Raw genomic sequence first — 56,063 nt, 5'->3', positions numbered from 1 at the left:
CCGACGGCGCCGCCATGGTGGTGCTGATGGAAGCCAAGGAGGCCGAGCGTCGCGGTCTGGAGCCTATGGGTCGCTTCGTGTCGTGGGCCGTGGCCGGCTGCGAGCCTGACGAAATGGGCATCGGCCCGGTGTTCGCGATCCCCAAGTTGCTGGCGCGCCAGGGCTTGAAGGTCGACGACATCGACCTGTGGGAACTGAACGAGGCCTTCGCCAGCCAGTGCCTCTACAGCCGCGACAAGATGGGCATCGACCCGGAGAAATATAACGTCAACGGCGGCTCCATCTCCATCGGCCACCCCTTCGGCATGACCGGCGCGCGCCTGACCGGCCACATCCTGCAGGAAGGCCGTCGCCGCAAAGCCAAGTGGGGCGTGGTCACCATGTGCATCGGCGGCGGCCAAGGCGGCGCCGGCCTGTTCGAGATCTCCTAGGCAACCCTTCCTCTCTCGCCTGCGGCGGGAGAGGGGGACCACCCGCCGAAGAGCGGGTGGTGGCGAGGGCGAGCCACAGGCGCCGAGCCTGCGGCAGCCCTTTTCTGATTCAGAGCTTGAGGCTTTCCCTCTCCACCACGCCCTCTACGGGGCGCGGTCCCCCTCTCCCGCTGCGCGGGAAAGGAAGGGTTTCACCGCCTCAAACGTCCAGCCACGGTCGGAACTCCTCACCCCGCGTGACCGGTCGTAGTTTCCCACCACCGACACGCCTTCAAACCCCGCCGTCTCCAGCGCCATGCGGAATTCGTCCAAGCCCCAATAGCGTTGCGCCATCACGTCGATCTGGGATTCCACCAGCTGATGATCGCGCCAGCGTTCGTAGCGGTAGATGGTCTCGGCCCGCTGGCGGAACCAGTCGGTCACGTTCCGCACGCCCTCGCATGTCAGCAGGTCGCCACCGGGCGCCGTCCAGCGGCGGCGATCCTGCGTCCCGGACGCCAGATACGCGAGGCCCTGCATATCCAGCACCAGCACCCCGCCGGGCTCCAAAGCCGCATGGAACCGGCGCAGCACCGCCATCGCCGCCGCAAAGTCGTCGATCAGGGTGAACGAGCCCACCGGGACCAGGATCGCCCCGAACCGGCGATCATAGGCAAAGTCGGCATACCCCTGCCGGCTGAGGTCCGGCGAGAACCCCGCCTCGGCGCAACGGTCCCGGCACCGGTCCAGCATCTCGCCGCTGGGATCGAAGCCCGTGATATCAAGGCCGGCCTGCAGGAACGGGATCATGGTGCGTCCCGACCCACAGGCCGGCTCCAGGATCGGCCGGTCAAACCCCTGAAATCGCTCCAGGTGGAACGCGGTGTCGGCCAGGGCAAAATAGGGTTTGTCGATGTCATAGATTTCGGCCGCGATGGACCCATAGCGGTTTGTGGTCATGCCAGAAGTCATGAAGGTCTTTCAAAACAGAGAGATCATGCGCGCCGAGACTCTGTGGTCCCTGCGCGGCGCAAATGGCCGGCGGTGTCCGCGGCGCTTATGTGCGATCAAGCCTTCATAGTGACGCTGAGCGTATAGCGGCAGGGTGACAGGTCAACCCCAAACAACAGGCCGCCCGCGTTGACTTGGGCGGGGTCGCTGCTTAAGTCTGCCCCGCCCCTGAATGAGCGCTTTTTCCCGGCGGCGAGGGGCTTTCTCGCCGCGCGCGGCTCGTACGATCGGACTATCCCTTGAGCATGTTCCAACGCTTTTTCGGTTCCTCCAACGACCGCAAGGTCAAGGGGATGGCCGCCCGCGCCCTCAAGATCACCGCGCTGGAGCCCGCCACCCAGGCGCTCACCGACGATCAGCTGCGCGCCAAAACCGTGGAATTCCGCGAGCGGCTGGCCAAGGGCGAAACCCTGGACGGCCTTTTGGAAGACGCCTTCGCCGTGGTGCGAGAGGCCGCCCGGCGTGTGCTCGGCCAGCGTCACTACGACGTCCAGCTGGTCGGCGGCATGATCCTGCACAAAGGCGGCATCGCCGAAATGCGCACCGGCGAGGGCAAGACCCTGGTCGCCACCTGCCCGGTCTATCTGAACGCCCTGGCCGGCAAGGGCGTCCACGTCATCACCGTCAACGACTATCTGGCCCAGCGCGACAGCGAATGGATGGGCCAGGTCTACCGCTTCCTGGGCCTGAGCGTCGGCGTCATCGTCCACGGCCTCAGCCAGGGCCAGCGCCAGGCCGCCTACGGCTCCGACATCACCTACGGCACCAACAACGAGTTCGGCTTCGACTACCTGCGCGACAACCTGGTCTATGACGCTTCGGAGATGGTCCAGCGTGGCCACAACTTCGCGATTGTCGACGAGGTGGATTCGATCCTGATCGACGAGGCGCGCACGCCGCTGATCATTTCCGGCCCCACGGAAGACCGCTCCGACGTCTACCGCACCATCGACCTGGTGGTGAAGGAGATGATCCTCGACACCACCACCTACGAGTACGACGAGAAGCAGCGGCAGGTGATGCTGACCGAGGACGGCTCCGAAAAGGTCGAGGAGATGGTCGCGGCGTCCGGCCACCTGGCCGAGGATAGCGCCGGTCTGTACGATCCGGCCAATATTTCCGTCGTTCACCACATCAACCAGGCCCTGCGCGCCAACGTCATCTACGTGCGCGACAAGGACTACATCGTCCGCGCCGGCGAGGTGATCCTGATCGATGAGTTCACCGGCCGCATGATGACCGGACGCCGCCTGTCCGAAGGCCTCCACCAGGCCATCGAGGCCAAGGAGGACGTCAAGATCATGCCCGAGAACCAGACCCTGGCCTCGGTGACGATCCAGAACTATTTCCGCCTCTACGAGAAGCTGTCGGGCATGACCGGCACGGCCGCGACCGAGGCCCAGGAATTCCTCGACATCTACAAGATGGACGTCCTGGAGGTCCCGACCAACCGCCCGGTCCAGCGCATCGATTACGACGACGAGGTCTACCGGACCTATGCCGAGAAGAACCTGGCGATCGCCAAACAGATCGCCGACTGCCGCGAGCGCGGCCAGCCGATCCTGGTCGGCACGGTCTCGATCGAGAAGTCCGAACAGCTGTCGGCCCTGCTCGACAAGTATGAGCACAAGGTCGAGGTGTCGCGCACGCTGAAGAAGGAATTCGTAGGCAAGGACAAGGAGGCCGCAAAAGTCGGGGACGCCGCCTGGGACATCGTCTGGGAGACGAAGTTCAAGGGCATCCCTCACGCCGTCCTGAACGCGCGCCAGCACGAGCAGGAGGCTTTCATCGTCGCCGACGCCGGCCTGCCGGGCGCTGTGACCATCGCCACCAACATGGCCGGCCGCGGCACCGACATCCAGCTGGGCGGCAACCTCGAGATGCGTCTCGAGAAATACCGCCTCGACCAGCGCAATCTGGCCATCGAGGTCACGCCCGAGATGCTGGCGGCCGAGGAGGCCCGGCTCAAGGCCGACATCGCCGTGCAGAAGAAGATCGCGCTCGACGCCGGCGGCCTGTTCGTCCTCGGCACCGAACGTCACGAAAGCCGCCGTATCGACAATCAGCTGCGCGGCCGGACCGGCCGTCAGGGCGACCCCGGCACCTCGAAATTCTACCTGTCCTGCGAAGACGACCTGCTGCGCATCTTCGCCGGCGACCGTCTGGACTCGATCATGCGCAGCTTCGGCGTGGCCGAGGGCGAGGCCATCTCCCACCCCTGGCTGAACCGTGCCGTCGAGACCGCCCAGAAGCGCGTCGAGACCCGGAACTACGACATCCGCAAGAACCTGCTGAAGTACGACGACGTCGTGAACGACCAGCGCAAGGCCGTGTTCGAACAGCGCCAGGAGTTCATGGACTCCGAGGACCTGTCGGAACTGGTCGGCGAGTTCCGCCGCGACGTGGTCACCGACCTGGTCGACCGCTTCATGCCGCCCAAGGCCTATGCCGAACAGTGGGACATCGACGGCCTCGACGAGAAGGTGAAGTCGACCCTCGGCCTCGACCTGCCCCTGCACGACTGGGCCGCCGAGGAAGGCGTGTCGAACGAGGAGGTCGAGGAGCGTATCCAGGCCGCCGCCGAAGCGCGCGCCGCCGACCGTCTGGCGCAACTGGGCGAGACCCAGACCCGGGGATTGGAAAAGCAGTTCCTGATGCAGATGATCGACATGCAGTGGCGCGAGCACCTGGTGCATCTGGACCACCTGCGCGGCGTCATCGGCCTGCGCGGCTATGGCCAGCGCGATCCGCTGAACGAATACAAGACCGAGGCCTTCTCCCTGTTCGAGACCCTGCTGCACGAGCTGCGTCACAATGTGACGCGCTGGCTGATGACGGTGGAGTTCCGCTTCGAGGCTCCGCCGCCGATGGAAATGCCCGAGTTCCAGGAAATCCACCTGAACCCCGGCACCGGCGTCAACGAGATGGCCGATCCCCTGGCCCAGAACCCCGAAGGCCAGCTGACCGGCGACGCCCGGTCGCGCCTGCCCGTCGAACTGCTGCCGGCCGGCTGGGAGCGTACGCCCCGCAACGCCGACTGCCCCTGCCATTCAGGCCGCAAGTTCAAGCACTGCCACGGGGCGCTGGTCTAGGGGCCTGAGCGCGCCGGGCCAGGGCTTACCGCTCGGCGCGCGGCCGGCTTCCTGAACCGGTCAATACGGGTGCCGCCCGGGCGGGCTTGCGACCGGCGTGGCCGACACGACTGACGATCCGGAGAAACTTCGGGCATTCCATCAGGCTGGGAGCCGGGCAGGCGCTGGCGTGCAGCAGGCCATCGCGCATCCGCGAGAGGGCCTCGATGCGGCGGTTGAGCTCAACGGCCCTGGCCCTGAGCTGCGTCTTGTCAATCGCGACGAAGGGTGCGCCAGGCGCCTGCGCCGCAAGCAGGACTCCGAGTTCGTCGAGCGAGAATCCTGCAGCCTGACCCAAGGCGATCAGGGACAGCCGTTGCCGTACCCCGGGGTCGAACAGGCGCTTCAGCCCCCGGCGGCCGCTGGAGGCGATCAGCCCCTTCTCTTCGTAGTAGCGGAGCGTCGACGCCCGCAAACCGGTCTGTCGCGCCAGTTCGGCGATGTCGATGTCGATCACTCTTGACCTCAAGTCGGCTTGAAGCTGCAGACTGTGCGAACCGGTCCGTCCCGGCAATCCTTGAAGAGCCCCAAAATGACCGATCACCCCGCCCCGCCCCTCGATCATGCCTTCTGGGCGCAGAAGGGCGGTGACGCCTGGCTTCAGCTTCAGGGCCTGATGGAACGGCTCTATCTGCCTATCTCCGACGCCATCCTCGACAGGCTGGATCCGCCTGCCGGGGCCCGAATCCTGGATGTCGGTTGTGGCGGCGGGGCGACCACTCTGGCCCTCGCCCGACGCCTCGGACCGGACGGCCAGGCCGTCGGCGTCGACATATCGCAATCCCTTCTGGACTCGGCGCGTCGCCAGGCCTCAGCCGCCGGCGTCGACAACGTCGAGTTTGTCCAGGCCGATGCCCAGCAGCACGATTTCCATCGGAACAGCTTCGACGCGATCATCTCCCGCTTCGGTGTCATGTTCTTTTCCGATCCCGACGCCGCCTTCGCCAACCTCCGGCGGGCGACCAGGTATGGAGGCATACTGGTCATGGTCTGCTGGCGCAGGGCGGAGGACAATCCCCTCGCGCTGCTTCCGGCGGACGCCGCTGCGCCGCTGTTGTCCGAGCCGCCGCAGGTCACGACCGAGGGGCCGGGTCGGTTCGCCTTCCGGGACCCCGACCATGTGCGCGGCATCCTGACCCGATCCGGCTGGCGCGATATCGACATCACGCCACTGGACGTTTCGACTCCTCTCGATTTCGACGAGGCCATGGCCCTGAGCACCCGGCTCGGCGTGCTGGCGACGGTGCTTCCCGGTCTCGACGACCGGCTGAGGGCGCAGATCTGCGAGGCGGTCGCGGCGCGACTGAGTGATCATGTTCAGGACGGTGTCATCCCGATGTCGGCGGCCTGCTGGATGATCGTCGCGCAGGCTTGAAGGGATCGCTCAGGGCTGGCCGGGGCCGAACGGCCATGCGAAACCGCCGCCCATGACCTACAAACATCTCTTCTCCCGCGCCCTCGGCCTCGACCCGGAGCGGTTGCATTTCGCAGCGCACAGCCATCACCTGTGGCCGGACGCCTCGTTCGACGGGCAGGTGCGGGCCTGGGTCGAGGCGAACCATTTCGCCGACCGGAAATGGGATCTGGTCTTCGGCGAGGTCGTGCCGGAGGCGCAGAAATATATCGCGAAAGAGCTGGGCCTGCCGGATCCGGAGACGGTGGTCTTCGCGCCCAACACCCACGACTTCCTGATCCGCATCTTCTCGGGTTGGGAATCCAGGCCCGTCCGTATCCTGACCACCGACGGGGAGTTCCACGCCTTCCGCCGCCAGGCCGAGCGCTGGGAAGAGGCGGGCGAAGCCGTCGTCACGCGCGTGCCGCTGGAGCCGTTCGAGACCTTCGACGCGCGCTTCACGGCGGCTGCCCAGGCGGGCGGTCACGACGTGATCGTGGTCAGCCAGGTCTTCTTCAAGACGGGTCAGGCGATCGGCTGTATCGACGATCTGGCGGCGATGGCGAAGCCCGAGGGGCCTTGGGTGATCGTCGACGGCTATCACGGCTTCATGGCCACCCCGACCGATCTGTCGGCGGTCGCTGACAGGATCTTCTACGTCTCCGGCGGCTACAAATACGCCATGACAGGCGAGGGGGCGGGGTTGCTTCACGCGCCCCATGGCTTCTGCGAACGGCCGGTCGTGACCGGCTGGTTCGCCGAGTTCGGCAATCTGATGGGTCCGCCCGAGGGCGTTCAGTACCGGGGCGACGCAGGGCGGTTCTGGGGCGCGACGTTCGATGCGACGCCGCTCTATCGGTTCAACGGCGTGCGGCGGATGCTGGACGAGCAGGGGCTGACCACGGCGGATATCTCGGCCCACGCCGACCGGCTGCAGGCGCGGTTCGCGCAGGCGTTGGCGGCCGGTGACTGCGGCGTCCTGGGCGAGGCCGAGGTGCTGAACCCTATCATGGGCGACAACCGGCCGCGCGCGCGGTTCCTGGCCCTGAAACACAAGGACGCCCAGCGCTGGCGGGCCGACCTGCTCGCCGCCAACGTCGTCACAGACGTTCGCGACGACACGATCCGCTTCGGCTTCGGCCTTTATCAGACCGACGAGGACGTCGAGCGTCTGATCGGCGTCTGCAAGCGTCTGTTCTGACCTAGAAGAAGGTCGTGTCTTCCGTCTGGCTCGGCTGAGGCGGGGCGGCCGGGGTCGTGCGCGGCGTGGTCGTCGGGCGGGCGGGCGTTGTTCCAGGCGCGGTTGCCGGCTGGGGCGTCCCCGGTTGCGCCGGGGGAATGGTCTGACCGGCCGGCGGGATCGGTCCGAGGCTCGGATACGGCAGGCTTTCGGGCGTACCGTTTCCGGGTACGGGCGTTGTCGGCGGGATGGCCGGGCCAGGCTCGGCGACACCGGACGGGGCCACGACGTCGGGCGCCGAGAAATCGTCGCGGATGAAGGCCCATGAGCGGCTGTCGGCGCAGGCGCAGGCCTTCATGAACCCGTCCCGGTCGCGCCAGATCACCAGCGGATAGCCCGTCGGAGCGCCGGCCTCGCGCAGAAGGCCGGTCAGCCGCGTGACGAACTCGCGGCTGGCCTCGACCACGGCGGAGCGGGCAAGGTTGCCATCCGACGCAGGGATGCCGGCCGCCGTCCAGTTGCGCGAGGGGGTGGCGGTCCAGCGCTCGTAGAGGCTCCAGTCGCGGCTGAGCCACAGCTCGGCGACGGTGGCGCGCTCGGCCGGGGTGGACTGGACCTGACCTTCGCGGTCGGGGCGGGCGAAGACGACGACGCGGGCCTCGACCCCGCCGGCGCGCAGCTTCTCGGCCTCCTCGCGCTCGTAGCGCTGGGTGGAGGCGCTGTCGCGATAGCCGATGATGTAGAGGGGTTCGCCCCCGCCGCCGCCCGAGACCCAGGAGGCCTCGTCCAGCAGGCGCTGGATCTCGGCCTGGTTCCGCGAGATCGTGACCGGCTGGAACCGGGCGTAGAAATTCCAGTAGGCCCAGTAGCCGGTGCCGGCCAAAGCCAGGCCGATGACCACCGCCAGGGCGGACCAGATCAGAAAGCGACGCATGCGGGGGAGCGCTCCAGCTTCAGCATATGGGCGAGTTTAACGCTTAACACCGAATTGCGTCGCCTGCTCTATTGCTCCCCCATCGGGGGAGGGGGACCGCGTCTTCGCGGTGGAGGGGCTTTCCTCGGACCCCGCGTTCGCTGTGGGCCCCCTCCGTCACGTCGCGAAGGCGCGCCGCGCCACCTCCCCCATTGGGGGAGGATCAGGTCACCCCATCGTCGGGATGACGAAGCTGGAGTCGGCGTGTTCCAGATCGCTGTCCGGCCAGCGGGCGGTGATGGTCTTGACCTTGGTCCAGAACTTCACGCCTTCCATGCCGTGCTGGTTGGTGTCGCCGAAGGCGGAGCGCTTCCAGCCGCCGAAGGTGTGATAGGCGACCGGCACCGGGATGGGCACATTGATGCCGACCATGCCGACATTGACCCGGGCGGCGAAGTCGCGGGCCGCGCGGCCGTTCTGGGTGAAGATGGCCACGCCGTTGCCGTACTGATGCTTGCTGGGCAGCGACAGGGCCTCCTCGAAGCTGGCGGCGCGGACGATCTGCAGGACGGGTCCGAAGATCTCCTCCTTGTAGGATTCCATCCCGGGCGTGACGTGATCGAACAGCGACGGGCCGATGAAATAGCCCTTCTCGTGCCCCTGCAGGCTGAAGCCGCGGCCGTCGACGACCAGTTCGGCGCCATCTTTTACGCCCTGTTCGATCCAGCCCTCGACCCGGGCCTTGTGCTGGGCGGTGACGACGGGACCATAGTGGGCGCCCGCATCGGTGGAGACGCCGACCCGCATGGTCGGGATCTCGGCGACCATCCGTTCGCGCAGTTCGTCGGCGGTCTTCTTGCCGACCGGCACCACGACCGGCAGGGCCATGCAGCGTTCGCCGGCCGAGCCGTAGGCGGCGCCCGACAGGTCCTTGATCACCTGGTCCATGTCGGCGTCAGGCAGGACGATGCCGTGGTTCTTGGCGCCGCCCATGGCCTGGACCCGCTTATGGTTGGCGGCCCCGACCTGGTAGACATAGTGGGCGATGTCGGACGAGCCGACGAAGCTGACCGCATGGACCAGCGGGTGCTCCAGGATCGAATCCACGGCCAGCTTGTCGCCGTGGACGACATTGAGGACGCCGGCGGGAGCGCCCGCCTCCATCATCAGCTCGGCCAGACGCACCGGCACCGACGGATCACGCTCCGAGGGCTTGAGGATGAAGGTGTTGCCGACCGCAATGGCCACGCCGAACATCCACATCGGGATCATGGCCGGGAAGTTGAACGGGGTGATGCCCGAGACGACGCCCAGCGGCTGGCGCATCGAATAGACGTCGATCCCGGGACCGGCGCCCCAGGTGTATTCACCCTTCAGCGCATGCGGGATGCCGCAGGCGAATTCGATGACTTCCAGACCTCGCTGGATGTCGCCCTTGCTGTCCGCGACGACCTTGCCGTGCTCGCTGGACAGCAGCTCGGCCAGCTCGGTCATATTGGCCTCGACCAGGCGCTTGAACTCGAACATGACGCGGGCGCGGCGCTGGGGGTTGGTCGAGGACCAGCCTTCGAAGGCGTTCTGGGCCGACTGGACCGCACGATCCATCTCGGCGACCGAGGCCAGCTGGACGCGGGCCTGGACCTCTCCGGTGTTCGGATTGAACACATCGGCGTACCGGCCCGAGGTCCCGGTGAAGGACGCGCCGTCGATGAAATGGTTGATGTCGCGCATGGCGGCGTTTCCCTGAAAGCAGACTGTTCTTGTTTGGCGGGCGGTTTAGCGCGGGATGGAGCCGGGCGAAACCAAATCCTCCCCCATCGGGGGAGGGGAACCGCGAAGCGGTGGAGGGGACTGGCCGCGAAAAGGGGCGTCTGGATCGCGCCCCCTCCGTCTCTACGCTCCGCCTCGAGCCCCCTCCCGCGACAGGGGAGGAATAGTCACCGCGTGCCGCCGGGGATCCATTTCACGTCGGCCGCGCCATTGGCGTTGGCGCGGCGGCCGGCAACGAAAAGATGATCCGACAGCCGGTTGAGGTAGCGGAGGGCCTCGGGGGTCACCGCCGCCCCGGTCTCGACCAGCCGGATCGCGTCGCGTTCGGCGCGGCGGGCGACCGTGCGGGCCAGATGCAGATGGGCCGACAGGGGCGAACCGCCCGGCAGGATGAAGCTGTCCAGCGACTTCAGGCTCTCGTTCATCCAGTCGATCTCGGCCTCCAGCCGGTCGATCTGGGACTGAACCATCCGCAGGGCCTCCCATGTCGGCGGCGGATCGAGCGGGGTGGCCAGGTCGGCGCCGAGGTCGAACAGCTCGTTCTGGATCCGGCCCAGCATGGCGTCGATACGGTCGTTCTGGCCCGAATGGAGGCGGGCGACGCCGATGACGGCGTTCAGTTCGTCGACCGTGCCATAGGCCTCGACGCGGGGATCGGATTTGGAGACGCGGGCGCCCGAGGCCAGCCCCGTGTCGCCGCCGTCGCCAGTGCGGGTGTAGATCCTGTTGAGGACGACCACCTCAGGCCCCGTATGTGGATTTCCACCACAGGCCGGCCATCAGCAGCACGATCGCTGTCGCCTGCAGAGCGACCCGCAGTCGCATCAGCTTGTTGGAGTTGGACCGGGCGTAGTCGCCGCCGCGATACAGCGAATAGATGCCGAAGCCGAGGGTGACGGCGACCGCGCCGATGGCGATCAGGACGAGGATGTCGAAGACGTTCATGGGACTAATCTAGGCCTCTCGAAGGGCGGGCGCCAGCGACCGTCCCTGCGGCGACTTACCGCCGTTCAGGTTCAGCTAACCCTGCCCCTCCGCGCGATCCTAACCTTTGCCGTATCATATGGCCGGGTCAGGAGCCTGAATGACCGACCGCGCCTTCCGCAATCTCGACAATCTGCGGACCTCCGCATCGACCGCGCGGGTGCTGAACCTGCTGCGGGTCAGTCACGAGCATGGCCGGACCGACGGCTGGCGCGATGCTCCCATGTTCGAGAACCCGACCCTGAACCGCTGTCTGGTGATCAAGCACCGGCTGCGTCGCAACGAGGTCGATGAGTTCCGGGTGCGTCGCTATGTGGCGACCAAGATCATCCTGCCGATCGACGGGGCCGACCTGCGCGTCGGGGGTCGGTACATCTTCGTCGATCAGGTCGGATTCGACCAGATGCTGGAGCAGGCGCTCGGCGTCGGGCCGTCGCATCCGGACCGCAGGATACTGTCGCTGATCGACGAACTGCCCAGCCTGGACCCCTTCCTTCTGCGCGAGCAACTGCGGCGCAACGGCCATGCGCCGGACCCCTGCTATTTCAACGTCTCCGAAGCCGACCTGAACCGGATGTCGGACTTCGTGGCCAATGAGATCACGCCCCTGGTCGACCTCAGCATGGGGCCGGACGCGGACCTGGCGGCCGACAATCCGGTCGCGCGTCTGACCGCCAAGATCATGTCGAACTCGGCCGGCGAGGACATGAGCGCGCTGGGCCAGACCCTGATGCTGCGGCCCGAGGAGTATGAGGAGGGCGTCTTCTGCTGGAAGGGGTTCCTCTACTACAAATGGGCGCTGCAGGCGATCACCGGAGACATCGGCTGGGTCGTCGACAGCGTCCGGCGGGTGAGGCCCCGGGGCCGGGTGGATGCCGACCAGTACGTTGCGATCGACCGGGCGAAGGAACAGGTGCGCCGCCGCATCCTGCTGACCTGCGAAGCCACCGCCGACATGCTGCGCGTCTATGACGACGCCTTCCGCGGCCTGACCCGCGAAGGCAAGCCGACGGCCTTCCGCGATTTCCTGCGCGACGCTCCGATCCTGTTCGCGCGGCTGGGCGAGCGGCTGGGCGCGATCCAGCATATCGTCAGCTTCTGGCGCTACCGGATGACAGGCGACAGGTTGGCGCCGGACGGCGAGGAACTGCTGGATCTGCTCGCCGACTTCGAGACCAGCCTGTCGGGCCGCGAACGGCCTGATGTGCTCCAGCTGGCGGCCTAGGCAAAAAGAAAAGGCGGCCCACCGATCCGGTGCGCCGCCTCTTCTGTCTGCGGACTGTCCGCTTCCTAGTAGCGGTAGGCTTCCGGCTTGAACGGGCCTTCGGTGGGCACGCCGATGTAGTCGGCCTGTTCCTTGTTGAGCACGGTCAGCTTGGCGCCCAGCTTGGCCAGGTGCAGCATGGCGACCTTCTCGTCGAGGTGTTTGGGCAGGGTGTAGACCTGGTTCTCGTAGGCCTTGATGTTGGTCCAGAGTTCGATCTGGGCCAGGGTCTGATTGGTGAAGGACGCCGACATCACGAACGAGGGGTGACCCGTCGCGTTGCCCAGGTTCACCAGACGGCCTTCCGACAGCAGGATGATCTTCTTGCCGTCCGGGAATTCCACATGGTGGACCTGCGGCTTGATCTCGTCCCACTTGAAGTTCTTCAGGCCGGCGACCTGAATCTCCGAGTCGAAGTGGCCGATGTTGCAGACGATGGCGTTGTTCTTCATCGCCCGCATGTGGTCGACGGTCAGGACGTCCAGGTTGCCCGTGGCGGTGACGAAGATGTCGGCCTCGTGGGCCACGTCCTCGACGGTGACGACCTCATAGCCTTCCATCGCGGCCTGCAGGGCGCAGATCGGATCGACTTCCGTGACCTTCACGCGAGCGCCGCCCTGGCGCAGCGAGGCGGCCGAGCCCTTGCCCACGTCGCCGTAGCCGCAGACCACGGCGACCTTGCCCGACAGCATGACGTCGGTGCCGCGACGGATCGCGTCGACCAGCGATTCACGGCAGCCGTACAGGTTGTCGAACTTGGACTTGGTGACGCTGTCGTTGACGTTGATGGCCGGGAACGGCAGGTCGCCCTTCTTGGCCATTTCGTACAGGCGGTGCACGCCCGTGGTGGTCTCTTCCGACACGCCGCCGATGGCGTCGCGGATGGCCGAATAGAAGCCGGGCTTCTCGGCGATGTAGCGCTTCATGACCTTGTAGAGGGCTTCTTCCTCTTCGTTCTGCGGGTTGGCCAGCAGGGACAGGTCCTTCTCGGCCTTCGGGCCGAGCACGCACAGCAGGGTGGCGTCGCCGCCGTCGTCGAGGATCAGGTTGGGATAGCCGCCGTCGGCCCATTCGAAGATCTTGTGGGCGTAGTCCCAGTACTCTTCCAGGGTCTCGCCCTTGGTGGCGAAGACCGGGGTGCCGTTGGCGGCGATGGCGGCCGCGGCGTGGTCCTGGGTCGAGAAGATGTTGCACGAGGCCCAGCGGACGTCGGCGCCCAGGGCTTCCAGCGTCTGGATCAGCACGGCGGTCTGGATCGTCATGTGCAGCGAGCCGGCGATGCGGGCGCCCTTGAGGATCTGCTGCTCGCCGAATTCTTCACGCAGCGCCATCAGGCCCGGCATTTCCGTTTCGGCGATGGCGATTTCCTTGTTGCCGAACGGGGCAAGCGAGATGTCGCGGACGATATAGTCGGTCATGAAGGCGGCTCCTTGAGCGCGGCAGGGTTCGAAGATTGCGCGCGCCTATAGCCCGCCAACGACCATTGGGCAAGAATCATATAAGGATGTCTTTATATGATGCCTTAATCCTCCCCCGTCGGGGGAGGGGGCCACGAAGTGATGGAGGGGGCCGACTTCAAACGCCGGCGCCCGGGGTGGGCCCCCTCCGTCACGTCGCGAAGCCGCGCCGCGCCACCTCCCCGTCGGGGGAGGAATAGTTACTGCGGCGTCTGCGACCGCACGCCCTGGGTCTCGGGCACGTAGAGGCCGGTCACGGCCCGGGTGATGAAACCGCCCGGCTGCTCGCGCGGGCCGAAGCGTTCGCAGGGATCGGGCGTGGCGATGGCGCGGACCGCGCGGTCCTTCGGCGCGAAACTGTCGCCGACCTGGTCGCCGAACAGTTCCGCGAACTGCAGGGCGTCGCCGACGCGCGACAGGGACGGCGTGTCCATGCCCACGACATTGGCCGAGCGCGCCCAGGCGAGGGCGGCGACCTGGGTTCCGCCCTCGATGACCAGCTCAGCCTCGGCGGCCAGCATGCCGGTGGTGCCCGGAGGGCGCACGCCGATGGGACCGGGAATGAAGAAGTTGGCGACGGCCGAGGCGCCCGACCCGACCGCCCCGGTGGGAACGATCCGCGTCACGGCGGTGCGCACGCGCGCGGCGTCGGTCGCGGGGGCCGGCAGAACGGTGAACCGCTCGCTGATCTCGTAGCAGACCTGACGATCCACCTCGCCCAGCACCAGGGCGACATCGACCGGGGCGATACCCTCGGCGGCCCCGGGGCTCAGGACCGACGGCTCGATGAAGACCCGCTCGACGCCCTGAGACGCCGCGTCGTCGCGACGGTCGCGGACGGAGACCCGAAGCGTGCCCTCCTTGGTTTGAAGCCCGTCATAGGTCTGCAGGAACCCCGCATTCGCTGCGGGCGCCGTCTGGCAGGCGGCGAGGGCGAGCGCGCTGACGAGCAGAACGGGGGCGGCCCGAAGAAGGCGTTGGGTCATGAGGAGTATCCGAAGGGGAAGAGGCGGCTTAACACCACAGGAGCTGAAAGGATCATCGCCATGGTGTCACAGTTTTCAGCTTCGAAGGCGCGGTCTGCCCACTTCACCGGGACAGCCTGCGTCGTTCGCGGTCTTGGCCGTCGACGCGCCTTGAAGATTGCCGTCCAGCTTGCTTCGATTTCAGCCACGATTGCAGCCTAGGCCGCCGCCTGCTCGGCCTTCCTGAGCGCGCTCGCCCGGACCTTTTCGCTCTCGGACTTCAGCTGGCCGCAGGCGGCGAGGATGTCGCGGCCGCGCGGCGTTCGGATGGGCGAGGCGTAGCCGGCCTTGTTGAGGATGGCGGCGAAGCGTTCGATCGTCTTCCAGTCTGAACACTCATAGTCCGTGCCGGGCCAGGGGTTGAACGGGATCAGGTTGACCTTGGCCGGGATGCCCTCGATCAGCTTCAACAGGGCGCGGGCCTCGTCGGGGCTGTCGTTGACGCCCTTCAGCATCACATATTCGAAGGTCACCCGGCGGGCGTTGGAGATGCCGGGATAGGCGCGGATGCCGTCCATCAGGGTTTCGAGATCGTATTTCTTGTTCAGCGGCACGAGGACGTCGCGCAGGGCGTCGTTGGTGGCGTGCAGGCTGATCGCCAGCATGGCCTGGGTCCGGGCGCCCAGGGCATCGAGCTGGGGCACCACGCCACTGGTCGAGACCGTGATCCGGCGACGCGACAGGGCGATGCCCTCGTTGTCCGAGATGATGTCGATCGCGTCGGAGACGTGGTCGAGATTGTACAGCGGCTCGCCCATGCCCATGAAGACGATGTTCGACAGGCGGCGGTCTTCCTTGGGGGACGGCCATTCGTCGAGGTCGTCGCGGGCCACCTGGACCTGGGCCACGATTTCTGCGGCGGTCAGGTTGCGGACCAGCTTCTGGGTGCCCGTGTGGCAGAAGGTGCAGTTCAGGGTGCAGCCGACCTGGGACGAGACGCACAGGGCCCCGGCGCGACCCACGTCCGGGATATAGACGGTCTCGATCTCGATGCCCGGCGCGGTGCGGATCAGCCATTTGCGCGTGCCGTCGTTCGACACCTGGCGCTCGACGATCTCGGGACGGGCCAGGGTGAAGGCGGCGGCCATGGCCTCCTGGGCGGTGCGGGCGATATTGGTCATCGCCGCGAAGTCGGTCACGCCATAGTGGTGGATCCATCCCCACACCTGCGAGGCGCGCATCTTCGCCTTCTCGGGCGGACAGATGTCGGCGTCGATCAGCGCCTGGCGCAGGCCCGCGCGCGTCAGACCGGACAGGTTGACAGGGGCCGATTTGGCCGGGGCAGAGGTGGGCGACAGGTCGAGCGTAACGCTCACGGGCGGTGATCCTGGGTGGAGGGGAACGCGCCTTATAGCACGGATCGGGATGGATTTAAGGCCAACGCCGGTCGGTCACAGGATGAACCGGCTGAGGTCCGCGTTCTTCGACAGGTCGCCGACCTTCTCGCGCACCGCGTCGCCGTCGAAGGTCAGGGTCTGGCCGTTGAGGTCCGAGGCCTTGAACGAGGTCTCCTCCAGCACCCGTTCGATCACGGTGACCAGACGCCGCGCCCCGATGTTCTCGACCGCGCCGTTGGCCGCCACCGCAGCGTCGGCAAGCGCCTCGACCGCGTCCGGGGTGAACTCCAGCGTCACGTCCTCCGTCGCCAGCAGGGCCTGGTTCTGGCGGATCAGGTTGGCCTCGGGCTCGGTCAGAATGCGCACGAAGTCGTCGCGTGTCAGGGCCTTCAGCTCGACCCGGATCGGCAGACGACCCTGGAGTTCGGGCAGCAGGTCGCTGGGCTTGGCGACGTGGAAGGCGCCCGAGGCGATGAACAGCACGTGGTCGGACTTCACCGGCCCGTATTTGGTCGAGACCGTGGTCCCCTCGATCAGGGGCAGCAGGTCGCGCTGGACGCCTTCCCGCGACACGTCGGCGCCGCCGCGGTCTTGCCGCCCGGCGACCTTGTCGATCTCGTCGATGAAGACGATGCCTTCGTTCTCGGCCAGCAGAAGGGCGTCGCGGTTCAGGCTGTCCTGATCCAGCAGCTTGTCGCTCTCTTCGGTCACCAGCGGGGCGAGGGCATCCTTGACCGTGGTGCGCACCGACTTCGTGCGACCGCCGCCGAGCTTGCCCAGCATGTCCGACAGATTGAGCAGGCCGACATTGCCGCCGCCGCCGACGTCCAGCCCCTGGATCGGGGATGAGGTGTCGGCCAGCTGGATCTCGATCTCCTTGTCGTCCATCTCGCCGGCGCGCAGCTTCTTGCGGAAACTGTCGCGGGTCGCGGGCTGGGCGCCCGGACCGACCAGGCCGTCGAGGATACGCTCCTCGGCGGCGGCTTCGGCCTTGGCGCGGACGCCGGTGCGTCGGGCATCCCTCACCATGACCAGGGCTGCCTCGACCAGGTCGCGCATGATCTGATCGACGTCGCGGCCGACGTAGCCGACTTCGGTGAATTTTGTCGCCTCGACCTTGAGGAAGGGCGAGCCGGCGAGGCGGGCGAGGCGGCGAGCGATCTCGGTCTTGCCGACGCCGGTCGGGCCGATCATCAGGATGTTCTTGGGCGTGACCTCGTCGCGCAGATCGTCGGGCACGCGCTTCCTGCGCCAGCGGTTCCGCAGGGCCACGGCGACGGCGCGCTTGGCGTCGTGCTGGCCGACGATGAAGCGGTCGAGTTCGGAGACGATTTCGCGGGGAGACAGGTCGGTCATGTTCCGCAGATAGTCGCTGTCAGCCCGCAGCGGGAGGGGGAGATGTCACAGGAGCGGCGGGCGGATCGTTGATGATCTGGGCGAAGACCAGCACCCAGCCCATCGATCGCTTCTGCCACAGGTGCACATAGTGGCCGGCGCGCGGGGCCTCGTCGCGGGTCCACAGCGCGCGGCCGTAGGTCCAGACCATGTCGCCGGCCGCCGAGGACCCGCCGCCGAACGGGGTGCTGAGCTCGAAACTGTACGGCCAGCCGTCGAGTGCGGCGGGGAAGGCGTCCGCTCCTATGGCCGGCGGCAGGGGAGCGACATAGAGGCGGCCGTCGGGCGCCAGGAGCGACAGGTGCGCCTCTTTCTGGTCGCGCAGGGCCGAGGCGGCAAGGACGGCCTCCACGGTGCGGACCTCGGACATCGCGGCGTCCGGACTGGACGATTCGAGGATGGAGGTGGGCAGGAGCAGGGGCTCGGTCTCGGGGCCGGGAACCCCGGCGGCGCTGGCGGCGACCCCGCCGTCATAGATCCACTTCCATGACCCGTCGTCCTGGCGCTGCCAGATGGTGAAGTAGTGACCGGTGCGAACGCCGCCCACCTCCACTCCGCCGGTGGTGAAGCCGAGGTCGCCGGACTTCGAGATTCCCGCCCAGTTTGGCCACCAGACCAGCGACGGCGCGGTCGGATCGAAGACGGCGGCCGGGTCGAGAATCTCGTGCGCCAGTCGTGGCGCTCCGCCCGCGATCATGACGGCGTCGGCGGTCGACCACTTCAGGAAGGCGCCGTCGACGCCCATGATCAGGCCGTCGGCCGCGAAGGCGCGCTCCGCCGCCACGATCTGCGAGGCCTCGGCGGGCTGGGCCCACGCCGGACGGGCGAAGGCCAGTAGCAGGGCGGCGAAAAGGATCAGACGAGGCATGGGGACTCCCGTCGTCAGTCATGCCGGGATCGGCATGGATGTCCCGTTAAATCGCGGAAACCCGGGCCACGCCAAGCCTGACGGTTTCTGACTGGACGTTTTTGGGGGGCCTCGCTCGACGCGAGGCCTCTCGGGGCTTCGGCCTAGAGCCGTTCCACCGTCAGGTTGCCGTTGGTGTAGACGCAGATGTCCGCGGCGATGGCCATGGCCCGGCGGGCGACCGCCTCGGCGTCCATGTCCGTGTTGTCGATCAGGGCGCGGGCGGCGGCGAGCGCGTAGTTGCCGCCGGAGCCGACGGCGGCGACGCCGTATTCCGGCTCGAGAACGTCGCCGACGCCGGTGACGGTGAAGATCGCGTCCTTGTCGGCGACCAGCAGCATGGCCTCCAGCCGGCGCAGATAGCGGTCGGTGCGCCAGTCCTTGGCCAGGTCGACGCAGGCCCGGGCCAGTTGGTCCGGATACTGTTCCAGCTTGGCCTCAAGGCGCTCGATCAGGGTGAAGGCGTCGGCCGTGGCCCCGGCGAAGCCCGCCAGAACCTTGCCGCCCGCCAGGGTGCGCACCTTGCGGGCCGCGCCCTTGACGATGGTGGCGCCCATCGAGACCTGGCCGTCGCCGGCGATGACGGTCCTGCCATCCTTGCGGACCGCCAGAATGGTGGTGCCGTGCCAGTCGGGGAAGCTGCCGGGTGTCTGGGTCATCCGGCTCAGATGGCGACCGAAATGCGGCGGGGCAAGTCGAAAGCTTTGCAAAAACAGCGTTCCATCTTAGCCATATTTTGACCGATGTAACGGGTTACAACGGCATAATCAGGACCAGAAACAGCCGTTTCCGAGGATAAGCTTTGCTTTATCGCGTGATCATTGCCGCCGAAACTGTCGGCTCGACCGGTGTGTCGACCCTGTCGCTCGCGCAGATTCTCGGCGTGTCGGAACGTAACAATCGCCGTGATCACATCACCAGCGGCCTGATGTTCCTCGATGGGTGGTGCTTGCACGGCATCGAAGGCCGTCGCACTGATGTCGACCGGCTGGTTCGTCGTATGTCGGAGGATCGCCGCCTGAAGAACCTGCGCGTCCTGATCGACAAGCCGATTGCCGAACGGTCGTTCAGCGAAACGATGACCCTTTGCGACAACCCCCGGGGCGTCCTGGCCGCCATTCACCTGTCCGACCTGGCCGAAATTACAGGCTATCAGGCCGAGCAGATCGTGGAACTGAAACAGGCGGCGTGACGTCGGAGTCAGTCGCGCCTAACTGAGGCGCATGAGTTTCTCCCCCGAAGAGGTTGAGCGCTACGCCCGGCACCTGGTGCTGTCGGAAGTCGGCGGGCCCGGACAACAGCGATTGAAGGCGGCCTCGGTGACCATCGTCGGCGCCGGCGGAGTGGGTGGCCCGGCCGCGCTCTATCTGGCCGCAGCGGGCGTCGGAACCTTGCGCATCATCGACGGCGACGCCGTCTCCCTGTCCAATCTCCAGCGGCAGATCCTGTTCGACACGGCCGACATTGATCGGCCGAAGGTCGAGGCGGCCGCCGGACGGCTGGGCGCCATCAATCCCCATGTCCGCGTCGAGGCGCTGAACCATCCCATGACGGCGGAGAACGCGGCTTCGGTCATCGTCGGGGCGGATGTGGTGTTGGACGGCACCGACGATTTCGAGACCCGGTATGCCGTCAACGCGGCCTGCGTGTCAGCCGGAGTTCCGCTGGTCTCCGGCGCGCTCGGTCGCTGGACGGGCCAGGTCGGGGTGTTCGCCGGGAAGCCCTGCTATCACTGCCTGGTGCCGGAGAGCCCGCCGGATGCCGAGACCTGCGCCCGCGTCGGCGTCGTGGGCGCCCTGGCGGGCGTGATCGGGGCCATGACGGCGCTGGAGGCGATCAAGCTGATCACTGGCGCGGGCGAACCCCTGACCGGCCGGCTGATGCTCTACGATGGTCTTGCGGCGACCAGCCGGACGGTGACGGTGATGGCCGATCCTGCCTGTCCGGTCTGCGGGAGTCGGCCGGAGTGACGAAGAAGGGGCGCACGATGGCTCGTGCGCCCCTGACCTCAGCCTCGAAAGCGCCGCGCGCCTATTCCGGACGCGTGCGCTTCTTGCGGAACGACGGGTTCAGCGTCTGCTTGCGCAGGCGGATCGACTTCGGCGTCACTTCCACCAGCTCGTCGTCGGAGATGTAGGCGATGGCCTGTTCCAGCGACATCTGGCGCGGCGGGGTCAGGCGCACGGCCTCGTCCTTGCCGGAGGCGCGGACGTTGGTCAGTTGCTTGCCCTTGATCGGGTTGACGTCCAGGTCGTCCCAGCGGGCGTTCTCGCCGATGATCATGCCCTCATAGGTCTTCTCGCCGGCGCCGACGAACATGACGCCGCGATCTTCGAGATTCCACAGGGCGAAGGCGGCGGTTTCGCCGTCCGAGTTGGAGATCAGCACGCCCTTCAGGCGGCCGGCGATGTCGCCCTTGTAGGCTTCGTAGTGGCTGAACACACGGTTCAGCACGCCCGAACCGCGCGTGTCGGTCAGGAACTCGCCCTGATAGCCGATCAGCGAGCGGGACGGGGCCTTCAGGCTGATGCGGGTCTTGCCGGCGCCCGACGGACCCATGTCGGTCATCTCGGCCTTGCGCGCCGACAGCTTCTCGATGACCACGCCCGAGAATTCGTCGTCGACGTCGATCATGACATCCTCGATCGGCTCCAGCTTCTCGCCGTTCTCGCCGGTCTGGAAAACAACGCGAGGACGCGAGATCGAGACCTCGAAGCCTTCGCGGCGCATGTTCTCGATCAGAACGCCCAGCTGCAGTTCGCCGCGGCCGGCGACCTCATAGGCGTCGCCGCCTTCGGTCGTCGTGACGCGGATGGCGACGTTGGCTTCGGCTTCCTTGAGCAGGCGATCGCGGATGACCCGCGACTGAACCGTGTCGCCTTCGCGGCCGGCCAGGGGGCTGTCGTTCACCGAGACGGTCATGGAGATGGTCGGCGGATCGATCGGCTGGGCCGGCAGGGCGTCGGTGACTTCCATGGCGCACAGGGTGTCGGCCACGGTCGCCTTGGACATGCCGGCGATAGCGACGATGTCGCCCGCTTCCGAACCCTCGTCTAGGGCGGTGCGCTTCAGGCCGCGGAAGGCCAGGACCTTGGTGATGCGGCCGCGTTCGATTTCCTTGCCTTCGCGGTCCAGGGCGTGGATCGCCATGCCGGGGATCGCCTTGCCGCTCTCGATACGGCCGGTCAGGATGCGGCCCAGGAACGGATCGGACTCGATCAGCACGTTCAGCATCTGGAACGGCTTGTCCTTGTTGTCCTGCACCTTGGGCGGCGGGACGTGATCGACGATCAGGTCGAACAGGGGAGCCAGGTTGTCGTTCGGCTGGTTCAGATCCATCGTCGCCCAGCCGTTACGGCCCGAGGCGTAGATGTGGGGGAAGTCCAGCTGCTCGTCCGTCGCGCCGATGGCGGCGAACAGGTCGAAGGTCTCGTTGTGAACGCGGTCCGGATCGGCGTGGGCGCGGTCGACCTTGTTGATGCAGAGGATGGGCCGCAGACCCATCTTCAGCGCCTTGGTCAGGACGAACTTGGTCTGGGGCATGACGCCCTCTTCGGCGTCCACCAGGATGACGCAGCCGTCGACCATCCCGAGGATGCGCTCGACCTCGCCGCCGAAGTCGGCGTGGCCGGGGGTGTCGATGATGTTGATGCGGGTTTCGCCGGCCTTGCCGTTCCAGAGCACCGAGGTGCACTTGGCCAGGATGGTGATGCCGCGCTCCTTCTCCTGGTCGTTGGAGTCCATCGCCCGTTCGGTCTGGGCCTCATTGGCTCGGAAGACGCCGGACTGGGCCAGGAGTTGGTCCACCAGGGTCGTTTTGCCGTGGTCGACGTGGGCGATGATGGCGACGTTGCGAAGGTTCATTCTGTTTCAATGCGAATAGGCGGCCGACAATGCGGTGGCCGCTCGTTAGAGGCGTCATGCGGGGAGCGCGCGCCTCTTACAGGCTGGGCGCCGGAAAGGCCATAGCGCCCCAAGATGGCGACCGTTTGACAGTCCTTCGGTCGGGGAGCAGCGTTCGAACCCTGATTCAGGGAGCGGGCGGATGAAGCGTTTGATCGTGGCGGGGGCCGTGGCCCTGATGTGCGCCGGCGGGGCGGCGGGGGCTGGGGAAGACGCGATGTCTCCGGCCGAGATCGTCGCGGCGCGCCAGGCGGCCCTGATGATGTCCGGCGTGACCATGGGCTCCATCAACGCGGCGCTGGACGCCGGAGCGCCGGCCCAGTCGATGGGCTTCAGTTCTGCGGCCCTGACCCGCTGGGCCGCCGCCCTGCCCGGGATGTTCCCGGCCGGCACAGGCCCGGACGCGCTCGGCGCGGCGACCAAGGCCAAACCCGAGATCTGGACGGATCGCGCGGGCTTTGAAGCCCGTGCGGGCGACTACGCCGCCGCCGCCGCCCGTCTGCAGGAACGGATCGCCGCCGGCGACACGGCGGGCGCCCAGGCCCAGTTCATGGTTGTGCGGGCGTCCTGCCAGTCTTGCCACGACGCCTACCGGTCGTAGGCGTCAGCCGCGTCGGATTGCAGCCGTCAGGATCAGCCAGGCCGCCGACGATTTGACGACCGCGCCGGCCAGGAAGGGCGTAAAGCCTCCGGACATGGCGGCGGTCCAGCCGATGTCGAGCGCCAGCCAGGCCGCACCGGGCAGCAGGATCGACAGGTGGGCTGCGCTGAGGATGACGATGCCCGGTAGCGGGCGCCTGAGCCAGCCCCGGCGCCCGGCCTCGCCCGAGGCCCAGGCGGCCAGGACGAACCCGACCAGATAGCCTGCCGTCGGTCCGGTCAGGGCCGCCATCCCGCCGCGCCCGTCCGACAGCACCGGAAGGCCGACGGCCGCCGCCGCGAGATACAGTCCCATCGCCGCAACGCCGCCGCGCGGACCCAGAACACCGCCCGCCAGGACGACGGCCAGGCTCTGGAGCGTCATCGGCACGGGAACCATGGGCAGGCTGACCTGCGCCCCCACCGCCGTCAGGATGGCGAACAGTACGACGCCCAGGGCTCGCACCCCGGGCGTCTTCAGCCAGTCCATTTCGGCCGTTGGGCTCAGACCTTGGCCGAGCGGCTGCGGATCCAGGCGTAGAGCGCCAGCGTCAGCACCATGAAGACCGCGATTCCCGAGAGCATCGCCGGCCAGGTCGAGCCTTCCGGCAGCATGGCGAAGGGCGCGTCATTGCCCGTGGCGACGATGACCCCGGCCGTCATGACCAGGAACAGACTCTCGCCCACGATCAGGCCGGAGGCCAGCAGCACGCCCATTCGGCGGCCGACGTCGGCGAAGCGAGTGGTCTTGATGGCCTTGTCGTAGACCCAGCCGCAGACGGCGCCGATCACCAACATCGTGGTCACGGCGGCCGGCAGGTAGAAGCCGATGCCGACCGCCAGAGGCGGCAACTTCACCTTGCCCTTGGTTGAGGCGTTCAGGACGGCGTCCAGCACGATGATGACCACCCCGATCACCGCGCCGATGCCGATCAGGTCCCAGCGCAGGTCGCCGCCGATGACGCCGCGCGCCAGGGCCGAGATCAGGGTGGCTTGAGGGGCGGCCAACGGCTCGTCGGCGATGCCGGCGGGGCCGCCCTCGAAGCCGAATGCCTGGTTGAGCAGGTTCAGGATCAGCGGGATGACGATCGCGCCGGCGATGACGCCGACGATCAGCGCCGTCTGCTGGCGCCAGGGCGTGGCCTGGACCAGCTGGCCGGTCTTCAGGTCCTGCAGGTTGTCATTGGCGATAACGGCCACGGCGAACACCACCGCCGTCACGATCAGGGCGAAGGCCACCACCGACGGATCGGCGGGCAGGCCGGCGAGGGCCAGCACGCCCAGCATCAGCACCGAGGCGATGACGATGGCCAGGATGCCGACGCCCGACACCGGGCTGTTTGACGAGCCGATCAGCCCGGCCATGTAGCCGCAGATGGCCGCCACGGCGAAGCCGATCAGCACGACATAGATCAGACCGCCCGCGACCAGCAGTACGGTCGAACTCGCCAGGGTCGGATTGCCTTGGGCGAAGACAGCCAGCAGGAAGCCGATGCCGATCAGGCAGGCGACCGACAGACCGGCGACGATGTTGATCGGAATATCCTGTTCGGTGCGGTCAAGAACCTCGCCGGCGTTGCGGCGGCGGTTGGCGGCGAGCGCGGAGGTCAGGCCGCCGATCAGAGGGCCGGCCAGTTTGATCAGGGTCCAGATGGCGGCGACGCCGATGACGCCGGCGCCCATGAACCGCACCTCGCGCCTCCAGACGGTCGAGGCGAGCTCCTCGGCGCTCACGCCGGCCGGCAGGGTGGTGGCGATGGAGGGGATGCCATGGGCGGTCAGCCAGGCTATGGTGTCCGGGCTGGTCAGGATCGGCACGGCGATGCCCCAGGCCAGCAGCAGGCCGAACGCCTGGGCCAGACCCACGGTCAGGCCGATCAGGTGACCGGCGCCCAGAAGCGCGAACTGCATGCCGAAGCCCATGCCCGTCGCGCCGCCGCCGAGCGCCGCCGGCAGCTTGATGAACCTGGCGGCCTCGCCTGCAAACACCCGGCCGGCGACCAGCAGGGCGTAACCGGCCGAGACCAGCGAACCGACGATCACGATCAGCAGGCCCGCCTTGTTTTCGCGCACGGCGCTGTCGGTCTGTTCGGCGCCGCGTGAGCCGACCGTCAGGACTTCCGCCGCCGCGACGCCTTCCGGGTAGGGCAGGCCGGCCTCGACGACGAGGGCGCGGCGCAGCGGGATGGAGAAGGTGACGCCGAGAATGCCGCCGAAGACGCAGATCAGCACCGATTCCCAGAACGGGAATTCCAGCCACCAGCCGACCATGACCAGGCCCGGCAGGACGAAGATGATCGAGCTCATGGCCCCGCCGACCGAGGCCACGGTCTGGACGGTCATATTCTCCCAGATGGTGGAGGTCTTGAACATCCGCAGGATGGCCATGGAGATGACTGCCGCGGGAATCGCCGAGGCGAAGGTCAGCCCGACCTTCAGGCCCAGATAGGTGTTGGCGGCGGTGAAGACGACCGCCAGCAAGCAGCCCAGGACGAGGGCGCGGATCGTAAGTTCGACGCGCTTCCTGGGCGCGGCGGCGGGCGTATCGGTCATCAGGCGGTCCCCTCGAAGAAGCGCGAGACCTAATCCTGAAACGGCGCCGCTAGCAACGCTGCGGCGCCGAAGAGGTTAGCGCTGCACCCATTGGCCCGACGCATTGCGGTACCACTGGCCCGTCGAGATGCGCGGCAGGAGCTGGCTTTCGAACATCCGGGCGGCGGCGACCTCGGTGGAGGTGCCGACATCGGCGGCCGAGGCGGCATAGACCTGACGACGGGCGCTGTTGGTGGCGGCGACGGCGGTCCGGAGCTCCGGATCGGCCGTGGTGCGGATGCCGAGGTAGCCGTCGGCCTGTTCGCCGACGACGCCTTGCGCCTTAGCCGCATCGATGAGCGACTTCTGGGCCGGTGTCTGAGCCCATGCATTGCTCAGGGGGGCAGCGCCCGCGGCCACGCCCAGCGCAACGACGGCGGCGCCCAGAACGAAGTATTTGCGGAAGGTCATGGGAGAGGTCTTTTCCATCAGAAGAGATTGGGATTTTCGGCCAGCAGGTCCTGCAGCTCGCGGTCCAGCCGGACGCGGACGTCGGCGTCCAGCTTGGCGTAGATCTCGATCGGCGCGACCTCCAGACGGATGGTCGGGGTGCAGGCGCCCAGCATGGCCGAGGCGGCCAGGGCCAACAGGCCGAGGCGAACGGCGCGGGAGGAAGGTGGGGTCATCGGGCGGTCTCCAGGGTCTTCAACGCTCTCACTGGCACAGGGGATGCGCCCTGTCGCGTGAACGGGCTCTGAACGGTCAAGGCTGGTCCGGGCCGGAATCGGGGTCAGGATCGCCATTCCGGGCGCGATTGACCGCCAGCAGGTCCGAGACGAGCTGATTCAGGTTCAAGGTGGTGTCGAGCGTCAGGTTGATCCCGGTGCCGGACGGCAGCGGCAGGGTCCGGTTCAGAAACTCCCGGCTGATCAGTTCGGACAGGCTGAGGCGCAGTTCCTGGCGCTGGGGCGGATCGTGGCGGCCCATGATGTGGAAGCGAACGCCCAGGCGGCCCTGGTCCTGGCTGTCGACGTCGGCGGTCAGGGTGTCGAAGGCCAGATTCTCCATCGCCTGATAGGCCAGGTCCTCGACGGTGTTCGCAGGTACGTCACCGCCGCCGCCCGCCTCCAGGTCGGACAGGGCCTCGCGCGCGATCGCCAGCCTCCCCGGCTGGGCGGCATAGAGCGTCCCGCCGACGATCCGCACGCCCGTGTCGGGGTCTGAGGTGAAGGGCAGGCGGCCTGAAACCACGGCGTCCAGCTTCACCCGGTCGCCGAAGCCCGAGCCAGCGATCAGTTCGCCGAGCTGGACCCGGTCCAGCACGATGACGCCGGAGAAGGGACGACGGTCCAGCGGCACGGAGAAGGGCTCGACGCTGACCGTGCCGCCCGCCGCCCGGATCTCCCCGCCCGCCACGCTGATCGCCGCCTTGTCGAGCGAGAAGGTCAGGTCCAGCTCGGTGAAATCGGCGACCGATTCCAGGGTGGCGATACGCAGGGTCTGGTCCGGCGCGGTGGTCAGGGGCGCCAGGTTGGTGAAGTCGATCGTCCCGCTCAGACCCTTCACCGCCCCGGCCGGGCTGACGAAGTCGATACCGGGGATGGCGAGGCGGCCGGAGCTCGTGCCCTCGGGCAGGTCGTCGCTCCAGTTGAGGCGGCCGTTGAACGAAGCCGAGCCCGTCGCAGGCGATTGAACGAAGTCGGCGGCCAGGGGGCTGACGTCCGCGGGCTGAAGGCCGCCCTCGGCGAAGACCAGCGACGGCGCGTCAATGACGATGCCGCCCTCTCCCGTCAGGCCGTTGTGAGCGAGGGTCAGCTTGCCGAGCACGATGTCGTTGCGGGCCAGGTCGAAGACGCCGCTCCATGCCTCGTCGGCCAGGGTCGCCGAGCCGGAGGCGGTCAGCGGATTGAACCGGCGCGGCCGGGTGGCGTCCTCGACATCGGCGGAGGCGATCACGGCCTCCAGCCCGAGGCCGGCTTTGGAACCCGTCGCGAAGGCCGTGCCCTGGATGGCGTCGAAGGTCATCGCAAGGAAGGGCGCCGAGGCCTTGACGTCGTTCAACCGTCCGCCTGCGCGCCAGCCGCCGTTTTCGGAGACAACCAGAGGCCCGCCCGAGGCGCACAGGCCGCCGGACAGGTCCATGACGTCGTTCTCTTCCAGCTCCAGCCGTTCGGCGGTGAAGGTCAGGCAGTCGGACGGGACATAGGTCAGCCGACCGGCGTTGGTCGCCAGCACGCCCCGGGTCCGGACGTTCAGCCCGCGCGCGAGGCCGAAGTCGAGCGCGGCGCGACCGTCGAGGGTGGCCTCGAACCCTCCGGCCGTCAGTCGCCAGTTCGGGATGGCGAAGGTTGCTTCGGGCAGCCCCTGTCCGCGCGTGGCGACGACGTTGAGCGCGCCGCCGCCCCGTTCACCGGGGCGGGCCGCGAAGATCGGCGTGGCGACGGGATTGAGGATCAGGGCGCCGCCGTTCGTCGGCGTCAGCCGGGCGGCGCGGGGCAGGGTCACGGCCAGACCGGCCTCGCCGCTGGTCAGACGCAGGGCCGGAACGTCGAGAGCAAAGGCCCCGAGCGCCCGCTTCATCTCCGCCAGTTCCGGCACGTCGTCGGACGTCACCGGTCCGAACAGGGGCCAGGCGCCGTTCGCCGAGGCCAGCGAACCGGTCATCACCAGCGCGGTCGAGCGCCCGGACGCGAAGTCGAGGTCGAACCGGCCGGTGGTCTGGCTCAGGCTCAGGGTGTCGAAGGCGGCGCGGTCCAGACGCGCCGCCAGCGGACCGCTGGCCTCGACGGCGCCGCCCGCGCCGCTGACCGCCAGCCGTGACGAGGCCACGTCGGCGCCGGTCAGGACCAGATCGCCGGCCCGGCCCGAGGCGGCGGTCAGCCGAACCGGCCCCTCATGGCTCCACGCCAGGCCATCGGCGCGACGCAACAGGGCGACGCGGGCCTCGGCCGCCGAGACATCCGCCGCCCGGGCGGACAGGCCCGGGGCGGACACGCTTGCGGCGCGCAGCCGCGTCGAGGCCGTCCCGTTGAAGGCCAGGGTCTCGATCCAGCCGCTGACCTGCCCGTTGGCGATCAGGGTCAGGACGGCCCCGGTCGTCGCCGTATCTCCGATCGCCAGCCGGTCGCCGGACAGGGTCAGGTCGACGGCCGCTCTCCCGTCGCCGCGCCGGGTCTTCAGGTCGGGATAGGGCAGGTCGGCGGTCCCCGACAGGCGGGCGCCCTCGCCGGTCAGTCCGGACGCGGCGAACCCCGCGGCCGCCAGATCGACGCGTAGCGCCACCCGGTCGCCGGTCGTGGTCAGGTTCAGCTCGCCGCCGAGACCCCGCGCCTCGATGTCCCCGCTCTTCAGCGAGGCGGCCGGCATCCGCGCGGCCAGCCGCATCAGCTTGCCGTTGTCGACGCGTGCATCGGCCAGCAACGAGACGGGACCATATTCCGAATCCACCCTCAGGCGGCCGGTCTCGACGATGACGACCGGACCCCGGCTGTCGGGACGCGGCGGGCGGCCCGTCAACTCCTCGATCAGCGGATCCAGCGACCCGAACGACAGTTTGCCCGCCTTCCAGCTGGCGCGCGCCACCGGCCGGACCAGACGAATACGGTTTGGCGTCACGCCGAGACCGGTCGAGGACCAGGGCAGGCCCAGGGCGTAGTCGACTTCGACGCGGTGGATCGTGACGTCGGGATTTCGTTCGTCGCCGATACGAACGCTGCCGACGAAGCCGTTCAGCTCCAGTCGCTCGATCTCGACATCGGCCTCGATGCCGCGCCGGTCCAGCCAGCCGACCAGGATTTCCCGCGCCGCCGCCCGCCGGTTCAGCCAGGCGACGGCGGCCAGCAGGGCGAGAACGATCAGCCCGACCGCCAGGCCGACGCCGATTGCGCGCGCCAGGCGATGACTGCGCCGGATTTTTCTCTCGGGAGGCGTATCGCTCATGCGCGGCGCTCCGCCCTGTGCCGGACAGGGACGGAAAGGCGGTTGAGCATCCAAGAGGTGTTGCGTGGCGAAACAGCCGTGGCGGACGTGCCACATTGAGTGGCGCCACGGTCACTTAGAGTGAAGGCGACGCTGCGAAGGCCTCGCAATGATTCAGGAACGACAGCAGAGGCGAACATAGCTTGGCGATAGACTGTCCCGTGACCTGTCGGAATACCCAAATGCACGTCGAATTACCGGCCGGCTTCACTGCGGTTAATCATTTGTAACGACCCGTCTTCCCATCATGCGGTCCACAAGGTATAGGACGCGCTTCGTGGCCGGGGGGACTTGGGCGCGATCCTTGCTTTGAGTGTGATTGGGCGCCGCTTGGCGTCGTTTTCTGCCGGGGACCGATGGCCCAGTTCGATCCGCGACGCCAGCCGATGCGTTTCGCTCCGCACCTCCTGACCGCTGCCGCCGCCGTGACGGTGGCCATGCTGGCCGGGCGAGTCTATCAACCCGCGCAGGCCGAAGTCGTTCCCGAACTGACTGCTCTTCAGATCGCCTCGCTGGAGGCCCGCGCGTTCGACGCCGCAGGGACACCCGCCGGTCTGACCGCTCCCGAAGCCATTCCCGTCCAGATCCGTCGCGGCGAAACCTTCGAACAGGCCGTCCGCCGCACCGGCATCGGCGCCGCCGACGCCTCGGCCGTCGCCGCCACCCTCTCCAACGCCTTCGACCTGTCGCAGATGCGCGCCGGTCTGCGGTTCGAAACCGCCATCGCCCGTCCGCGCGGCGGCCGCGGCGACGCCCGCCTGATCGGCCTGACGATGCGCACCGGCCCGGCCAGCCAGCTGACTGTGTCGCGCAGCTTCGACGGCGCCCTGCGCCTGCGCGCCCTCGAAGAGCGGGTCACGCATGAGACCGTCGTCCTGAAGGGCGAGGTTCACGGCTCCCTCTCGGCCACCGCCCAGCGCATGGGCGCCGACGCCGCCATTCGTCGCAAGGCCAACCAGTTGTTCGCCCACAAGCTGGACCTCGAACGCGACGTGCGCGCCTCCGACGAGTTCACCCTGGTCTTCGGCCGCACGGTCACCGAGAACGGCCGCACGGTGGACACCGACGATCTTCTCTACGCCGAGCTCAAGGGCGTGGTCTTCTATCGCTACCAGCCCGCCGGCGCCCGTGAGGCCCAGTACTACGACGCCACCGGCAAGAATATGCGCTCCTCGATGATGCGCACCCCGCTGGACCGGGCGACCCGCGTGTCGTCCAGCTTCGGTTTCCGCGTTCACCCGATCTCCGGCTATCGCAAGATGCATCAGGGCATCGATTTCGCCGCCGGCACCGGCACGCCGATCGTGGCCCCCTCGGACGGCGTCGTCATCGAGGCGCGTCGCTGGGGCGGATACGGCAACTGGCTTCGCATCCGTCACGCCAACGGCCTCGAGTCCGGCTACGGCCACCTGTCGCGCTATGGCTCGGGCATCCGCGCCGGCCAGCGCGTGTCCCAGGGTCAGGTCGTCGCCTACGTCGGTTCGACCGGCGCCTCGACCGGTCCGCACCTGCACTACGAAATCTGGCGCAACGGTCAGCGGATCAATCCGTCCGGCATCCGGATGGACGAGTCCACCGTCCTCGCCGGCGCCGACCTGGCCGGCTTCCGCGCCGAAAAGGCCCGGATCGACCGCATCATCGCCGCCGGCGGCGAGCGTCGCCCGACCGTGCTTCAGGCCAATGTCGAAGGCCTGCGTCCCGCCTCCCGCGCAACCTGAAGGCTTCTAAGGCCCTCCACCGCCTCGACCAGCCGCGCCAGATCGCGCGGCGTCGAAAGCCGGTGGTCGCCGCCGTCGACCAGATCCAGCGTCACGTCGCCCCCGGTCAGTCGCCCGACCAGGGCCAGGGCATGCGCCTCCGGCACCGTCTGGTCGGCGCGGCCCTGAAGGATGTGCACGGGCTCCGAAATGGCGATTGGCGCGCCCAGAAGCAGCCAGTCCCGCGCCTCCTCGAACATCCGGGCGGTCAAGACATAGTCCCCCAATCCGTCCTCGGTCATCAGCGCCTCGCCGTCGCGCAGGATGGCCTGGCGGACATGGTCCGGCAGCGACGGCCACATCAGCCGTTCGGTGAAATCCTGGGCCGGATTGACCAGCGCCAGACCCTGCATCCGTTCCGGCCGCGCGAGCGCCAGCAACAGGGCGACCCAGCCGCCCATCGATGATCCGACGGGTATGACCGGGCCTTCCAGACTGTCGATCAGGCCGATGGCGTCCTCGCGCCAGCGGCCTATCGTGGCCTGGCGCCAGTCGCCGGAGGACCGGCCGTGGGCGAAATGGTCATACCGGACGTAGGACCAGCCGCGTTCGATCGCTGCGGCCTCCAGCGCCAGGGCCTTGGTCCCCTCCATGTCCGACCGGAAGCCGCCGATCCAGACCACGGTCGGATCGGCGCCCACGATGCGCCGGTAAGCGATAGTCTCGCCGTCGGGGCGTTTCAGGTGTCCGATGTCGCTCATCCCGACACCGTGCACCCCGGCGACGGCCGGGGTCCAGATCGCGTGGCAGAACTCTGGGGTCAGACGACGAGTTTCTTGCCTTCGTCGCCGGTGTCTTCCATCTGGACCCCGGCCTTCGCCGGGGTACAGGGTGAAGGGGTCAGAGAAAGCGAAACCGCGTGCCGTCCAATAAGGTCCTGTTCGTCACCTCCAACCGCATCGGCGACTGCGTCATCTCGTCGGGAATCCTCCGCGAGATCGCACGCCAGGTTCCTGGGGCCCAGATCACCGTCGCCTGCGGTCGCCCGCCCGCGCCCTTCTTCCGCTCGGCGCCCGGCATCGAACGGGTCATTGTGCTCGACAAGAAGAAGGCCGCCGGACACTGGCTGGATCTGTGGCTTCAGGTCGTCGGGACGCACTGGGCCCTGGTCATCGACATCCGTGGGTCGGCCCTCGCCTACCTGCTGAACGCCGATCGTCGCATCGTCTACAACCGCCGCTGGGAGACCGGCCTGCCCAAGGTCGAGATGATCTCGCGGCTGATGGGCGCTCCGACCCCGCTCGAGCCTGAACTGTTCATCGACGACCGCGCCCGCGCCGAAGCCGCCGCCGTCATCGACCCCGCGCTCTCGCCCGCACCCGGACCGATCATGGCGCTCGCCCCCATCGCCCACCAGCCCGGGAAGAGCTGGCCCGCCGACCGCTGGGGCGAACTGGTTCAGATGCTGAAGGCCGAGCCGCGCTTCGCCGGCTGGCGCTTCATGCCCGTCGGCGGGCCCGGTGACCGGCCGCCCGCGACCCCGGCGCTGCAGGCTGCCGGACCCCTGGCCATCGACTTCGTGGGCCAGGGGGACATCCTGGCCTCCGCCGCGGCCATCGACCGGGCGGCCCTGTTCGTCGGCAACGATTCCGGCCTGATGCATGTGGCTGCGGCCGCCGGAAGGCCGACGCTGGGCTTGTTCGGCCCGACCGAATGGTGGCTCTATGGCCCGCGCGGTCCGCGCACCTCGATCGCCGCCTCCAACCCGGTCCGGGGCGAGTTTGCGCCGATAGAGGCTCTGACGACCCAGCGTGTCTTCGAGGCCGTGATCGCGCTCCATGACGTCTGGATCGGGTCGGCGGACGCCGCCAAGCCTTGAAGATCGGGCGTTTCCGGCTCATATAGGCCGACTTGGGGAACGCGGCGGAGCGCCGTGCGCTGTCCCCTGCAAGACTGCCGACGTCTCAAAAACACAAGGAAACGACGCCCATTCGCCGTCCGATGAACCAGCCGCCCACCAAGGACGGCCCCCCCATGAACCACGATATCCGCGCTCCGCGCGTTCTGCTCATTGACCAGAACGGCGAGAAACAGGGGGTCATGCCGACCTCCGCCGCGCTGGAGGCCGCCGAAGAGGCGGGCATGGATCTGGTTCAGATCGTCTCGACGTCGGAGCCGCCCGTCGCCAAGATTCTCGACTACGGCAAATTCCGCTTCCAGGAGCAGAAGAAGAAGGCCGAGGCCCGCAAGCGCCAGAAGGTCGTCGAGCTGAAAGAGATCAAGCTCCGCCCCAACATCGACGTCCACGACTACGAAGTGAAGACCAAGGCCATGACGCGCTTCTTCGACGAAGGCGACAAGGTCAAGGTGACGCTGCGTTTCCGCGGTCGCGAGATGGCGCACCCCGAACTGGGCATGAAACTGCTCAACAAGGTCCAGGCCGATTTCGACGAGATCGCCAAGGTCGAATACGCACCGCGTATGGAAGGCCGCCAGATGATCATGATCCTGGCCCCGAAGTAGGCTCCGGTTTTCGCAGGCCCTCAACGCCCCGGCATCGCCGGGGCGTTTTGCGTTCAGGCCGCTTCCGCCTCGTCCACCGGCTGTGACCCCAGGGCCAGGCGGATGGCGTTCAGCAGGGCGTCGGGCTGGATCGGCTTCTGGGCCACGCCGTTCATACCGGCCGCGACATAGTCAGCTTCGTCGCGCTCGTCGGCGTTGGCGGTCAGGGCCAGGATCGGGGTTCGGCCGGCCGCCCCTGGCAGGCGACGGATGGCCCGGGTCGCGGCGACCCCGTCCATCACCGGCATCTTGATGTCCATCAGGATCAGGTCGAACGGCCGTATCGAAGCCGCTTCCAGCGCCTCGGCCCCGTTCTCGGCCGTCTCGTGGGTGCAGCCGAACATTTCCAGCAGACGAGTGGCGACGAACCGGTTGGTGGCGTTGTCGTCGGCGACCAGCACATGCAGCGTCTCGTGCGGCGTCGGCCCGGCCACGGTCCCGGCCGCACCACGCATCTCGGGGCCGCAGTCGGCGAGGTCGAGCGCAAACCGGAACCGCGCCCCGCCCCGGGGCGAACGGGCCAGGCCGATCGTCCCGCCCATCCGTTCGACGATCTGACGGCAAATCGCCAGCCCCAGCCCGGCGCCGGCGCCCTCGCGCCCCGCCTGACCCGTGTTGAAGGGTTCGAAGATGGTGACGGCCGCGTCGTCCGGTACGCCCGGACCGCTGTCGTCGACGATCGCGTCCAGCCGGATCGCGCCATTGACGCGACGCGAGGCCAGGGACACCACGACCTCTCCAACCTGGGTGAACTTCAGCGCATTGCCGATCAGGTTGTTGAGCAGTTGTTTGATACGCATGGCGTCGGCCATGACCCAGTCGGCGCCGTCGGTGTCGCAGACGACGGTCAGGATCAGCCCCTTTTCTTCCGCGCGCGGCCGCCACAGGGCTTCCAGATCGGCGCCCACGCCGTCGATGCGCAGGGGCGCTGGATCAATGCTCAGAATTCCGGCCGAGGCCCGCGACATGTCCAGTGCGTCGGTCAGCAGCCTCAGCAGCGTCTGGCCGGAATCCAGAATGGTCTCGACGTACTGCCGCAGTTCCGGCTGCTCGAGCTTGCGCTGCAGCAGGCCGGCCACCCCCAGCACCCCGTTCAGCGGGGTGCGGATCTCGTGGCTCATGACCGCGAGGAACTCGGACTTGGCGCGGCTGGAGGCCTGGGCCTCCGCCTCGGCGACGGCGAGGTTCCGCGCCAGCAGACCCATCTCCTCGGCCTTGCTGCGATACAGGGCCGCGCCCGCCTGCAGGATCTGCACGCCCGCGCCGACGCCGACATAGAGGCCGTTCTCGACCACGATGAAGCCGCGCAGCAGCATGTTCAGCTCGGCCGCGTCGACGGTGTCGAAAAAGGTCTCGGCGCTGGCGCTCGCCTCGGCGTAGGGCGGGTTGGCGTCCATCAGGCCGGACACCGGTCGGCGAGCGTACAGGGCGCGCCCGAACTCGGCGGCCATCTTGAGGGTGAAGGCGTTGCGCTCGATCAGACCCAGCGGCCGCCCTTCCGGATCGACGACCGCGATTGCCAGGGTGTTGGGCTCGTTCTGGAACCGGTCGAACACCACCGAGCCCGGCGTCTCTGGCGAGACCGGCTCCACTGCGTCCACGAAATCGCCGATACGGGCCATGCGTACTCCTTACGGATCCGCTGGATAGGGCCCCTGCCTTAATGCGAGCTTTGCCGTTCTTGAAATTTTTGCAGCAGTTTCAACGAAGTATATCCGTGCACGGAGAGTTTTGATCCCGCATTGTCGGCGTTGATGTCAGGTCCCTCGCCGTCCGGCGATGGCTCGGATAGAAGGCCGCATGACCCAGACGTCCGCCACTCCCGCGCCCAAAGCCAAGGCCCCGGCGTTGGCCATGCTGTTCCTGATCGTCTTCATCAACCTGGTCGGCTTCGGTCTGGTGGTGCCGCTGTTGCCGTTCTTCGCCCAGAGTCTGGACGCAGAGCCCTGGCAGATCACCGTGATGTTCGCGGCCTATTCCCTGGGCCAGTTCTTCGCCGAACCCTTCTGGGGCCGGCTGTCGGACCGGATCGGCAGGAAGCCCGTCCTCCTGATCACCCTTGTGTCCAACGCCATCGGCTATCTGGCCTTGGCCTTCGTGCCGAACATCTGGCTGGCGGTGGCGGTGCGGTTGTTCACGGGCCTGGGCGCCGGCAATATCTCGACGGTCCAGGGTTATGTCGCCGACGTCACGCCTCCGGCCGAGCGGGCCGGACGGATGGGCATGATCGGCGCGGCCTTCGGCCTGGGCTTCATCGTCGGTCCGGGCCTGGGGGGCATCCTGACCCAGCCGCAGCTGGGGCAGATCGGCTATCAGCTGCCGATCTTCGTGGCCTCGGCCCTCGCGGCCCTGGCCGCCGTCGGCGTGATCGTATTCCTGAAGGAAAGCCGCGCCAAGGCCGATCCCGCCATGCCCCGCCCCGGCTTCGTGGCCGGCCTGCGCGATGCGCGCGCCGACCCGGTGGTGTCGCGCGTGCTGCTGGTGACCCTGATCTACATGGCCGGCTTTTCGGCCATGGAGAGCGTGTTCGGTCTGTGGGCCGAGGATCGCTACGCCTGGGGCGCCCGCGAGGTGGGGCTCAGCTTCATGATCGTCGGCATCGTTTCGGCCCTGAACCAGGGCGTCTTCACCGGCAAGCTGGCCAGACGGTTCGGCGAGACGCGGGTCTTGGCCACGGGGATGCTGCTGTTCGGCGGCTCCCTGGTGCTGCAGGTCCTGGCTCCCGTCGCCTGGTTCCCGGCCTTCCGCCTCGATCTCGGCGCCTTCACCCTGCCGATCGTGCAGGGCTGGAGCATCCCGATCATCATGGCGCTGGGGGCCTGCGGCATGTCGATGGCCATGCCCAACATCTCGGCCATGATCAGTCGCGCCACCCATCCGGACCGTCAGGGCACCATGCTGGGCCTCAACATGGCCACCGGTTCGATCGCCCGCATCTTCGGCCCGTTGTTCGCCGGCGCCCTGTTCTCGGGCCTCGGTCACGACTGGCCCTTCCTTGTCGGGGCAGCCCTGACCGTCCCGGCGGCGATCATCGCCATCAATGCGGGGCGGGCGCTGAAGCGCGGGCAGGCTGCCGCTGCGGTCCCCGCCGAGTAGACTCCGCTTGCGTTTGAGCGCCGGTTCCCCTACTAGCCGCGCCTTCGCGTAACGAACCGCCGGGCTAACAGGCATGCCTGGGCGGTTCTTAATCAGGCGACCCGCCGGATCTCGGTCCATGGGCCGCCCTCTAAGACAAGAGAGTGAAAATGCCGAAACTTAAGACGAAGTCGGGCGCGAAGAAGCGCTTCTCTTTCACTGCGACGGGCAAGGTGAAGTCCGGGGTTGCGGGCAAGCGTCACCGCTTGATCAGCCACAACTCCAAATACATCCGCCAGAACCGCGGCACCAAGGTCATGGCCGACGCCGACGCCAAGAAGATCAAGTCCTACATGCCTTACGCGTAAGCGTAGGCGGCACATCAGACCCGATCTCACCGCATTGAATTTGAATTCGGGCCCTCAAGCAGCAAGCGACCGCGTCGCGAGCATTAGGGCCCTTCCGAAGGAAGACACATCATGGCTCGCGTAAAAAGGGGCGTCGTATCGCACGCCCGTCACAAGAAGGTTCTCGAACAGGCCAAGGGCTTCTCGGGTCGCCGCAAGAACACCATCCGCACGGCCAAGGCCGCCGTTGATCGCGCCGGGCAGTACGCCTACCGCGACCGTCGCACCAACAAGCGCAACTTCCGCGCCCTGTGGATCCAGCGCATCAACGCCGCCGCCCGCCAGGAAGGCTTCACCTACTCGCAGTTCATCCACGGCCTGTCCAAGGCCGGCATCGAGCTGGACCGCAAGGTCCTGGCCGCGATCGCCATGGACGGCGTCGGCTTCTCGGACATCGCCGCCAAGGTGCGCGAAGCCCTGAAGTAAGGCTCCCCGCCTGATGATATCGAAACGCCCGTCCCGGATCCCGGGGCGGGCGTTTTCGTTTGCGCCGGCGCGCGCTACGGATTGTCGGGCAACCGGAGCGCGCCCATGATCCTGAGACGCCTGATCCTCGGCCTCTGCGCCGTCCTGATGGCCGGGCCGGTCGCGGCCCAGACCCGCACCGTCGCCGTCACGTTCGACGACCTGCCATATCAGGCGTCTGCGGAAGCTCTCTGTGATCCGGTGCAGGCCATGGCCCTGACCCGCGACTTTCTCGCCATGCTGGAACCGCTCGACAGCCGCGCCACGGCCTTCGTCAATGCGGGCAAGGTCTGCGAGGCCCGGTCAGCGGCCCTGCTGCCGGACATCCTGAACGCGTGGCTGGATGCGGGAATCGACCTCGGCAACCACACGGCCAACCACATCAACATCCATTCGAATACGGTTGAGGCCTGGCTGGCCGACGTCGATGCGGGCGCCCCTGCCATCCGGGCGGCTCTGGAAGCGCGCGATCGCCGCCTGCGATACTTCCGCCATCCGTATCTGTTCACCGGCGAAACCCAAGAGAAGCACGACGCCATTGTCGCGGGTCTGGCAGAGCGCGGCTACGTCGTGGCGCCTGTGACGATCGACAACGTCGACTGGATGTTCGGCGACGTCTACCGGAAGGCCGAACGTCTTGGCGACGAGGCGCTGAAGCGGCGGGTGGGCCAGGCCTATGTCGCCTACATGACCACGGTGCTCGACCATTTCGAACCCTACAGCGCCGAGATCACGGGTGGCCGAGAACCGGCCCAGGTCCTGCTGCTGCACGCCAACAGCCTGAATCGCGACTGGTATCCGGCGATCGACGCCCTCTACGGGGCGCGCGGCTACAGCTTCGTCACCCTGGACCAGGCCCTGGCCGATCCCATCTACAGCCACGCCGACACCTATGTGCGGCGGAACGGCATCTCCTGGCTGCATCGGTGGACCCAGACCGACGGACGCCCGATCCGCTGGGAGCCCGAGCCGCCGGCCTGGATCGTCGCGGCCAACGCAGGCACCACCGAGGACCTGGCGGCGGCCATCGTGGAGGGAATCGCCGGCCCCTAGCCCGGGATGCGGGCGATCGCCTTGATCTCGAGGTGAAGCCGGCCCGCCAGGTCTCCGGTCGGCGGGAAAGGCGATCAGGTGGGCGCCCCTGCAGCGATGAAAACCCTGTCGGGGCTTTTTGCCGCGCGCTTCAAAGGCTAGATGCTCCGCACCATGACCGACCTTGCTTCCCTCGAACTCGAACTGATCAACGCCATCGGCTCCGCCACGACCGTGGCCGAGGTCGAGGCCGTGCGCGTCGCGGCCCTCGGCAAGACCGGAACGATCTCGGGCCTGCTCAAGGGCATGGGCGCCATGAGCCCCGACGAGCGCCGCGAACAGGGGCCGATGATCAACGGCCTGCGCGACCGCGTCACCGCCGCCATCGCCGGCAAGAAGTCGGAACTGGAAGCCGCCGAACTCGATGCCCGCCTGTTGTCCGAGCGCATCGACCTGACCCTGCCGGCCCGGCCGCGTCGCAAGGGCGGGGTTCACCCGACCATGCAGGTCATGGACGAGATGATCGCCCTGTTCGCCGAGATGGGTTTCACCGTCGCCGAGGGTCCGGACATCGAGGACGACTTCCATAACTTCACCGCCCTGAACTTCCCGCCCAAACACCCGGCGCGGGAGATGCACGACACCTTCTTCCTGAAGCCCGACCCGGAGACGGGCGAGCGCAAGGTCCTGCGCACCCATACCTCGCCGGTGCAGATCCGGACCATGCTGTCGCAACAGCCGCCGATCCGCATCATCGCGCCGGGCCGCACCTTCCGGAAGGATTCGGACGCGACCCACACCCCGATGTTCCACCAGGTCGAGGGTCTGGTGATCGGCAAGGACATCCACATGGGTCACCTGAAGACGACCCTGGAGACCTTCGTGGCGCGCTTCTTCGAACTCGACGGCGTCGACGCCCGCTTCCGCCCGCACCACTTCCCCTTCACCGAACCCTCGGCCGAGATGGACATTCGCTGCGACCGCTCGGGCGGCAAGCTGGTGCTCAACGAAGGCGACGACTGGCTGGAGATCCTCGGCTGCGGCATGGTCCACCCCAATGTCCTGCGGTCCTGCGGCATCGATCCTGACGAATGGCAGGGCTTCGCCTTCGGCATGGGCGTCGACCGTATGGCGATGCTGAAATACGGCGTGCCGGACCTGCGTCCGATGTTCGAGGCCGACATCCGCTGGCTGGCCCACTACGGCTTCTCCGCCTTCGCCGCCCCCAACCCCGCCTCCGGCTTGAGCTGAGGAGCCTGAAATGACCGACGTCCTGTCCGAAGAGCACGGCCGTAAACTGATCGCCCGCACCCAATTCTCCAACGAAGCGGTCTGGCTGCCCTTGCTGGCGGTCTATCACCTGAACGCGGGCGAACCGCTGATCCGTGGCCGCACCTTCACCGAATGCGTGATCGAGGGCCCGGCCCTGGTCGCGCTGATGGACGGCGTGTCCTTCCATGGCTGCAACATGGGTCTGGCCACCGATCCGGCCTCCCTGTTCTACAAGCCCCAGGGGCCGGTCCTGATCGGTACGGTCGCCTTCGCGGACACCAAATTCATCCGTTGTCGTTTCGTCCAGGTCGCCTTCACGGGCCACGCCGAGAGTATTGACCAGATGGCCGCCGACCTGACCTCCGCCCGCGCCGAAGTCACCGGGACGCCGACCTGATGTCGCGACTGCCCATCATGCGCGAGGTTCGCGTCGCCACCGACCTGACGTCGCGGGTGATCCAGGACGTCGATCTCAATCTGTTCGATCTGCATGTGGCCAACCACGGCCCCGCGCTCGGCATGATCGACGGCCGCACCTTCCGGGGCTGCCGGATCCAGGGGCCGGCGATCATGCTGGTTTCGTATGGCGTGCGTTTCGATGACTGCAGCTTCGGCGATCCGGATGGCGACATGCGCAATCTGATCCTGCGTCCCGTGGGCGCCCGCGCACTGGGCACCGTGCCCTTCCGCGACACGCTGTTTGAGGGCTGCGAGTTCTATAACGTCGGTTTCACCGGACCGGAGGACGTCCTGAACGACCTTCTGGCCGTCGGCGCCTGAGAGGCCTGCGATGACCTTCATTGATTCCACTCAATTGCCGATGACCGGGCTCGGTCGTCAATTCAACCTCACCGACGACATCTCCAAGCGCGCCTTCGTCGATGAAGATCTGGCGCTGTACGACCTGTTCGGCCACCACCTGCGGACCGGCCGGTCGATGATCGACGGCGTCACCTTCACCGGCTGCCGTATCGAGGGTCCGGCGGTCATGCTGATTCTTCCTGGCACGACCTTCGACGCGGTCAACTTCGGCGAGTCGAGGGGCGACATCGGCAACCTGGTCCTGCGCCCGGTGCGCAACATGGCCATCGGCGCGATCCCGGTGATCAACTGCGCCTTCCGGAACTGCGAGTTCCACGCCCTCGGCTTCACCGGCAACGAGCAGATTCTCAGTGAGATTCTCGCCATCAAGAGCGTCGGCTGATGTACGACCTAGACAACACCGACCCGGTTCCGCACGACCTCGGCACGCGTCTTGTGTTCGAGAAGGAACGCATCCCGCTGGCCCAACTGGTCGACGCGCTGGAAGCCGCAGGGCAGACCCTGACCGGCCGCCGTTTCGTCGACTGCGTCATCCACGGTCCGTGCGTGGTCATGCCGGCCACCGAGACAAAGTTCGACAATTGCAATCTCGGCGATGTGGCCGGCGACGTCCGTAACCTGTTCCTGCGGTCCGCCGGCCCCATGGTCATCGGCGCCATTCCCCTGAACGACAGCCATTTCGATGGCTGTATCTTCATGGGCGTGGGCTTCGCGGGCCACGACGATTTCGTCAATGCCTTCATCGACATACTGACGCCCACGAAAGCCTGATCCCGTGAAATTCACCCTGTCCTGGCTCAAGGACCATCTGGAAACAGACGCCGACGTCCACGCGATCGCCGAGGCCATGACCATGGCCGGGCTGGAGGTCGAGCATGTCGCCGATCCGGCGGCGGCGCTCGCGCCGTTCACGGTGGCCAAGATCGTCTCGGCGGCCCAGCACCCGAACGCCGACCGGCTTCAGGTCTGCCAGGTCGAGACCATCGACGGGATGAAGGAGATCGTCTGCGGCGCCCCGAACGCGCGCGCAGGCCTGACCACCATCTACGCCCCCATCGGCGCATACGTGCCCGGCCTGGGCCTCACCCTGGTCGAGAAGCCGGTTCGGGGCGTCGTCTCCAACGGCATGCTGTGCTCGGCCTCCGAGTTGAACCTGTCCGACGAAAGCGACGGCATCCAGGAGCTGCCGCCCGAGATTCCGGTCGGGACGCCGGTGGCCAAACTGTTCGGCGCCGAGCCAGTCATCGACTTCGAGGTCACCCCCAACCGCCCCGACTGGCTGGGCGTCGCCGGCATCGCCCGCGACCTGGCCGCCGCCGGTGTCGGCAAGCTGAAACACTATGACGTCGCCACGGTGCGCGGCGCCTTCCCGTCGTCTATCTCGGTGCGGCTTGAGGCGCCCGGGATGTGCCCGGTTTTCGCCGGTCGCGTCATTCGGGGCGTCAAGAACGGATCATCTCCGGCCTGGCTCCAGACCCGGCTCCAGGCCATCGGTCTGCGCTCGATCAACCGTCTGGTCGATGTCACCAACCTGATCGCCTACGACCGCGCCCGCCCGCTGCACGTCTATGACATGGCCAGACTGGTCGGGTCCGAGATCGTGGTCCGCGGGGGTCAGATCGCCTCCGACACCGGCGAGCACGAGCATCTGATCGCACTCGACGGCAAGACCTACACCGTCGATCCGACCATGTGCGTCGTCGCCGACGCCGGCGGCGAACGCCCCATCGGCCTCGGCGGGGTCATGGGTGGCGAGGCGACCGGCTGCTCGGACGACACGACCGACGTCTTCCTCGAGAGCGCCTGGTTCGATCCCATCGTCACGGCCCAGACCGGCCGCACCCTGACCCTCTCGTCCGACGCCCAGTACCGGTTCGCGCGCGGCGTCGATCCGGCCTCTGTCGTGCCCGGCATCGAACTGGCCACCCGTCTGATCCTCGACCTCTGCGGCGGCGAGCCGTCCGAGATCGTGCCGGCGGGCGAGCATCCAGCCAATCCTGCCTCATTCGCCTTCGACCCCGCCTATGTGAAACAGCTTTCGGGCATGGAGCTTGACGACGACCTTATCGGGACCATCCTGGGCCAGCTCGGCTTTCTCGTGCAGGCCGCCCCCGCCGGTTCCGACACGCCCTGGATCGTCACCCCGCCGTCCTGGCGTCGTGACGTCGAGGGCAAGGCCGATCTGGTGGAGGAAGTCGCCCGCATCCACGGCTTCCAGCACCTGCCCGACACCCCCCTGCCGGATCAGGGCTCGCCGTCGAAGGGCGTGCTGAGCCCGCGTCAGTCCCGCGTCCGCACCGCGCGTCGCGCGCTCGCCGCCACGGGCTATTCCGAAGCCGTCACCTGGTCCTTCACGAAGCGGGAAACCGCCGCCCTGTTCGGCGGGGGGGACGAACGTCTGATCGTCGACAACCCGATCGCCGCGGATCTCGACTGCATGCGGCCCTCGGCCCTGCCGAACCTGATCCAGGCGGCCGCCCGTAACGCCGCGCGCGGCCACGGCGACGTCGCCCTGTTCGAGATCGGCCCCATCTACCTGGGCGACCAGCCGAACGAGCAGCGCACCGTCATCGCCGGCCTGATCTCGCCCCGCGCGGCCCGTCACTGGGCCGGTTCGGGCGACGACGCCCTGTTCGCGCTCAAGGGCGATCTGTTCGCCGTGCTCGACGCCATCGGCGCCCCGACCGCCTCGCTGCAGCTGGCGCAAGGCCAGAACCGCGACTGGTGGCACCCGGGCCGTTCAGCCCGCTTGCAACTGGGTCCCAAGACCGTCGTCGCCGAGTTCGGCGCCGTCCATCCCCGTGTGCTCAAGGCGCTCGACGCCGACGGCCCCATCCTGGCCTTCGAGATCGTGCTCGACGCCGTGCCCGAGCCCCGCTCGAAAGCCGGCGCGACCAAGGCCCGGGGCAACGCCGACCTGCCCAACCTGATGCCCCTGACGCGCGACTTCGCCTTCGTGGTCGAGGACGACAAGGCGGCGGGCGACCTCGTCCGCGCCGTCCAGGGGGCCGACAAGGCCCTGATCGCCGAGGTCCGGGTGTTCGATGTCTATCGCGGCGCCGGCGTGCCGGACGGTTCAAAATCGGTCGCCCTGGAAGTCGTCGTCCAGCCGCGTGAAGCCACCCTGACCGAGGTCGAGATCGAGGCTCTTTCCGCCCGGGTCATCGCCGCGGCCGGCAAACTGGGCGCGACCCTTCGAAGCTAGGCCTTGATCCGCTCGCGCTGTTTCGGCCAGAACGGACGGGACTGAGGGGGATCGCATGACCAAGCCGAGGCTCGAGACGGCGTTCGAACGCCTGTTGTTCCGCTCGCGCTGGCTGATGGCGCCCTTCTACGTCGGCCTGGCGGCGGCGCTTCTGATGCTGCTCGTCGTCTTCGTGCGGGAGCTCATCTACTACGTGCCCCAGGCCTTCGCGGGCGGCCAGGGGATGAGTTCCAACGACGTCATCCTGGCGGTCCTGTCGCTGGTCGACCTGTCGCTGGCCGGCAATCTGCTGCTGATCGTGATGTTCTCGGGCTACGAGAATTTCGTCTCCAAGCTCGACCTCGACGGCGAGACGGATCGCCCGCCGTGGATGGGCACGGTCGATTTCTCGGGCCTGAAGATGAAGCTGATCGCCTCCATCGTGGCGATATCCGGCATCCAGCTGCTGAAGTTCTTCATGAATTTCTCCGAGGGCGGAGAGATCAACCAGGTCGAAGCCCTGTGGGCCGTCGTCATCCACCTGACCTTCGTCGTGTCCGGTGTCATGCTGGCCCTGATGGACTGGCTGACCGCCAGGACCGACAAGCACTAGCCTCCCTCTCCTGCCGGGAGGGGATCACACGACCGCGTAGCGCTCCTCAATGCCGTCCGGCTCGAAGTCGTGAGCGTCGAGACTGTCCAGACACGCCTCGACCAACCGCTGGAACATCACATCGTCCCCCGCCGCCACCGCCGGCAACAGATAGTCCGTCACCTCCGCCCGCACCGGCAGCATCCCGACCGGGCCTGGCACGCTGATCGCCAGCTTCAGCCCTTCCGACAGCCACTGCGCCACCGTGTCGAACAGAATCGCAGCCCTCAGGAAATCGGTCCGCCGCACGACATACAGGGTCATCTCCCCGGTCAGCAGCCCGTCCGGCCGGACGATGATCCCGCTTCGATCCGGCCGCCATGCCTCATCCAGCTCCACCACCCGCCAGACGCAGAACCAGGTCCGGCAGGTCTGCGGCCGCACCGCATGGACCGAACACCCCGCCCCGTCGACGCAATAGGCGCACAGCCTGCCCGTCGGCTTCGACAGCTCGGGCAGGTCCAGCGGAATGAACCGGCAGCATTCGACGCAGGGACCGCATTCGCGGCCGGGGATCAGGGGCAGCTCCATCGGCCCACTATAGCAATCCGGATCCGCAACCTCCCGTTAACCTTGCCGCCCCAAGGCTGACGCAAAGCCCGGCGACCCTGCGATCAGGCTCGGGGGAACGGGCCGCACCTCTTTCGGGACACCGCCATGCACCGCCGCCACCTGATCCAGACCGGTTTCGCCGCCGCCGCGACCACCGCGCTCGGCGCCTGCGCCACGACCCCGCGCCAGCCGACCGAGCCCAACTATCCGATCGCCTCGGACGCCAACGCCCAGGCCTATACGGCCGACGAACTGGTCGCCGCCGGTTCGCGCGAACTCGGCATTGCGGCCGAGGCCATGGGCGGCGCCATCGAACGCATCTTCCGCGACCAGGGCGACGCGCCCACCGCCTATATCGCGGGTGAGGAGGGCGCCGGCGCCGCCGTCATCGGCCTGCGCTACGGCCGGGGCGCCCTGCATATGAAGGACCACTCCGCCTCCCAGGAAGTCTTCTGGCAGGGGACCTCGATCGGCTGGGACATCGGCGGCAACGCCAGCCGCGTCTTCACCCTGGTCTATGGCCTGTATTCGCCCGACGCGATCTACCGCCGCTATCCCGGTATCGAGGGAACGGCCTATCTGATCGGCGGCCTGGGCGTGAACTACCAGCGCGCCGACGGCATCGTCCTGGCCCCGGTCCGCACCGGCGTGGGCCTGCGCCTCGGCGCCAATGTCGGCACCATGTCCTACAGCCGCCAGCGCAACCTGCTGCCGTTCTAGGACTACTGAGCGCCCCTTCGGAACGCCACCAGGGCCTGTTCGCGGACCCGGGGGTCGCCGACCGCGATGATGCGGCCGTCGCCGGACACGGCCTCGCCGCGCCAGTTGGTGACCTCGCCCCCGGCCGCCTCGACGACGGGGATCAGGGCCGACCAGTCCCACGGCTTCAGGCCGGTCTCGGCCACCATGTCGATCCGGCCCATGGCCAGCATGGCGTAGGCATAGGCGTCGCAGCCGTAGCGAGCCAGCCGCGCCGCCGCCATCACCTGGGTCCAGGCGCCCAGTTCGGGCGCGGTGAAGATTTCCGGCGCGGTCGTGGCGATGACCGCGTCGGTCAGTCTCTCGCAGGCCCGCACCCGGATCGGTCGGGTCTCGTCCCGGCTCATCAGGACGGCGCCCGACGGCCCGCCCAGGAACAGTTCGCCGAGATACGGCTGGGAGATGACGCCGACGGTGGATCGTCCACCGACCGAGAGTGCAATCAGGGTCGTCCACAACGGCAGGCCGGCGATAAAGGCGCGCGTCCCGTCGATGGGGTCCAGGATCCAGACGTGTTCTGCGTCCGGCCGGTCTTCTCCATACTCCTCGCCGATGACCCCGTGGTCGGGGTATCGGGCCGCGATAAGCCTGCGGATCGCGGCTTCCGCGCCCTTGTCCGCCTCGGTGACCGGATCGAAGGCCCCCGGCCCGGCCTTGTTCTCCTCGGCGTAGTCGCCCCGGAAGAACGGCAGGGTCACCCTGGCGGCCTCGGCGGCCAGTTCGACGGCGAAAGATTCAAACTCGGTCATGGAAACTGGTGGCTGGTGGCTGGTGGCTGGTGGCTGGTGGCTGGTGATTAGACTGAAACGCCCACCACGCCACCACCTATCCAGGCACGAGCCACGCGCCGTCAGGCGCAAGCCACCAGTCACTGCCTAAGAAGCGACCACGTCGCCTTCCGTATGCAGCGACTTGGCCAGGTCCAGCAGCCGACGGCGCGGACGCTCGCCCAGCTGGTAGTAGGCCTGGATCAGGTCGAGGGTTTCCTTGCGGGAAAACATCTCGCCGCCGTTGGCGCCCACCTGTTCCTTGCGTTCCATAGCTTCAGCCAGGCCGTCGTAGAAATAGCTGATCGGCGTTTCCAGCGCTTCGGACAGCTGCCACAGCCGCGCGGCCGAGATGCGGTTCGCGCCGCACTCGTATTTCTGGATCTGCTGGAAGCGGATGCCGACCTGGATGGCCAGCTGTTGTTGCGTCAGCCCCAGCAGGCGACGACGACGGCGCAGGCGGCGCCCCAGGTGAAGGTCGATATCGGTGGCCATTGCCCAGTCCCCTTGTTCTAGCGGGCTGTGCCAAAGCGGCACGGCTCGCCTGAACCGCCGCAACGACCATGCCGACTTCTCGTGACGGGCGAGCGATGGCGAACGCGGGTCGCGGAACTCTTGATTCATTGATAGGCAACCTCTGCCGCAGGCGCGCATTATTGAGGCCACCTCAGCTTTGGAAGGAATGGAACTATGGGTCTCGGAATTATCGGCTGGATCGTCATCGGCATCGTCGCCGGCTGGCTCGCGGAAAAGGTCATGGGTCGCAACCACGGCCTCGTCACCAATCTGATCGTCGGCGTCATCGGCGCCCTGCTCGGCGGCTTCATCGCCGGAAACCTGCTCGGCCTTGCAGTCGGCGGCTTCAATATCGTGACCCTGCTGGTCGCGTTCGGCGGCGCCGTCCTGCTGCTGTTCCTGCTGGGTCTGGTCAAGCGTCGCGCCTGATCGGTCTCTAGCGGACACAAGAAAGGGGCGGCCCGTCGGGCCGCCCCTTTTTCGTTGGGCTTGTGATGCCTTAGCCTTTGGGCGCCGGCGGGGTCGAGGCGTCTGGTTCGACCGTGTCAGGCTTGGCTTCCGGTTCGCCCGGGACCGGCGAGGGATTGGCGGCCGGGTCCCCCGGCATCGGCGCCATGCCGTCGATCGTGGCGGGCGCGGCCTCTTCCACGACCGGAGCCGTACTGAACTCGGCCGAGCTGATGCCGACCACGACGTCGGCCCCCTGCTGGGTCAGACCGCCCAGCGGCACGCCGCGCAAATCACCGTCAGGGCCACGCACCGTCAGTTCCTGTTCGCCGGCCGCATTGCTTTGCACGCCTTCGAGGGTGCCGAGCACGGTTCCGTCCGAACCCTTCACGTTCGAGCCCGGCTGAAGCTGAATCGAACCCTGCGCCTGGGCTTCGGCGGTCGGAGCCGCAGCCGGGGCGTCCTGGGCGAAGGCCGGGGCAGCGGTCAGGAGTGCGGCGGCGACGCCGGCCAGAAGAACGGTCTTGCGGATCATGTTTCTGTCGCTTGGTGACACGGGACAAGAGCGCCCGCTGAGAGACCTAACCACATCCATTGCGAGTTGTTTCAGTCGCCCCGGAATGACCTTGGCGCAGCCCCGATCGGCCGAATGACGCTGAATTCTCGCCTTCAGAGCATCGCGGGAATGACACGATCCGGGGGACGGTGCCCGTTCTGGAGGGTCATCACGTTCAGGATCACCCGGTCGCCCATGTCCTGACGCGCCTCCAGCGTCGCCGATCCCAGATGGGGCAACAACACCACGTTCGGCAGGCCGATCAGGCCGGGATGGATCGCCGGCTCGTTCTCATAGACGTCCAGCCCGACCCCCGACAGCGCCCGTCGCGCTACCGCGTCCGACAGCGCCGCCTCGTCGATCAGTTCGCCCCGCGCCGTATTGATCAGGATCGCGTGGGGCTGCAGCAGGGCCAGGCGCCGGGCCGACAACAGGTGATGGGTCTCCCTCGTCGCCGGACAGTTCAGCGAGATCACGTCCATCCGCGCCAGCATCTGGTCCAGGTCGTCCCAGTAGGTCGCGCCCAGTTCCTCCTCGATCCGGGGACTGACGGCCTTGCGGTTATGATAGTGGACCTGCATCCCGAAGGCCTTCGCCCGGCGGGCCAGGGCCTGTCCGATCCGGCCCATGCCGACGATGCCGAGGCGCTTGCCCCAAAGCTTGCGCCCGCACATCCAGGTCGGGGTCCAGCCCTCGAACTTGCCGGCGGCCACGACCTGGGCGCCCTCCACGATCCGGCGGCTGACCGCCAGGATCAGGCTCATGCCCAGGTCGGCGGTGTCTTCGGTCAGGACGCCGGGCGTATTTGTGACGATGATCTGGCGGGCCACGGCGGCGTCGATGTCGATGTGATCGACCCCCGCGCCGAAGTTGGCGATCATCTTCAGCTGCGCGCCGGCTCCGTTGATCAGCGACGCGTCGATCTCGTCGGTGATGGTGGGGACCAGGATGTCGGCGCGCTGGACGGCCGCTTCCAGCGCCGCCCTGTCCATCGGGGCATCCTTCAGGTTCAGTTCGGCGTCGAACAGCTCGCGCATGCGCGTCTCGACCGCGTCGGGCAATCTTCTGGTTAAGACGACCTTAAGCCTGGGGCTGGACATAGGGACCTTGGGTTATTCACGGGCGCCGCACGGGCGGGGCCCAGGCGCGACGGGTCGATACCGGTGTCTAGCAAGTCTCGCAGCCGCTTCCAAAGCCTCTCGCGTCGCATCTGCGGCGTCGGAGCGATGCTGGGCCTGGCGATCTTCGCTGGAGCCGGCGCCACCATGCCCGATGGTCGGCCGACCCCGACGGGGCTCGAAGTGCCGCGCTGGCTGACCCTGAAGTCCTCGGAAGTGCGCGCCCGCACCGGCCCTGGCCTCGACTACCGGATACTGTGGGAATATCGCGCCGCCGGCCTGCCGGTTCAGGTGATCGCCGAGACGCGCGAATGGCGAAAGATCTGCGACCCTGAGGGCTCCGTCGCCTGGGTCCACCGCAGCGTGGTCTCGGCCCGTCGCGGCGCCTTCAACGCCTCGGTCGAGGAAGTCCCGATCCGCACCGGCCGTTCCGAAGACGCGGCCGTAAAGGCGCGTTTCTCGCCCCGCTCGGTGATCGCCCTCGACGATTGCAAGGAGGGCTGGTGCGAGGTCCGCGCCCGCAAGCTGAAGGGCTGGGTGGCGGAAGACTCCGTCTTCGGCGCCGGAAACCGCGCCCTGTGCGACGCCTCGCGTCAGGCCGGCGAGGCGCGGTAACGCTTCCCTCTCCCTCTGGGAGAGGGTTTCCAAGACCCTACCCATCAACACACCGCCCGAATTCGCGTTCAAATTCAGAGCCCGCTCCGAAAACATAGCTTTATGTCAGGCCCCCTTCGAAACCGTGCGACACTGTCTCCGGTCTTTGAAATCGCCGCCAAATCCCTCGCCTTCGACCTGGACTCTGTGGACTATCTAGACTCGAATTTCGGAGTCCCGCGCTCCGGGGGCCGCTTCGCCACCGCCAGGCTTGCCGGCCTCCCCGGTTGAGCCGCCCGCTCCCCTCGTGTAACCCCGGCGCAACACCACGGAGTCGCACCCGCCTTGACCACCTCGAAATATCCGTCGTCGTTCGACCACGCCGCCCTGCTGGCCTCGGGCCGGGGCGAGTTGTTCGGGCCTGGCAACGCCCAGCTGCCGGCCCCGCCGATGCTGATGTTCGACCGGATCACCCAGATCAACGGCGACGGCGGCGAGCACGGCAAGGGCTATGTTGAGGCCGAGCTGGATATCCATCCGGACCTCTGGTTCTTCCAGTGCCACTTCATCGGCGACCCGGTCATGCCGGGCTGCCTCGGTCTGGACGCCATGTGGCAGCTGGTCGGCTTCTACCTGGGCTGGATCGGCGGCCCCGGGCGCGGCCGGGCGCTGGGCGTGGGCGAGGTCAAGTTCACCGGCCAGGTCCAGCCGGACGTGAAAAAGGTCACCTACAAGATCAATCTGAAGCGGGTCATCAACCGCCGCCTCGTCATGGGGATCGCCGACGGGGTGATGGAAGCCGACGGCGTGCCTATCTATACGGCCACGGACATGCGCGTCGGCCTGTTCGGGGCGGGTCAAACCGCGTCCGGGCCGGTCGGCGGCTAGGTCCAGGTCAGCTATTCGAGATAATCCGCGATCAACGCGGACAAGCTAAAGGGAAACAGTATGCGGCGTGTCGTCGTCACGGGTCTGGGCATCGTCTCTTCCATCGGCACGGGCCAGGAAGAGGTCACCGCCTCCCTGCGCACTGCCCGGTCGGGCGTGGTTTCGGCCCCCGATCACATCAAACACGGCTTCCGCTCCCAGGTCTGGGCGCCCCCGTCGCTGGGCGTGACGGCCGAGGACTGGGCCCCGTTGGTGGATCGGCGGGCGGCGCGGTTCCTGGCCAACGGCACCGCCTGGGGGCATATCGCCTTCGAGGAGGCGCTGAAGGATTCCGGCCTGACCGCCGAAGAGATCAAGGACGATCGCATCGGCCTGATCGTGGGCGAGGGCGGCCCCTCGACCCAGGTCATCCTGCAGGCGGCCCAGACCACGATCGAGAAGGGCGCGCCCAAGCGCATCGGCCCGTTCGCCGTGCCCAAGGCCATGGCTTCGGGCCCCTCTGCGGTCCTGTCGACCTGGTTCGAGATGCGCGGCATCAACTATTCGATCTCCTCGGCCTGCGCGACCAGCGTCCACTGCATCGGCGCGGGCGCCGAACAGATCCAGTGGGGCAAGCAGGACGTGGTCTTCGCCGGCGGCTGCGAGGACATCGACTGGTCGATGTCGAACATGTTCGACGCGATGGGCGCCATGTCCTCCAACTTCAACGAGACCCCTTCGGTGGCCTCCCGCGCCTATGACAAGGACCGCGACGGCTTCGTCATCGCCGGCGGCGCCGGCATCGTGGTGCTGGAAGAGTACGAGCGGGCCGTGGCGCGCGGCGCAAAGATCTATGCCGAGGTCGTCGGCTACGGAGCCAACGCCGACGGGTACGACATGGTCGCCCCCTCGGGCGAGGGCGCCCAGCGCTGCATGAAGATCGCCATGGCCGAGGCGGGCAATCGCAAGATCGACTACCTCAACCCTCACGGCACCTCGACGCCGGTCGGCGACTCCAAGGAGATGGAGGCGATCCGCGCGGTCTTCGGCGCCGACATGCCGATGATCTCCTCGACCAAGTCGCTGACGGGCCACTCGCTGGGCGCCGCCGGGGCCCAGGAGGCGATCTATTCCCTGCTGATGCTCCAGAACGGCTTCGCCTCGGAAAGCGCCCACATCGAAACTCTCGATCCCCAGTTCGAGGGCATGCCGATCCTGCGCAAACGCTGGGACGGCGAGCTGACGACCGTCATGTCCAACAGCTTCGGCTTCGGCGGCACCAACGGGACGGTGATCTTCTCGAAGGTCTGATGCGACCGGGACGCCCCAGCGGCATTACCTGAGACCGCAGGAGACGAACCCCTGGAACCGAACCCCTATATCCTCTTCCTGCTGGGCCTTGGCGCGGTGGTTCTGCTCGTTTCCTGGGCTCCAAAGGGGCTCAGCCGGTTCCCGATTTCGCTGGCGATGATCTGCGTCGGTCTGGGCGTCGCGATCTTCAGCCTGGACGTCCTGTCGTTCAATCCGGACCCGCGCACCTGGGACACCCTGACCGAGCGGCTGACGGAGCTGGTCGTCATCATCTCCCTGATGGGGGCGGGCCTGAAGCTGGATCGACCGGTCAGCCTGAAGGGCTGGGGGCCGACCTGGCGTTTGCTCGCCATCGCCATGCCCCTGACCATCGCCGCCACCGCCTGGCTGGGGGTCAATGGACTTGGGTTCAGCCTGGCCATGGCGCTGCTGCTGGGTGCGGCCATGGCGCCGACGGACCCGGTGCTGGCCTCGGACGTCCAGACCGGACCGCCGAAATCGGGCGAGGAGAATGAAGTCCGCTTCAACCTGACCGCCGAGGCCGGGCTCAATGACGCCCTGGCGTTCCCTTTCGTGAACCTGGCCATCCTCGCCTCGCTGTCGGGCGCGGCGGTCTGGACCGGCCAGGGGCTGGCCGAATGGGTCGCAGTCGATGTCGCCTGGAAGCTGGTTGCGGGGGCGGCCATGGGCTGGGCCGTCGGCAAGGCGATGGGCTGGCTGATCTTCCAGGCCCACAACAAGGGCATCTCGCGCCACGCCGACGGACTGGTGGCGATCGGCGCCACCTTCATCGCCTATGCGGCGACCGAACTCGTTCACGGCTACGGATTCCTCGCGGTCTTCGTCTGCGCCCTGACGATCCGGGCCTCGGAGCGCGAGGACGATTTCCACGAGGAGATGCACGATTTCGCCGAACAGATCGAACGGCTGCTGATGATGCTGCTGCTGGTGCTGTTCGGAGGCGCCCTGGCCAACGGCCTGCTGGACGCCCTGACCTGGACCGACGCCCTGATCGGACTGGCGGTTCTGTTTATCGTCAGGCCGGTCGTGGGCTATGTGTCGTTGATCGGGTCGCCCCTGCCGAAGCGTGACCGCGTCATGCTCGCCTACCTGGGTATCCGCGGCCTGGGCTCGATCTACTACCTCGCCTACGGCCTCAACCACGGGGACTTCGGCGATTCGGAGCGTCTCTGGGCGATCACAGGCTTCATCATACTGGTGTCGATCATCATCCACGGGATCACGGCGACGCCGTTGATGGCCCTGCTGGAGCGACTGGGCCGCCGGTCTTTGCAGGGGAGAGCCGCCCCTGCTAACCCTCCGCGTGACGAACAACTCGGCTGACCGCCGGGCCTGAAGGAGAGACGACCATGGCGAGCGAGAGCGGCTGGAACATGCCAAGGGGCGAACTCATGAAGGGCAAGAAGGGCCTGGTCATGGGGGTCGCGAACTCCAACTCCATCGCCTGGGGCATCGCCTCCCAGCTGGCGGCGCAGGGCGCCGAACTGGCCTTCACCTATATGGGCGAGGGCCTTGAGCGCCGCGTTCGTCCGCTGGCCGAGAGCGTCGGCGCGAAACTGCTGATCCAGGCCGACGTCACCGACGACGCCTCGATGGACGCCGCCTTCGAACAGCTGGAAGCCGAGTTCGGCACGATCGACTTTGTCGTCCACTCGGTCGCCTTCGCCAACAAGGACGAGCTCAAGGGCTCGTTCGTCGACAATACGAGCCGCGACAGCTTCCTGCTGGCCATGAACATCTCCTGCTTCAGCTTCGTCGACGTGGCGAAGCGGGCGTCGAAGATCATGCCCAACGGCGGGTCGATGATCACCATGACCTATCTCGGGTCCGAGCGGGCCATCCCGAACTACAACACCATGGGCGTGGCAAAGGCGGCGCTGGAGGCGGCGACCCGCTATATCGCTCGCGACCTGGGTCCGCGCGGCATCCGCGTCAACGCCATCTCGGCCGGGGCCATGCGCACCCTGTCGCTGGCCGGCATCTCCGGCGGCCGGGGCATGATCGCCCAGGGTCGCGCCATGTCGGCGATGAAGGAGGACACCTCGATGGAGGGCGTCGCCGGCGCCGCCCTGTGGCTGTGCTCGGACCTCGGCTTCTCCACCACGGGCGAAGTCATCCACGTCGACGCGGGCTTCCACATGATGGGGCTGGCCGGGGAAGACGAGGGCTGAACGCCCTCTTGGCCGGGGACGAAGAAGCCCGACCCCACGGTTGCTCCCCGCCGCCAATCCTCTAGTGTCCGTAACCAAGCAAGTTTAGGCGACGGCTGATTCATCCTCGCCCCCGGGCCCCGAGACGACATGCAACTGACCATCGAACGTTCCGCGCTCCTGAAGGCCCTCGGCCACGTTCAGAGCGTGGTCGAGCGCCGGAACACCATTCCGATCCTGTCCAACGTCCTGTTGTCAGCGGGGCGCGACAAGCTGAGCTTCGCCGCCACCGATCTGGACATGGAGATGGTCGACGAGGCCGATGCGACCGTCCAGGTCGAGGGCCAGATCACAGCGCCTGCCCACACCCTGTACGAGATCGTGCGCAAGCTGCCGGACGGGGCCGAGGTCGCCCTGATCTACAACGGCGACGATCCCCGTCTGACGGTCCAGGCGGGCCGGTCGAAATTCAACCTGCCGGTCCTGCCCGCCGGCGACTTCCCCGTCATGTCGACCGAGACCTCGGGCGCCCGCTTCACCCTGATGAAGGAAGATCTCGCGCGTCTGATCGACAAGACCCGCTTCGCCGTCTCGACCGAGGAGACGCGCTACTATCTGAACGGCCTCTATCTCCACACGGTGTCGGAGGGCGGCATTCCCTTGTTGCGCGCCGTGGCCACCGACGGCCACCGTCTGGCCCTGGCCGAGACCCCGGCGCCGGAAGGCGCGGCGGGCGGTCCCGGCGTGATCGTGCCGCGCAAGACCATCGACCAGGTCCGTCGTCTGCTCGACGACGGGTCCGGCCCGGTCGAGATCCAGGTCTCGCCGCAGAAGATCCGCTTCGAGTTCGGCCAGGCCTCCCTGACCTCCAAGGTCATCGACGGGGCCTTCCCCGACTATATGCGCGTGATCCCCAAGGGGAACGACAAACAGGCCGACATCGACAACGCCGTCTTCGCCTCGGCCGTCGACCGCGTCGCCACCATCTCGGCCGAGAAGAGCCGGTCGGTGAAACTGGCCTTCGAGCTGGACCGCGTCACCCTGACCGTCCGCAACATGGAGGCCGGCCAGGGCGTCGAAGAGGTCGAGATAGGCTATTCCGAGGCCCCGTTCGAGATCGGCTTCAACGCCCGCTACCTGCTGGATGTGGCCGGCCAGATCACGGGCGAGAACGCGACCTTCATGTTCGCCGACCCGGCCAGCCCGACCCTGGTCCTCGATCCGGGCGATCCGGGCGTGCAATATGTGCTGATGCCGCTGCGGGTTTAAGCCCGGGGCGGCGGGTTCGCCCCTCGTGATCACCTCCCTCACCCTCACCGACTTCCGGTCCTATGCCTCCGCGACCCTGCCCATTCCGGCGGGGCCGGTGGTGCTGCATGGGCCGAACGGGGCGGGGAAGACCAACCTGCTGGAGGCCCTGAGCCTGTTCACGCCGGGGAGGGGGCTGCGGTCGGCGACGGCGCAGGAGATGGGGCGGCGCGAGCCGGGCGAGGCCGGAGGGCGGGCCTGGGCCGTGGCCCTGACGCTGGACGGCGCCGATGGCGACGCGGTGCGGCTCGGGACGGGCGTGCAGGTCGCCGGGGCCGGGCGGCGGATGGTGCGGATCGACGGGGAGACGGCCCAGCCGGGGCGGCTGCTCGACCATCTCAGGCCCGTCTGGGCGACGCCCGAGCAGGATCGACTGTTCTCCGACGCGCGGGCCGAGCGGCTCAAATTCTTCGACCGGCTGGTGTTCGCGGCCGATCCTGGCCATGCGGCGGCGGTGGCGGGGTACGAGAAGGCGCTGCGGGAACGGTTGCGACTGCTGATCGACGGAGCCGAGGGGCGCGAGGCCGATCCGCTTTGGCTCGATGCGCTGGAGGCTCGACTGGGCGAGACCGGGGCGCGGGCGGCGGCGGCGCGGGCGCGGGCGCTGACTGTGCTGCAGGCGGCGATCGATGCGCGCTCGGAACGTCCCTTTCCGCAGGCGGATCTGGCCCTGGTCGGGGAGACGGAGCGGCTGGCCGAG

General features: G+C 67.6%; 56 protein-coding genes (2 of these 56 running past the window's edge). 31 read left to right on the top strand and 25 right to left on the bottom strand.

Features of this window, described 5'->3' with window-relative positions; genetic code table 11:
* Positions 1–431, top strand: partial view of an acetyl-CoA C-acyltransferase gene (locus tag RMO01_RS01550; RefSeq protein WP_309627288.1) — the 3' end only. The gene continues 739 nt to the left of window position 1, outside the view; the window shows 431 of its 1,170 coding nt (coding positions 740–1,170); its start codon lies beyond the left edge, outside the window; its stop codon occupies positions 429–431.
* Between the two features lie 144 nt (positions 432–575).
* On the opposite strand, the gene RMO01_RS01545 is transcribed toward RMO01_RS01550, so the two are convergent.
* Complete coding sequence (locus RMO01_RS01545) at positions 576–1,370, bottom strand: class I SAM-dependent methyltransferase (protein WP_309627287.1); 795 nt, start codon at positions 1,368–1,370, stop codon at positions 576–578.
* Positions 1,371–1,666: 296 nt separating this feature from the next.
* On the opposite strand from RMO01_RS01545, the gene secA reads away from it, so the two are divergent.
* Complete coding sequence (gene secA / locus RMO01_RS01540; RefSeq protein ID WP_309627294.1) at positions 1,667–4,513, top strand: preprotein translocase subunit SecA; 2,847 nt, start codon at positions 1,667–1,669, stop codon at positions 4,511–4,513.
* A gap of 25 nt (positions 4,514–4,538) precedes the next feature.
* Here the strand turns inward: secA and RMO01_RS01535 are convergent, their stop codons facing one another.
* Positions 4,539–5,009 carry a helix-turn-helix domain-containing protein gene (locus RMO01_RS01535; RefSeq protein ID WP_309627286.1) on the bottom strand — a complete coding sequence of 157 codons (471 nt, stop codon included), beginning with the start codon at positions 5,007–5,009 and terminating at the stop codon, positions 4,539–4,541.
* Between the two features lie 75 nt (positions 5,010–5,084).
* On the opposite strand from RMO01_RS01535, the gene RMO01_RS01530 reads away from it, so the two are divergent.
* Both RMO01_RS01530 and RMO01_RS01525 read left to right on the top strand, forming a co-directional pair.
* A complete protein-coding gene (locus RMO01_RS01530) occupies positions 5,085–5,927 on the top strand; it encodes a class I SAM-dependent methyltransferase (protein WP_309627285.1) in 843 nt (280 codons plus the stop codon).
* Between the two features lie 52 nt (positions 5,928–5,979).
* On the top strand, positions 5,980–7,146 hold the full coding sequence (locus tag RMO01_RS01525) for an aminotransferase class V-fold PLP-dependent enzyme (RefSeq protein ID WP_309627284.1): 1,167 nt from the start codon (positions 5,980–5,982) through the stop codon (positions 7,144–7,146).
* A gap of 1 nt (position 7,147) precedes the next feature.
* Here the strand turns inward: RMO01_RS01525 and RMO01_RS01520 are convergent, their stop codons facing one another.
* The 4 genes from RMO01_RS01520 to RMO01_RS01505 form a co-directional block, all read right to left on the bottom strand.
* A complete protein-coding gene (locus tag RMO01_RS01520; RefSeq protein ID WP_309627283.1) occupies positions 7,148–8,059 on the bottom strand; it encodes a hypothetical protein in 912 nt (303 codons plus the stop codon).
* A gap of 207 nt (positions 8,060–8,266) precedes the next feature.
* Positions 8,267–9,769: a CoA-acylating methylmalonate-semialdehyde dehydrogenase gene (locus RMO01_RS01515; RefSeq protein ID WP_309627282.1), complete on the bottom strand. Its 1,503-nt coding sequence runs from the start codon at positions 9,767–9,769 to the stop codon at positions 8,267–8,269.
* A gap of 206 nt (positions 9,770–9,975) precedes the next feature.
* Positions 9,976–10,548 carry a cob(I)yrinic acid a,c-diamide adenosyltransferase gene (locus tag RMO01_RS01510; protein ID WP_309627281.1) on the bottom strand — a complete coding sequence of 191 codons (573 nt, stop codon included), beginning with the start codon at positions 10,546–10,548 and terminating at the stop codon, positions 9,976–9,978.
* A 1-nt stretch (position 10,549) separates the two neighbouring features.
* Entirely contained in the window at positions 10,550–10,753 is a 204-nt protein-coding gene (locus tag RMO01_RS01505) for a twin transmembrane helix small protein (protein WP_309627280.1), read from the bottom strand.
* A 139-nt stretch (positions 10,754–10,892) separates the two neighbouring features.
* Here RMO01_RS01505 and RMO01_RS01500 point away from each other — a divergent pair, with 139 nt between their 5' ends.
* Positions 10,893–12,017, top strand: coding sequence for a hypothetical protein (locus RMO01_RS01500; RefSeq protein WP_309627279.1), 1,125 nt, complete (start codon positions 10,893–10,895; stop codon positions 12,015–12,017).
* Between the two features lie 65 nt (positions 12,018–12,082).
* On the opposite strand, the gene ahcY is transcribed toward RMO01_RS01500, so the two are convergent.
* The 6 genes from ahcY to hslV all read right to left on the bottom strand — a co-directional run bounded on the left by ahcY (position 12,083) and on the right by hslV (position 18,836).
* On the bottom strand, positions 12,083–13,474 hold the full coding sequence (gene ahcY, locus RMO01_RS01495; protein WP_309627278.1) for an adenosylhomocysteinase: 1,392 nt from the start codon (positions 13,472–13,474) through the stop codon (positions 12,083–12,085).
* 239 nt (positions 13,475–13,713) lie between these two features.
* Positions 13,714–14,499, bottom strand: coding sequence for a DUF3313 family protein (locus tag RMO01_RS01490; RefSeq protein WP_309627277.1), 786 nt, complete (start codon positions 14,497–14,499; stop codon positions 13,714–13,716).
* A gap of 197 nt (positions 14,500–14,696) precedes the next feature.
* Positions 14,697–15,854: a 23S rRNA (adenine(2503)-C(2))-methyltransferase RlmN gene (gene rlmN / locus RMO01_RS01485; RefSeq protein WP_309627276.1), complete on the bottom strand. Its 1,158-nt coding sequence runs from the start codon at positions 15,852–15,854 to the stop codon at positions 14,697–14,699.
* 75 nt (positions 15,855–15,929) lie between these two features.
* Positions 15,930–17,231, bottom strand: coding sequence for an ATP-dependent protease ATPase subunit HslU (hslU, locus tag RMO01_RS01480; protein ID WP_309627275.1), 1,302 nt, complete (start codon positions 17,229–17,231; stop codon positions 15,930–15,932).
* Between the two features lie 19 nt (positions 17,232–17,250).
* The gene (locus RMO01_RS01475) at positions 17,251–18,138 is read right to left on the bottom strand and encodes a DUF4440 domain-containing protein (protein ID WP_309627274.1); all 888 of its coding nucleotides are present in this window, start codon (positions 18,136–18,138) and stop codon (positions 17,251–17,253) included.
* A gap of 143 nt (positions 18,139–18,281) precedes the next feature.
* Positions 18,282–18,836, bottom strand: a complete 555-nt coding sequence (hslV, locus tag RMO01_RS01470) for an ATP-dependent protease subunit HslV (RefSeq protein ID WP_309627273.1) — start codon at positions 18,834–18,836, stop codon at positions 18,282–18,284.
* 143 nt (positions 18,837–18,979) lie between these two features.
* Between hslV and RMO01_RS01465 the strand changes: the two genes are divergently transcribed.
* Positions 18,980–19,369 carry a BLUF domain-containing protein gene (locus tag RMO01_RS01465; RefSeq protein WP_309627272.1) on the top strand — a complete coding sequence of 130 codons (390 nt, stop codon included), beginning with the start codon at positions 18,980–18,982 and terminating at the stop codon, positions 19,367–19,369.
* Between the two features lie 31 nt (positions 19,370–19,400).
* Entirely contained in the window at positions 19,401–20,147 is a 747-nt protein-coding gene (locus RMO01_RS01460; RefSeq protein ID WP_309627271.1) for a molybdopterin-synthase adenylyltransferase MoeB, read from the top strand.
* Between the two features lie 61 nt (positions 20,148–20,208).
* On the opposite strand, the gene typA is transcribed toward RMO01_RS01460, so the two are convergent.
* Positions 20,209–22,041 carry a translational GTPase TypA gene (typA, locus tag RMO01_RS01455; protein WP_309627270.1) on the bottom strand — a complete coding sequence of 611 codons (1,833 nt, stop codon included), beginning with the start codon at positions 22,039–22,041 and terminating at the stop codon, positions 20,209–20,211.
* Between the two features lie 181 nt (positions 22,042–22,222).
* On the opposite strand from typA, the gene RMO01_RS01450 reads away from it, so the two are divergent.
* Positions 22,223–22,681, top strand: a complete 459-nt coding sequence (locus RMO01_RS01450) for a cytochrome c (protein ID WP_309627269.1) — start codon at positions 22,223–22,225, stop codon at positions 22,679–22,681.
* 3 nt (positions 22,682–22,684) lie between these two features.
* Here the strand turns inward: RMO01_RS01450 and RMO01_RS01445 are convergent, their stop codons facing one another.
* The 5 genes from RMO01_RS01445 to RMO01_RS01425 form a co-directional block, all read right to left on the bottom strand.
* Entirely contained in the window at positions 22,685–23,209 is a 525-nt protein-coding gene (locus tag RMO01_RS01445; protein ID WP_309627268.1) for a biotin transporter BioY, read from the bottom strand.
* 14 nt (positions 23,210–23,223) lie between these two features.
* A complete protein-coding gene (locus RMO01_RS01440; RefSeq protein ID WP_309627267.1) occupies positions 23,224–25,272 on the bottom strand; it encodes an OPT family oligopeptide transporter in 2,049 nt (682 codons plus the stop codon).
* 75 nt (positions 25,273–25,347) lie between these two features.
* Complete coding sequence (locus RMO01_RS01435) at positions 25,348–25,722, bottom strand: YdbL family protein (protein ID WP_309627266.1); 375 nt, start codon at positions 25,720–25,722, stop codon at positions 25,348–25,350.
* A 17-nt stretch (positions 25,723–25,739) separates the two neighbouring features.
* Entirely contained in the window at positions 25,740–25,937 is a 198-nt protein-coding gene (locus RMO01_RS01430; protein WP_309627265.1) for a YnbE family lipoprotein, read from the bottom strand.
* Between the two features lie 76 nt (positions 25,938–26,013).
* Positions 26,014–29,190 (bottom strand): YdbH domain-containing protein, encoded by a 3,177-nt coding sequence (locus RMO01_RS01425; RefSeq protein ID WP_309627264.1) that lies wholly within the window; start codon positions 29,188–29,190, stop codon positions 26,014–26,016.
* A 395-nt stretch (positions 29,191–29,585) separates the two neighbouring features.
* Here RMO01_RS01425 and RMO01_RS01420 point away from each other — a divergent pair, with 395 nt between their 5' ends.
* The gene (locus RMO01_RS01420) at positions 29,586–30,947 is read left to right on the top strand and encodes a peptidoglycan DD-metalloendopeptidase family protein (protein WP_309627263.1); all 1,362 of its coding nucleotides are present in this window, start codon (positions 29,586–29,588) and stop codon (positions 30,945–30,947) included.
* Here the strand turns inward: RMO01_RS01420 and RMO01_RS01415 are convergent.
* Entirely contained in the window at positions 30,902–31,687 is a 786-nt protein-coding gene (locus RMO01_RS01415; RefSeq protein WP_309627262.1) for an alpha/beta hydrolase, read from the bottom strand. The two genes, RMO01_RS01420 and RMO01_RS01415, sit on opposite strands and share 46 nt — an antisense overlap.
* A 158-nt stretch (positions 31,688–31,845) precedes the next feature.
* Between RMO01_RS01415 and RMO01_RS01410 the strand changes: the two genes are divergently transcribed.
* Together RMO01_RS01410 and infC are read left to right on the top strand one after the other, a co-directional pair.
* On the top strand, positions 31,846–32,805 hold the full coding sequence (locus tag RMO01_RS01410; RefSeq protein WP_309627261.1) for a glycosyltransferase family 9 protein: 960 nt from the start codon (positions 31,846–31,848) through the stop codon (positions 32,803–32,805).
* Between the two features lie 122 nt (positions 32,806–32,927).
* Positions 32,928–33,449: a translation initiation factor IF-3 gene (gene infC, locus RMO01_RS01405; protein WP_303696632.1), complete on the top strand. Its 522-nt coding sequence runs from the start codon at positions 32,928–32,930 to the stop codon at positions 33,447–33,449.
* A gap of 53 nt (positions 33,450–33,502) precedes the next feature.
* On the opposite strand, the gene RMO01_RS01400 is transcribed toward infC, so the two are convergent.
* Positions 33,503–35,110: an ATP-binding protein gene (locus RMO01_RS01400; protein ID WP_309627260.1), complete on the bottom strand. Its 1,608-nt coding sequence runs from the start codon at positions 35,108–35,110 to the stop codon at positions 33,503–33,505.
* 178 nt (positions 35,111–35,288) lie between these two features.
* Here RMO01_RS01400 and RMO01_RS01395 point away from each other — a divergent pair, with 178 nt between their 5' ends.
* From RMO01_RS01395 to RMO01_RS01345, 11 genes are all read left to right on the top strand, one after another.
* A complete protein-coding gene (locus tag RMO01_RS01395; protein WP_309627259.1) occupies positions 35,289–36,584 on the top strand; it encodes an MFS transporter in 1,296 nt (431 codons plus the stop codon).
* 149 nt (positions 36,585–36,733) lie between these two features.
* On the top strand, positions 36,734–36,931 hold the full coding sequence (gene rpmI / locus RMO01_RS01390; protein WP_131250811.1) for a 50S ribosomal protein L35: 198 nt from the start codon (positions 36,734–36,736) through the stop codon (positions 36,929–36,931).
* Positions 36,932–37,042: 111 nt separating this feature from the next.
* Positions 37,043–37,396 carry a 50S ribosomal protein L20 gene (rplT, locus tag RMO01_RS01385; protein ID WP_309627258.1) on the top strand — a complete coding sequence of 118 codons (354 nt, stop codon included), beginning with the start codon at positions 37,043–37,045 and terminating at the stop codon, positions 37,394–37,396.
* A 105-nt stretch (positions 37,397–37,501) separates the two neighbouring features.
* Positions 37,502–38,488, top strand: a complete 987-nt coding sequence (locus RMO01_RS01380; protein WP_309627257.1) for a polysaccharide deacetylase family protein — start codon at positions 37,502–37,504, stop codon at positions 38,486–38,488.
* Positions 38,489–38,641: 153 nt separating this feature from the next.
* Positions 38,642–39,718, top strand: a complete 1,077-nt coding sequence (pheS, locus tag RMO01_RS01375; RefSeq protein WP_309627293.1) for a phenylalanine--tRNA ligase subunit alpha — start codon at positions 38,642–38,644, stop codon at positions 39,716–39,718.
* Between the two features lie 10 nt (positions 39,719–39,728).
* On the top strand, positions 39,729–40,136 hold the full coding sequence (locus RMO01_RS01370) for a hypothetical protein (protein WP_309627256.1): 408 nt from the start codon (positions 39,729–39,731) through the stop codon (positions 40,134–40,136).
* Positions 40,136–40,519 carry a hypothetical protein gene (locus tag RMO01_RS01365; protein WP_309627255.1) on the top strand — a complete coding sequence of 128 codons (384 nt, stop codon included), beginning with the start codon at positions 40,136–40,138 and terminating at the stop codon, positions 40,517–40,519. The genes RMO01_RS01370 and RMO01_RS01365 overlap by 1 nt, the downstream gene beginning before the upstream one ends.
* 10 nt (positions 40,520–40,529) lie before the next feature.
* Positions 40,530–40,943, top strand: coding sequence for a hypothetical protein (locus RMO01_RS01360; protein ID WP_309627254.1), 414 nt, complete (start codon positions 40,530–40,532; stop codon positions 40,941–40,943).
* Entirely contained in the window at positions 40,943–41,332 is a 390-nt protein-coding gene (locus RMO01_RS01355; protein ID WP_309627253.1) for a hypothetical protein, read from the top strand. The genes RMO01_RS01360 and RMO01_RS01355 overlap by 1 nt, the downstream gene beginning before the upstream one ends.
* Before the next feature lie 4 nt (positions 41,333–41,336).
* On the top strand, positions 41,337–43,766 hold the full coding sequence (gene pheT, locus RMO01_RS01350) for a phenylalanine--tRNA ligase subunit beta (RefSeq protein WP_309627252.1): 2,430 nt from the start codon (positions 41,337–41,339) through the stop codon (positions 43,764–43,766).
* 55 nt (positions 43,767–43,821) lie between these two features.
* A complete protein-coding gene (locus tag RMO01_RS01345; protein ID WP_309627251.1) occupies positions 43,822–44,358 on the top strand; it encodes a TIGR00645 family protein in 537 nt (178 codons plus the stop codon).
* Positions 44,359–44,382: 24 nt separating this feature from the next.
* Here RMO01_RS01345 and RMO01_RS01340 read toward each other — a convergent pair whose 3' ends face one another.
* Positions 44,383–44,928: a hypothetical protein gene (locus RMO01_RS01340; protein ID WP_309627250.1), complete on the bottom strand. Its 546-nt coding sequence runs from the start codon at positions 44,926–44,928 to the stop codon at positions 44,383–44,385.
* A gap of 126 nt (positions 44,929–45,054) precedes the next feature.
* On the opposite strand from RMO01_RS01340, the gene RMO01_RS01335 reads away from it, so the two are divergent.
* Positions 45,055–45,669, top strand: a complete 615-nt coding sequence (locus tag RMO01_RS01335) for a DUF1134 domain-containing protein (protein WP_309627249.1) — start codon at positions 45,055–45,057, stop codon at positions 45,667–45,669.
* 2 nt (positions 45,670–45,671) lie between these two features.
* On the opposite strand, the gene hisN is transcribed toward RMO01_RS01335, so the two are convergent.
* Together hisN and RMO01_RS01325 are read right to left on the bottom strand one after the other, a co-directional pair.
* Complete coding sequence (hisN, locus tag RMO01_RS01330; RefSeq protein ID WP_309627248.1) at positions 45,672–46,457, bottom strand: histidinol-phosphatase; 786 nt, start codon at positions 46,455–46,457, stop codon at positions 45,672–45,674.
* Positions 46,458–46,583: 126 nt separating this feature from the next.
* Positions 46,584–46,970, bottom strand: a complete 387-nt coding sequence (locus tag RMO01_RS01325; RefSeq protein ID WP_309627247.1) for a helix-turn-helix transcriptional regulator — start codon at positions 46,968–46,970, stop codon at positions 46,584–46,586.
* Between the two features lie 195 nt (positions 46,971–47,165).
* On the opposite strand from RMO01_RS01325, the gene RMO01_RS01320 reads away from it, so the two are divergent.
* Positions 47,166–47,420, top strand: a complete 255-nt coding sequence (locus RMO01_RS01320; RefSeq protein WP_309627246.1) for a GlsB/YeaQ/YmgE family stress response membrane protein — start codon at positions 47,166–47,168, stop codon at positions 47,418–47,420.
* Between the two features lie 70 nt (positions 47,421–47,490).
* Here RMO01_RS01320 and RMO01_RS01315 read toward each other — a convergent pair whose 3' ends face one another.
* Both RMO01_RS01315 and RMO01_RS01310 read right to left on the bottom strand, forming a co-directional pair.
* Entirely contained in the window at positions 47,491–47,973 is a 483-nt protein-coding gene (locus RMO01_RS01315; RefSeq protein WP_309627245.1) for a superoxide dismutase, read from the bottom strand.
* Between the two features lie 134 nt (positions 47,974–48,107).
* Positions 48,108–49,094 (bottom strand): D-glycerate dehydrogenase, encoded by a 987-nt coding sequence (locus RMO01_RS01310; protein WP_309627244.1) that lies wholly within the window; start codon positions 49,092–49,094, stop codon positions 48,108–48,110.
* 63 nt (positions 49,095–49,157) lie between these two features.
* Here RMO01_RS01310 and RMO01_RS01305 point away from each other — a divergent pair, with 63 nt between their 5' ends.
* The 7 genes from RMO01_RS01305 to recF form a co-directional block, all read left to right on the top strand.
* Entirely contained in the window at positions 49,158–49,727 is a 570-nt protein-coding gene (locus RMO01_RS01305) for an SH3 domain-containing protein (RefSeq protein ID WP_309627243.1), read from the top strand.
* A 324-nt stretch (positions 49,728–50,051) separates the two neighbouring features.
* Positions 50,052–50,594: a 3-hydroxyacyl-[acyl-carrier-protein] dehydratase FabA gene (fabA, locus tag RMO01_RS01300; RefSeq protein WP_309627242.1), complete on the top strand. Its 543-nt coding sequence runs from the start codon at positions 50,052–50,054 to the stop codon at positions 50,592–50,594.
* 60 nt (positions 50,595–50,654) lie between these two features.
* Entirely contained in the window at positions 50,655–51,884 is a 1,230-nt protein-coding gene (gene fabB, locus RMO01_RS01295; RefSeq protein ID WP_309627241.1) for a beta-ketoacyl-ACP synthase I, read from the top strand.
* Between the two features lie 96 nt (positions 51,885–51,980).
* On the top strand, positions 51,981–53,228 hold the full coding sequence (locus RMO01_RS01290; RefSeq protein WP_309627240.1) for a cation:proton antiporter: 1,248 nt from the start codon (positions 51,981–51,983) through the stop codon (positions 53,226–53,228).
* A gap of 50 nt (positions 53,229–53,278) precedes the next feature.
* On the top strand, positions 53,279–54,076 hold the full coding sequence (locus RMO01_RS01285) for an enoyl-ACP reductase (RefSeq protein WP_309627292.1): 798 nt from the start codon (positions 53,279–53,281) through the stop codon (positions 54,074–54,076).
* A gap of 129 nt (positions 54,077–54,205) precedes the next feature.
* Positions 54,206–55,324, top strand: a complete 1,119-nt coding sequence (gene dnaN / locus RMO01_RS01280; protein ID WP_309627239.1) for a DNA polymerase III subunit beta — start codon at positions 54,206–54,208, stop codon at positions 55,322–55,324.
* 25 nt (positions 55,325–55,349) lie between these two features.
* On the top strand, positions 55,350–56,063 hold the 5' portion of the coding sequence (gene recF / locus RMO01_RS01275; RefSeq protein ID WP_309627238.1) for a DNA replication/repair protein RecF. It continues 420 nt past the right edge of the window; 714 of the gene's 1,134 nt are visible here — the first part of the coding sequence; the start codon lies at positions 55,350–55,352; its stop codon lies beyond the right edge, outside the window.

It is taken from the genome of Brevundimonas sp. (assembly GCF_031412435.1).
Taxonomy (GTDB): Bacteria; Pseudomonadota; Alphaproteobacteria; order Caulobacterales; family Caulobacteraceae; genus Brevundimonas.
This window is presented reverse-complemented; position numbering and strand designations above follow the sequence as displayed.

Excerpts from the sequence above, each read along its gene's own strand:
- RMO01_RS01545 (WP_309627287.1), bottom strand. The coding sequence starts at position 1,370 with ATGACCACAAACCGCTATGGGTCCATCGCGGCCGAAATCTATGACATC.
- secA (WP_309627294.1), top strand. The coding sequence starts at position 1,667 with ATGTTCCAACGCTTTTTCGGTTCCTCCAACGACCGCAAGGTCAAGGGG.
- RMO01_RS01530 (WP_309627285.1), top strand. The coding sequence starts at position 5,085 with ATGACCGATCACCCCGCCCCGCCCCTCGATCATGCCTTCTGGGCGCAG.
- RMO01_RS01525 (WP_309627284.1), top strand. The coding sequence starts at position 5,980 with ATGACCTACAAACATCTCTTCTCCCGCGCCCTCGGCCTCGACCCGGAG.
- RMO01_RS01520 (WP_309627283.1), bottom strand. The coding sequence starts at position 8,059 with ATGCGTCGCTTTCTGATCTGGTCCGCCCTGGCGGTGGTCATCGGCCTG.
- RMO01_RS01515 (WP_309627282.1), bottom strand. The coding sequence starts at position 9,769 with ATGCGCGACATCAACCATTTCATCGACGGCGCGTCCTTCACCGGGACC.
- RMO01_RS01505 (WP_309627280.1), bottom strand. The coding sequence starts at position 10,753 with ATGAACGTCTTCGACATCCTCGTCCTGATCGCCATCGGCGCGGTCGCC.
- RMO01_RS01500 (WP_309627279.1), top strand. The coding sequence starts at position 10,893 with ATGACCGACCGCGCCTTCCGCAATCTCGACAATCTGCGGACCTCCGCA.
- ahcY (WP_309627278.1), bottom strand. The coding sequence starts at position 13,474 with ATGACCGACTATATCGTCCGCGACATCTCGCTTGCCCCGTTCGGCAAC.
- RMO01_RS01490 (WP_309627277.1), bottom strand. The coding sequence starts at position 14,499 with ATGACCCAACGCCTTCTTCGGGCCGCCCCCGTTCTGCTCGTCAGCGCG.
- hslU (WP_309627275.1), bottom strand. The coding sequence starts at position 17,231 with ATGACCGACCTGTCTCCCCGCGAAATCGTCTCCGAACTCGACCGCTTC.
- RMO01_RS01475 (WP_309627274.1), bottom strand. The coding sequence starts at position 18,138 with ATGCCTCGTCTGATCCTTTTCGCCGCCCTGCTACTGGCCTTCGCCCGT.
- hslV (WP_309627273.1), bottom strand. The coding sequence starts at position 18,836 with ATGACCCAGACACCCGGCAGCTTCCCCGACTGGCACGGCACCACCATT.
- RMO01_RS01460 (WP_309627271.1), top strand. The coding sequence starts at position 19,401 with ATGAGTTTCTCCCCCGAAGAGGTTGAGCGCTACGCCCGGCACCTGGTG.
- typA (WP_309627270.1), bottom strand. The coding sequence starts at position 22,041 with ATGAACCTTCGCAACGTCGCCATCATCGCCCACGTCGACCACGGCAAA.
- RMO01_RS01450 (WP_309627269.1), top strand. The coding sequence starts at position 22,223 with ATGAAGCGTTTGATCGTGGCGGGGGCCGTGGCCCTGATGTGCGCCGGC.
- RMO01_RS01445 (WP_309627268.1), bottom strand. The coding sequence starts at position 23,209 with ATGGACTGGCTGAAGACGCCCGGGGTGCGAGCCCTGGGCGTCGTACTG.
- RMO01_RS01440 (WP_309627267.1), bottom strand. The coding sequence starts at position 25,272 with ATGACCGATACGCCCGCCGCCGCGCCCAGGAAGCGCGTCGAACTTACG.
- RMO01_RS01435 (WP_309627266.1), bottom strand. The coding sequence starts at position 25,722 with ATGACCTTCCGCAAATACTTCGTTCTGGGCGCCGCCGTCGTTGCGCTG.
- RMO01_RS01430 (WP_309627265.1), bottom strand. The coding sequence starts at position 25,937 with ATGACCCCACCTTCCTCCCGCGCCGTTCGCCTCGGCCTGTTGGCCCTG.
- RMO01_RS01425 (WP_309627264.1), bottom strand. The coding sequence starts at position 29,190 with ATGAGCGATACGCCTCCCGAGAGAAAAATCCGGCGCAGTCATCGCCTG.
- RMO01_RS01420 (WP_309627263.1), top strand. The coding sequence starts at position 29,586 with ATGGCCCAGTTCGATCCGCGACGCCAGCCGATGCGTTTCGCTCCGCAC.
- RMO01_RS01415 (WP_309627262.1), bottom strand. The coding sequence starts at position 31,687 with ATGAGCGACATCGGACACCTGAAACGCCCCGACGGCGAGACTATCGCT.
- infC (WP_303696632.1), top strand. The coding sequence starts at position 32,928 with ATGAACCAGCCGCCCACCAAGGACGGCCCCCCCATGAACCACGATATC.
- RMO01_RS01400 (WP_309627260.1), bottom strand. The coding sequence starts at position 35,110 with ATGGCCCGTATCGGCGATTTCGTGGACGCAGTGGAGCCGGTCTCGCCA.
- RMO01_RS01395 (WP_309627259.1), top strand. The coding sequence starts at position 35,289 with ATGACCCAGACGTCCGCCACTCCCGCGCCCAAAGCCAAGGCCCCGGCG.
- rpmI (WP_131250811.1), top strand. The coding sequence starts at position 36,734 with ATGCCGAAACTTAAGACGAAGTCGGGCGCGAAGAAGCGCTTCTCTTTC.
- rplT (WP_309627258.1), top strand. The coding sequence starts at position 37,043 with ATGGCTCGCGTAAAAAGGGGCGTCGTATCGCACGCCCGTCACAAGAAG.
- RMO01_RS01380 (WP_309627257.1), top strand. The coding sequence starts at position 37,502 with ATGATCCTGAGACGCCTGATCCTCGGCCTCTGCGCCGTCCTGATGGCC.
- pheS (WP_309627293.1), top strand. The coding sequence starts at position 38,642 with ATGACCGACCTTGCTTCCCTCGAACTCGAACTGATCAACGCCATCGGC.
- RMO01_RS01370 (WP_309627256.1), top strand. The coding sequence starts at position 39,729 with ATGACCGACGTCCTGTCCGAAGAGCACGGCCGTAAACTGATCGCCCGC.
- RMO01_RS01365 (WP_309627255.1), top strand. The coding sequence starts at position 40,136 with ATGTCGCGACTGCCCATCATGCGCGAGGTTCGCGTCGCCACCGACCTG.
- RMO01_RS01360 (WP_309627254.1), top strand. The coding sequence starts at position 40,530 with ATGACCTTCATTGATTCCACTCAATTGCCGATGACCGGGCTCGGTCGT.
- RMO01_RS01355 (WP_309627253.1), top strand. The coding sequence starts at position 40,943 with ATGTACGACCTAGACAACACCGACCCGGTTCCGCACGACCTCGGCACG.
- RMO01_RS01345 (WP_309627251.1), top strand. The coding sequence starts at position 43,822 with ATGACCAAGCCGAGGCTCGAGACGGCGTTCGAACGCCTGTTGTTCCGC.
- RMO01_RS01340 (WP_309627250.1), bottom strand. The coding sequence starts at position 44,928 with ATGGAGCTGCCCCTGATCCCCGGCCGCGAATGCGGTCCCTGCGTCGAA.
- RMO01_RS01335 (WP_309627249.1), top strand. The coding sequence starts at position 45,055 with ATGCACCGCCGCCACCTGATCCAGACCGGTTTCGCCGCCGCCGCGACC.
- hisN (WP_309627248.1), bottom strand. The coding sequence starts at position 46,457 with ATGACCGAGTTTGAATCTTTCGCCGTCGAACTGGCCGCCGAGGCCGCC.
- RMO01_RS01325 (WP_309627247.1), bottom strand. The coding sequence starts at position 46,970 with ATGGCCACCGATATCGACCTTCACCTGGGGCGCCGCCTGCGCCGTCGT.
- RMO01_RS01320 (WP_309627246.1), top strand. The coding sequence starts at position 47,166 with ATGGGTCTCGGAATTATCGGCTGGATCGTCATCGGCATCGTCGCCGGC.
- RMO01_RS01315 (WP_309627245.1), bottom strand. The coding sequence starts at position 47,973 with ATGATCCGCAAGACCGTTCTTCTGGCCGGCGTCGCCGCCGCACTCCTG.
- RMO01_RS01310 (WP_309627244.1), bottom strand. The coding sequence starts at position 49,094 with ATGTCCAGCCCCAGGCTTAAGGTCGTCTTAACCAGAAGATTGCCCGAC.
- fabB (WP_309627241.1), top strand. The coding sequence starts at position 50,655 with ATGCGGCGTGTCGTCGTCACGGGTCTGGGCATCGTCTCTTCCATCGGC.
- RMO01_RS01285 (WP_309627292.1), top strand. The coding sequence starts at position 53,279 with ATGCCAAGGGGCGAACTCATGAAGGGCAAGAAGGGCCTGGTCATGGGG.
- dnaN (WP_309627239.1), top strand. The coding sequence starts at position 54,206 with ATGCAACTGACCATCGAACGTTCCGCGCTCCTGAAGGCCCTCGGCCAC.